The sequence below is a fragment of the Emticicia sp. CRIBPO genome (genome assembly GCF_009905725.1).
Taxonomy (GTDB): Bacteria; Bacteroidota; Bacteroidia; order Cytophagales; family Spirosomataceae; genus Leadbetterella.
This window is the reverse complement of the sequence record NZ_JAAAKV010000008.1, coordinates 344,577-390,494: the sequence shown is the minus strand read 5'-3', so window position 1 is coordinate 390,494 and position 45,918 is coordinate 344,577. Positions and strand designations below refer to the sequence as shown.

Genomic DNA, 45,918 nt, shown 5'->3' with positions numbered 1-45,918 from the left:
TCCCGGCGGCGGGGGCGGTGGCTTCGGTGGTGGGGGTGGAGGCACAGACCCCTCCAGTTTTATGGTCTCGGGTCAGAGCGGCATTACCCGTACAAACGCCCTGGGAATTAACCTGACAGACAACTGGGGTAAAAAAATAAAATTTAACGGCAGCTATTTCTTCAACGGAACAAACAACCAGAGGGTACAAGATACTGAAAGGACCATTTTTACCTCATCTGATGACCAGCTTTATGAAGAAGCTTATAACAGGAAATCAAACAACTACAGCCACAAGGTAAGCAGCCGGATAGAATACACCATCAACAAAACGAATTCATTGATATTTACACCTCAGTTGAGTGTTCAGCTGAACAAAAATACAACAAACTCTGAGGCCCAGAACTCACTCCCGAGTCTGTCTACGATGCTGAGTAACCTGGTTTCGACACAAAACAGCGATGGTACGGGGATCAATGCCGGTGGTGACCTGTTATTCAGACACCGTTTTGCCAAAGCCGGAAGAACCTTCTCTATCGGCCTGGGTAACTCATACAGCTACCGTTGGAACGACGGAGTTCTTTACTCAAAAAATGAATATTTCTCACTGACAGACACCAGTGTCGTGATAGACCAGATCAGCGAAACGATCAGCAATTCGAACACCATCAGGGTAAGAGGAGATTACAATGAGCCCTTGTCTAAAAACTCGCAGTTGCAGATCAGCTATAACGGTACATTCCAGAACAATGACTCAGATAAAAAGACTTACGATAATGCAGAGGGCAGCGGTTATACCGATCTGAACACGACTTTATCAAACGTTTTTGACAACTCATTCAATACCAACAGGGGCTCGCTGAGCTACAGGTATAACAAAGGACAGGATTTCAACATGAACTTCGGGTTGAGCTATCAGCACGCTCAACTGACCGGTTCGCAGATCTTCCCCAATGCATTTACGCTGGAAAAGACCTTTGCCAACATCCTTCCCAACGCGTTTATCCGTTATAACCTGAATAAAAACCAGAACTTCAGGTTGTTTTACAGAACCAATACCAATGCACCTTCTATCAACCAGCTGCAAAACGTATTGAATAACTCGAACCCGCTTCAGTTGAGCACCGGTAACCCGAATCTGAAACAGGAGTACAGCAATGCGGGATCGATCAGGTACAGCAGCGTTAACCCGACCAAGGCCACGAGCTTTATGATCAACGTATTCGGTGAAACCCGTTCGGACTATATCTCCAATGCGAGTTATGTAGCCACTAAAGACACGGTGATACAGGGAATCGCACTGAAAAGAGGAACGCAGCTGAACAGACCGGTTAACTTAGGGACAAGCTACAGCATCAGGACCTTCATGAACTACGGCTTCCCGGTGAAATGGCTGAAAAGTAACCTGAACCTGAACATGGGTGTTAACTATACCGAAACGCCGGGTCTGGTCAACAACGTGAACAACACTGCCGAAAACACTACGCTGAGCGGCGGATTGGTCGTAGGAAGTAACATCAGCGAGCAGGTTGACTTTACCGTATCTTATAATGGTAACTATTCCATCATCACGAACACGGTAAACCCGACACTGAACAGCAACTATTATTTCCAGAACATAGCCCTGAAACTGAATCTGTTGAGCAAAAAAGGCTTTCTGTTCAATACCGAAGCGATCAATACGATCTATACAGGACTTGGCGAGGGATACAATCAGAATTTCACCTTGCTGAACATGAGCGTAGGTCAGAAATTCCTTAAAAATAATGCAGGAGAATTGAAACTTACGGCTTTCGATTTGCTGAATCAGAACAACAGCATCAGCCGTTCGATAACTGAATCTTATGTGGAAGATGTGAGATCTATGGTTTTGAACCGTTATTTCCTGCTGACTTTCACTTACACGATTCGTAATTTCAGATGATCATTTGGGTAAATGGGCGGTTTCATTTTTGATTTCGCCCATTACAAAAATACTTTGTGTACTCCCGATGTTTTCAAGAGAAGCCAGTTTGTTCATAATAAAGCTTTGGTACTCACGCATATCCGACACCACTACTTTGAGCTGAAAATCGTAATCGCCAGAGATATTCAGACACTCCAGCACCTCAGGCATGGTGATGATCTCTCTCACAAAATTTCCCCCGGCTTCTTTCTCATGTTCTTTCAGACGGATGTTACACAAAACCATCAGGTCTTTTCCTACTTTTTCACGATCAACTATCGCCACATACTTCATGATGGCCCCTTCATTCTCCAGACGTCTGATCCGCTCATAAACAGGAGTCGGCGAAAGATTTAATCTTCCGGCTAACTCCTTGGTAGTCAGTTTGGCATCCTGCTGAAGATATTTCAGGATATCCTTGTCCGTATCATCAAGTTTGATCATTTTTACTTTATATTTTTAACAAAAATAGATAAAACAAATATAAAAGTAAATTTTTATAGCGTTTTTATCTATTTATATTCAAAATCACTTTAATTTTTATCTTTTATCCTTAAATTTGTCCCCACTTACAGAACTTAAAGATCTGTCGACAGCAAATGCATAGTATAAGAGAAATATTAAAGAAAAGAATTCTGATCCTGGATGGGGCCATGGGTACGATGATCCAGCGGTACAAGTTGGAGGATGAAGATTACAGAGGAGAGAGATTCAAAGATTTTCCGCATGATATAAAAGGGAATAATGATCTGCTGTCCATCACCCGTCCGGACGTCATCCTGGCCATCCACAAGGAGTATTTAGACGCCGGGGCAGACATTATAGAAACCAATACTTTCAGTGGAACGACCGTCGCCATGGCCGATTACCACATGGAAGACCTGGTTTATGAAATTAACTTTGAGGGGGCAAAACTGGCCCGTCAGGCTGCTGACGAGTATACCGCTGCCAATCCTGATAAACCAAGGTTTGTAGCCGGGTCTATGGGGCCAACCACTAAAATGGCTTCCCTGTCTCCTGACGTCAATAACCCGGGCTTCAGAGCCATCAATTTCGACGAACTTAAAATTGCATTTACCGAGCAGGTAAGGGCCCTGATAGATGGTGGTTGCGACTTGTTGCTGATTGAAACCGTAACAGACACGCTCAACTGCAAAGCCGCTATTTATGCCGCCAATGAAGTCATTGAAGAGATCAGGGCTACAAATCCTGATTTTGATATGCCGCTGATGATTTCGGGTACCATCACCGATCAGTCGGGCAGAACACTGACCGGACAAACTTCCGAAGCCTTTTATAACTCCGTTTCGCATGGCAACCTGCTTTCTGTAGGTCTTAACTGTGCTCTCGGAGCCAGGGCCATGAAACCTTATCTGGCAGAATTATCAAGGGTTTGCAATGGTTTTGTCAGCGTTTATCCAAACGCCGGGTTGCCCAATGAAATGGGACAATATGACGAATCGCCTGAGTTTATGGGCGAGCAGGTCATCGAATTCCTTCAGGACGGTTACGTGAACATACTCGGAGGGTGTTGCGGAACCACGCCTGACCACATCAGGGAATTCGCCAGGCTGGCAGCACAGTTTCAGCCGAGGGTTCAGCCGGTGATAGAGCCTATGCTCAGACTCAGCGGATTGGAACCTATGACTTTGACCCAGGAACTGGGTTTTGTCAATGTCGGAGAAAGAACCAACGTGACCGGTTCGAAAAAATTCCTGAGACTCATTAAAAACGAACAATACGAAGACGCCCTTTCTGTAGCCAGAGACCAGGTGGAAGGTGGTGCCAATGTGATCGATATCAACATGGATGAAGGGATGCTGGACGGTGTTTACTCGATGTCTACATTCCTGAATCTTGTCGCTTCAGAACCGGATATTTCTAAAGTCCCGGTCATGATTGACTCTTCCAAATGGGAAATCATTGAAGCCGGACTAAGATGTGTGCAGGGCAAAAGCATCGTCAACTCCATTTCGCTGAAGGCCGGAGAGGCGGAATTCATCAGCCAGGCCAATACCGTCAGAAAATTCGGAGCGGCTGTGATCGTCATGGCTTTTGATGAAGACGGACAGGCCGATACCACTGCCAGGAGGATTGAAATAGCCAAAAGATCATACGACATCCTGGTCAATGTGGTCAATTTCCCACCTGAAGATATCATTTTCGATTTAAATATATTCCCTGTCGCTACAGGAATTGAAGAACATAAGATCAATGCCATTTCCTTTTTTGAAGGGACAAAATGGGTACGTGAAAACCTGCCTTACGCTCACGTCAGCGGTGGGGTCAGTAACGTCTCCTTCTCTTTCAGGGGAAATGACAAAGTAAGGGAAGCCATTCACTCGGCGTTCCTGTACCACGGAAGACAGGCCGGAATGGACATGGGGATCGTTAACCCGGCCATGCTGGAAGTGTATGACAACATTCCGAAAGACCTGTTGGAGGCGGTGGAAGATGTACTGCTCAACAGGAAAGAAGACGCCACCGAGCGTTTGCTTGACCTGGCCGAAAGCCTGAAAGGCAAAGGCACTGAAACCGAAAAAGTAGCCCAGGAATGGAGGAGCGAACCGGTTGAAAAAAGAATTGAATACGCCCTTGTCAAAGGAATCATAGAGTTTATTGATGAAGATGTTGAAGAAGCCAGGCTAAAATATCAGCAGCCGATCAAAGTCATTGAAGGCCCGCTGATGGACGGCATGAACGTCGTCGGGGATTTGTTCGGAGCAGGAAAGATGTTCCTTCCGCAGGTCGTTAAATCGGCCCGTGTGATGAAAAAAGCGGTGGCATACCTCTTACCTTACCTGGAAGAAGAAAAGAGGATTTCAGGGAATACCACCAAAAATAACGGTAAAATCCTGATGGCGACCGTAAAAGGGGATGTGCATGACATCGGTAAAAACATCGTGGGTGTAGTTTTAGCGTGTAACAACTTCGAAATCATTGACCTGGGCGTCATGGTTCCGGCCAACAAAATCCTGGAAGCCGCCGTAGAACATGAGGTGGATGTGATAGGATTAAGCGGACTGATTACCCCTTCTCTTGATGAAATGGTGTATGTAGCCAAGGAAATGGAGAAAAGAGGTATGAAAATCCCTTTGCTGATCGGTGGAGCTACCACTTCACGGGTGCACACCGCGGTTAAAATTGATCCTTTCTACTCAGGCCCAGTGGTACACGTATTGGATGCTTCTAAATCCGTACCGGTGGCCAGTAACATGCTCAGCATCGACCTTAAAGAGGACTATATCAAAAGTGTAAAAGCCGATTATGCCGTTTTCAGGGAAGAATATCTGAACAGGCAGACAGAAAAAAAATACATTCCGTTTGAAGAAGCCCGTAAAAACAAACTAGCCATTGACTGGGAAAATTCTGATTTAAAAAAACCTAAGTTCCTGGGAACCAGAACATTTGAAAACTATAGTCTCAGAGAAATCGAGAAATTTATAGACTGGACACCTTTCTTCCAATCATGGGACCTACACGGCCGTTACCCTAAAATCCTGGAAGATGAAGTAGTGGGAACGGAAGCTAAAAAACTGTTTGCAGATGCCCTGGAAATGATGAAAGACCTCGTCAATGAGAAATGGCTGACAGCCAATGGCGTCATCGGTTTCTGGCCGGCCAACACCGTGGATGTCGACACACAGGTCATTTACGACTTTGAAGTCATCGACGAGGGCCACAACAGCAGCTGTTCTTCACTGACCCACGACCACAAGGTTTATAAAGAAAACCGTGAGAAACAGATTTCTTCGTTTTTACACCTGAGACAGCAGGGGCAGAAAGGTAAAGGCATTCCGAATCTGTCGCTGGCGGACTATATCGCCCCAGTTGAATCCGGTAAAAAGGACTATCTCGGCGGTTTTGCGGTGACTATTTTCGGAGCAGATGAAAAAGCCCGGGAGTTTGAAGCCAAAAATGATGATTACAACGCCATCATGGTCAAAGCCCTCGCCGACAGGTTTGCTGAAGGCTTCACCGAATTGCTTCACCACAAAGTAAGGACAGAACTCTGGGGTTATGCTGACGATGAAAATCTGAGCAACGAAGACCTGATCAAAGAGAAATACCATGGCATCCGTCCGGCACCGGGTTATCCTGCCTGCCCGGACCATACCTTAAAAATTGAATTGTTTAAATTACTGGATGCTGAGAAAAACATCGGTGTTCAGTTGACCGAAAGCCTGGCCATGTACCCGGCGTCCTCTGTAAGTGGTCTTTTCTACAGCCATCCCGACAGTAAATACTTCGGATTGGGAAAAATCGGGAAAGATCAGATCGCCGCTTATGTAGCCAAAACAGGAAAAAGCGAGGAGGAAGCCGAAAGATGGCTGTCGCCGGTCTTAAACTATTAATCTGGGAAAAGTGATAACGAAAGAAAACATATCTGACTACCTGAAACAGCTTCAGGATAACATTTGTGCCGCTATCGAATCTACCGACGGAGCGGGCGTTTTTAAAGAAGATGCCTGGCAGCATCATTCGGGCGGGGGCGGCCGCACCCGGGTAATCGCCAAAGGAAACATCATCGAAAAAGGTGGCGTCAACTTTTCTGCTGTAACCGGCAAAACGTCTGAAGCCTTACAAAAACAGCTTAAAATAACGTCTGAACTTGAATTTTTCGCCACAGGTGTTTCCATTGTGATGCACCCGGTTAATCCTCACGTGCCGATCATCCACATGAATGTCAGGTATTTTGAGTTGTCGGACGGCACCTGCTGGTTTGGTGGCGGGATCGACCTTACACCTCATTATGTAGTAAAGGAACAGGCCAGCTGGTTTCATCATCAGCTGAAAAACACCTGTGATACTCACCATCCTGAATTCTATGAAAAGTTCAAAATCTGGGCCGATAATTACTTCTATATTCCGCACCGCAACGAAACCCGTGGTATAGGCGGTATCTTCTATGACTACCTTAAGCCAGACACTGTTTTAAGTCATACCCAATCCTCTTTTTCAAAAGAACAATTGTTTGATTTCATGAAAGGCGTAGGAGAGACTTTTGCTCCAACCTATACTCATCTGATGAAAATTAACGGTGAAAAGCCGTTCTCTGAACAGGAAAAAGAATGGCAGTACATCAGAAGAGGCAGATATGCCGAATTTAACCTGGTGTGGGACAGAGGCACCAAATTCGGCCTGGAAACCAACGGACGGACAGAATCCATCCTGATGAGCCTTCCGCCACACGCTGAATGGCAATATGACTACCAGACAGTACCGGGAAGCGAAGAAAGTCTTACTTTATCAAACCTTGTCAAAGGAATCGACTGGATCAATCAATAAAATGAAGAAGGCTTAAATCCCAGTTTTCTGCAGGACTATAGCTTATTTTGCCTCTTTTTATCTGAAGGGGCGATGACACGTTGTTGGTATACAGCTGACCTGTGCCCAGACCCTGTGGCAATGGATTATCAAACTCTGCTGTAAACTGGCAAATGGCATTTAAACCGATATTGGACTCAAGAGCAGAGGTCATCCACCATTGAATATCCTGTTTTTCAGCTTCTTCTATCCATTCGCTACTTCCCTGTAAACCGCCCATCAGGCTGGGTTTTAAAATAATATAAGGCGGTTTGATGGTTTTCAGAAGCTTTTTCTTTTCTCCAGGATCCGTAACCGTGATCAGCTCTTCATCCAAAGCAATCGGAACCAGGCTCTTTTCACATAATTCAGCCATCAGCTCTGTCTGACCTTGTTTTATGGGCTGCTCAATACTGTGAATGTCCAGTTCCGACAGGATTTCCAGTTTTTTCATCACATCCGACTTTTCAAAAGCTCCGTTGGCGTCCACCCTTAATGTCACTTCCTCCCTGGAGAAATTAGCCCGGATACTTTTCAAAAGCCCGATTTCCGTGTCAAAATCTATGGCTCCGATTTTCATTTTAATGGTATCATATCCTTCCTGCAGCTTTTTCTCAATCTGGGCCGACATAAAATCTTTTTCACCCATCCAGATCAGCCCGTTTATGACCGTTTCTTTCTGTTTATTGAAGAAATCATTGTCAAAAATCTTTCTTTTTCCACCGTAATTCAGGTCTGCCAAAGCCGTTTCAAGAGCAAAAAGAACGGACGGATAGTTTCGCAAATAACTTATTATATTGACAATATCTGTATATTCAAACTCATTTCTATTGATCTCCCTGACCAATTCTATCAGTTTTTGTTCGGCAATCTCTCCAAAATCAATGCTCAGGCCTTTCAAAGGTCCGGCCTCACCGATTCCGAAGCGTTCGGGCTCGTTCTGATTGAAGATTTTCAGATAAAAAGAATCCTTATTTTTTAAAACTCCACGCGAAGTACCGGCGTCAAATTTAAAATTTAGCGTATGTTTGCAGTATTGTGCTCTAAGCGGCATTTCACAGAATGATTAAAAAAATAGTTTTTGTTTTATTGTACCCTTTTGCGGTCTTGTACAATCTCATTACAAGTATAAGGAATCTATTGTTCGATTTAAAGCTATTTAAATCATTTGAACCGGACGTTTTCTCTGTGGGAGTCGGTAATCTGACGGTTGGTGGGACCGGAAAGACCCCGGTTACCGATTTTCTGATCAGTTTTCTAGCAGAAAATAAAGTCGGTGTCATCAGTCGTGGATACGGCCGTTCTACCAGAGGATTTATTGAACTTAAAGAAGCTTCAGCAGCCGCAGAAGTAGGCGATGAGCCTAAAATGTTGTTTGACAGACACCGGAATAGTACAAAATTCTTCGTTTCAGAAAGCAGGGTAGGGGGATACCTGAAAGCAGTTTCCCAATATCCGGAAACCAACCTCTTCATTTTTGATGATGTCTATCAGCACAGGCACTTCAAACCCCAGCTGATGATCCTGCTCAATGATTATAACCGTCCTTTCTACAAAGACAGTCTTTTGCCTGCAGGGAGGCTTCGGGAGAGCCGGAGCGGAGCAAAAAGGGCTAATATTATACTCGTAACTAAATGTCCGAAATTTTCAGAAAATTCTGAAAAAAGACAAATTATTGACGAAATACGAAAATATGCGTCTGAGACTGCTTCTATCTACTTTTCTCATTTCATTTCGGGTGATCCCGTTAATATGAACGGCCATAAACTGGCTTTAAAACAAAAAATCGTCCTGATTTCCGGCATCGCCCAAAACGATCAGTTTTACCGGGACGTGGCTCAGAAATATGAGATTATCCACCATTATGCTTATGCCGATCATTACCAGTACACAAGAGATGATCTTGAAAAAATACCAAATGAGCATCCAGCCTTTGCAGTAGTGACTACAGAGAAAGATTTTGTAAAAATCAGGGATATAGCTCCGCCAACTTTTCTGGATAAGCTGTATTTTGTTCCGCTTTCTTTAAAAATCGATAAGGAAGAGGATTTTAAATCGGAAGTTTTAACAAGTTTTATGAATCATAACAAGATAAAAAGAGCATTTTAAGCTAAATTGCATCAAATTTTGAGATCGACATTGAATTCTAATATGCACAGAGCAAAATATCTGCTATTTGTTTTTTTTCTTATCCACTATTGCTCTTTTGGACAAATCCTTGATGACAGTACCAAGCAGGTATATGGTCCTAAATCCACCGAATACATCCTTGAAGCCGATGTTTTTAAAAACAAGAAGATAAAATACAACCCGGATACGCTCATGAACCAGTTTTTTAAAACTGATCCCCTCATGAGAAGCGGTTGGATGTTCCAGGACCTGGGCAACAACGGAACGGCCTCAAAGCCCATTCTTTATCAACCGCGGGAGAATATTTATACGGAAACCGGGTTTATGGCCTATGACCTTTACAGCCCCAAAGTAAGAGATTTCAAGTACTTCAATACCAAGTCGCCTTATACCAATATGGCTTATGTTCAGGGATTTAAGGGATTCAGTAACCTGAATTTTACACATGCCCAGAACATCAACAAGCAACTGAACTTTACACTGGACATCAACCGGATCAATTCTTCCAAACAGTTTTCGACCACCAGGTCTGAAGATAAGCTGGTGGATCACTGGAACTATTCACTGAGTAGTAATTTTGTCAGCAAAAACGAAAAATATACTTTCCTGGGTGTTTTTTACCATTTAAATCACCTGCAACATGAGCAGGGCGGGATCAATGCCGCCGACAGTGTGCTTCGGAACGTGAAATTCATCGACAGCGATTATAACCTGAGTTACCAGGCCAGAATGGCAAATGTCACCTCCAGTGAACGCTGGAACAACCTGCACATTTACCACCAATACAAACTAGCCAACGGATTCCAGGCTTTCCATGTTTTTGATATGGAAAGGAAAAAACATTTTTACAATGATTCTCAGTTTGGTGTCAACTACGCCAACGGATTTTATCCGGACTCACTGGTCAGCAACGATACGTTAAGACAGAACATCAGGTACCGTGCCTTCGGAAACAAATTCGGATTCAAGGGCCGTTTCAAAGGATTTGACTACCAGGCCTATGTTTTGCACCGTATTTATGATCTCCATTCCAATCATGGTGACCTCTTCAGAAAAAAACTGACCAACGAAGTTTTTGCAGGAGCACAGGCGGCTTATTATCTGAACGACAGCACAAAATATTTACTGGCTGAAGCCGAATTCAGTCAGAAAGCTTACTTTAAGATTAACGGAGAGTTACATTACGACAACCTGATCATCGGTCTCCAAAGCGGCCGGTTTCCTGTAGGATTGATTTATAATGACTTTTACAGTCTCAGCGGTCTGGAATGGAGTAATAATTTTGACGCTCCCGCCAATCTGCACCTTTCGGGGGCTTATGACCTGAAATTCTATCAATTCAATGTAAAACCGTCCATTAAATACTCTGTCCTCAAAAATCATCTTTATTTTGACCAGGACGGATTGCCGCAGATCAACAAAGCGGGCATTAACCTGACCGACCTGGCCCTGGAAATAGGATATTCGGGCAAAGTATTCAGTTTTGTCAACAGTGCTTTTCTGAACATAAAAATCAACGACGGAAAGAACGTGATCAGAAGACCGGTATTCATGAATAACACCACCATCATGTTTAAAATACTGTATGCCAAGGTGTTAAAAATTCAGACGGGTCTGGATATTTATTACAAATCTGCTTATAAGGCAGATGCTTACATGCCTTTGACGCAGCAGTTTCATTTGCAGGATAAATATGAAGTGTGGGGCAACGTCGTGGTTGATCCGTTTGTGGCATTCAACATCAAACGCGTAAGACTGGCCCTGAAATTCGGAAATGTAACACAGGGATTGGGCCAAAACGGCTATTACACGACTCCTTACTATTTAGGGATGGGTCGCTCGTTCTATCTTAAAATTGAATGGCCTTTATTCGACTGATCAGAGGGTTTGCAGCAGGGTGTGAAAAAAGGCATAGTTTCCGGCAAACCTTCTGTCTGCATTGGCGAGGAATAGATCACGGAAGTTGAGCTCGAAGGCTAAAAAGTCTTCATAATTATGGAAGAAAAACTGGACTGAAAACGTATGTCCGTCACCATGCACCTCAGTTAACAACCTGAAAGTCTTGATTTCTACGACCAGCGGGTTCTTATTGATCGATTGTTCGATTTCCTGCTTCAGCCAAATCTGGAAAAGCTCAGAATGAGAAATTGAGAGGTTAAAAGTGAAATTTGATAGTAACACAATAAATTTTGGTTTAATTTTGACACAAAAGTAAGAAATCTAAATTACGATTATGAATAAAAAACTGTTGGCTCCTGTTTTATCGCTGATATTTTTTCTGGCCCTGGCTGCATTTTATGCCAGTCCTATCTTAAGTGGAAAGACCCTGAGCATGCACGATGTCAACATGGCATCCGGACTCGCTAAAGAATTGACAGATTATCACAAAGAAACAGGCATATGGGCCTGGTGGACCAACTCCGCTTTCGGAGGGATGCCCGGATACATGATTGCAGGAGATTACCCTTATAGTTTTATTTCAAAACTGGGAAGCTTTATTACCAATGCTTTGCCAACCCCGATCAACATCATTTTTCTGCTCATGGCCGGATTTTACCTGCTGATGGTCACTTTAAAGCAAAACAAATGGGTGGCGGTACTCGGCTCAGTGGCTTATGCCTTCGGTACAGCCAACCTGCTTTATCTTGAAGCGGGTCACGTTTCGAAAATCCTGGCCCTGGCTTATGTACCCTGTGTGCTGGCCGGTTTTATCCTGATATTCAGAAAGGAGTATATATTAGGTACATTGGTTACTACCCTGGCCATCGGTCTGGAGCTGGGAGCCAATCACCTTCAGATTACATATTACCTGTTTTTCGTTTTGCTGGCTTACTCTGTTTACGAACTGGTGGGTATCATCAAACAAGGCGACTTCAAAGCTCTGTCAAAAATTATCCTGTGTTTTGTGGTGAGTATATTAATAGGAGTAGGGTCGCATGGCATGAGACTTTGGAACAACATGACTTACTCAGCCGAAACCACCAGGGGTAAATCTGAGCTTACCCAGACCACCGCCGGAAAAGACGGATTGGATAAAAATTATGCTTTCGGATGGAGTTACGGTATTGACGAAACATTCAACCTGATTATACCTAACCTGATGGGTGGTGGCACGGTAGGAGAGTTGTCCAAGACTTCAGAAACTTATAAAACGATGACTTCAGGTGGAATTGACGCAGCCAATGCTGCCCAGTTTATCAAACAGTTGCCTTTGTATTTCGGAGAGCAATCACCTACCAGCGGGCCGTTTTACTCAGGTGTTATTGTCGTGTTTCTGTTTATACTTGGACTCTTCCTGGTCAAGAGTAATCTAAAATGGGTGGTTCTGGGACTGGCATTATTGTTCATTGTTTTTGCCTGGGGATACCACTTCATGGCCTTCAACGGTTTTGCCTTTGATCACCTCCCGGGTCTGAACAAGTTCAGGGCGGTAACTATGAATATTACCATTGCCCACTTTCTGTTTGCCGTGGGTGCGGCCATGGGTTTAAATGAGATCATCACCGGGAAATATACCTTCGAAGAGATTAAAAAACCTTTGTATTATAGTTTTGGAATCATGGTATTGCTGATGCTGACCGGCTATTTGATGGTAGACTTCAGCGGACCAAATGACGCTCAGTTCAAATCCGGTCTGGCACAATCGCTCGGGCCTGATTTTGCCCAGAAAATATTGAACGCCATGCAGGACGACCGTGCTTCGATGGCTACAGGTGATATTTTAAGAGGTATCATCCTGATGCTGTTGGTTTCGGCGATCATCTGGCTTTTTGTGAAACAAAAGATCAAGGAAACGGTCGCTGCCATAGTGCTTATTTTACTTGTAGTTTTCGACATGATCGGTGTGGATAAAAGATACTTTAATAATGACGATTTTGTAAACAAATTCCAGGCTCAGCAAAATTTCGAGCCGAACGCTGCCAATTTGAGGATTTTGGAAGATAAAGATCCTAATTTCCGTGTTTTGAATACCACTACAGGTTTCTGGTCGGATGCCACTGATTCTTACTTCCATAAATCGATCGGTGGATATCATGGTGCAAAACTTAAACGCACGCAGGAATTGTTTGAAAATCAGATGGTTAAAAACGGACAGTTTAACATGCCGATTTATAACATGCTGAATACCAAATATTTCATCGTAGCGGATCAGAATAACCAGGTAGAGGCCCAGCTTAACCCGTTAGCACTGGGAAACGCCTGGTTTGTTGACAGCCTGAGAGTAGTCAATTCTGCAGACGAAGAAATGAAGTCGATGGATTCATTCAATCCCGGAAAAACAGCCTTTGTAGACAAGCGTTTTATCAAGGAGTCGAAGGTTTATCAGACGGATTCTACGGATAAAATCAAACTGACCAGCTATAAACCCAACGAGCTGATTTACCAGTCTGATTCTGACAAAGACGGTTTTGCTGTTTTCTCGGAAATGTACTATCGCGGTAACCAGGACTGGATCTCTTCTATAGATGGGAAAGTGACCCCGCATGTGAGGGCCAACTATGTTTTGAGAGCCATGGAGATTCCGGCCGGGAAGCACGAAATCAAATTTGAATTCAAACCTGTATCTGTAGAAAAAGGTAAATTGATAGATCTTGTGTCGTCCATTTTGTTAGGAGGGCTGATCGCATTAACCATTTATCAGTCGGTCAAAAAGAAATAATATGAATCTTACAGACAGGGCTTTTTGGGAAGATTACTGGAAATCAAAAGATAACCTGGTTTTTGAAATCCCGGAAAATTTTATTCTGACTGAAATATTAAAAGAAATACTGAAGAAAAATGATATCCGGACAGCCCTCGAGATCGGCGGCTTTCCGGGTCATTATTCGGTTTATCTGGCTAAGAATTTTAAGATAAAAGCCACACTGCTTGACTTTGTCATTATTCCTGAAATCATCAGGAATTTACTCAAAAAAAATAAAATTGAAGAACCGGAGGTGAGCTGGATAGAAACTGATCTCTTTCAGTTTTCAGATCCGGCACTTTACGACCTTGTTTTTTCCAATGGTTTGATCGAGCATTTTGAAGATACCAAAACGATCATTGAAAAACATGTGAACCTGGTAAAGCCGGGCGGCACCTTGTTTTTATCCTTGCCTAATTTCAGGGGATTCAACGGCTGGTTGCAGAAAAATTTCGACGTTGATAACTACGAAAAGCATTACATCAATTCGATGGATATCGGTTTTCTGACCAGGATATGCAAAGAGCTCGGACTTAAAAATATTGAGGTCAGATATCATGGTGTTTTTATGATCTGGCTGGAGAATATGCAGGAAAAAGGCCCTCTGTTTAAGCTCTCCTTTAAGGCTATCTGGTTGGTATTCAAGGTCTTCTTCAAGATATTTCCATTTAACAGTAAGCAATTCTCGCCCTACATTGTTTTGACAGCCAACAAATGAAGGTAGTTTTTATAAATACGGACGATTACCTCGGAGGTGCAGCTATTGCCTGTAAAAGGATAGCTAAGTCTCTCGGCGAGAATTTCGACATTGATGTAAAAATACTGGTTAAAGAGAAGAAATTTAACGACAATTTCATAGTTCCGTATAAAGATTCTTTCTTCTATAAATGGAAATCATTCCTTGATTTCGCCTTTGAAAGGGCTTATTTCACTCTTTTTGAGAAATCAAAAGATGTCAGGTTTGCGTTTTCTCCGGCCAACTTCGGAACAGACATTTCAAAGCATCCGCTGATTCAGGAAGCAGACATCATTCATCTCCATTTTGTCAACTTCGGATTTCTGTCTGTCACTGATATTCAGAAACTGGTCGAAACCGGAAAACCGATCGTCTGGACCATGCATGACATGTGGCTATTTACCGGCGGATGTCATCACAGTGGTTTTGACGAGAGCTACATGACCGGCTGCGGAACTTGTGAGCAGTATCTGAAAAACCCATCCGGAAACGATCTTTCGAAAAAAGTGTACGACCGGAAAATAGAAGCTTTTAAAAATCTGGGCAAAGCCGTTTTTGTAGGGTGCAGCCAATGGCTGGCCAACAGGGCTAAAAACAGTTTGTTGCTGAAAAACAGAAACGTCACCTCTATACCCAATCCGATAGATACCCGTTTGTTTCAGCCTCTTGAAAAAGAAGCCTGCCGCAGGGAATTAGGACTGGATACCGGAAAACAGTATATCTTGTTCGTGGCTATGAAGGCTTCGGTGCTCTGGAAGGGTTGGACCTACCTTCAGCAAGCCCTTGAGATTTTGATATTTGAGAACAAAGTGGACTACGGTACTGAAATTTTAATTCTCGGCGAGTCTGATCCAGAGGTCATGTCATTGATTCCGTTCAAAACCCACCTCCTGGGCAGGATCAACGATACCGGAAAGATCAGTAAGATCTATAATGCTGCCGATGTATTTGTCATTCCCTCGATTATGGAAAATCTTCCGAACACCATCATGGAGGCCATGTCGGTCGGTTTGCCCTGTGTCGGGTTTGAAATAGGAGGGATTCCGGAAATGATTGAACATAAAAAAACCGGGTATCTGGCTGAATATAAATCGGCAGAAGATTTTGCCCGCGGCATCACCTGGGTACTTAACGAAAGTGATAAGAAAAAACTGAGTGAGAACAGCCGGAAAAAGGCCGAAGAACAATATGCCGAAAAAACAGTAGCCGGAAAATACTTCCGGGTCTACGAGGAGCTCCTTCAATAAAAAGCGGTTTTACAAAACGCTTTTCTTCTTCAGAGAACTTTCTTCTATTTTGAAAACCAGTTTGGCTAATCCAAAGAATAAAGTAGTATAGATAACGTCACCGATCAGCATATTTCTGAAAAATGGCAGGCCGGCTTTGTAAGAAGCTACAATTCCTGTCATGTTATGAGGATATTGTCCTAAAAGAGGATTAGGTACGGCCGCTTCCGGATAAAAGAAAGCAAAATTAGTGATCAGGAAAAATAAGACTGATCCCGCAAAAACACTGATACCGATATTAAGCACAGAGGGTTTTCTGACTAAATAAGAGCCCATCAGCACGATCAGTGCGAAAGTTATATAAACGACCGGGGTTCCTGAGTGGAAGCCCCAGCCGGTTTTCAATTCCAATAAAAAATCACTGAACACCAGTATACTTAATGGCAGAATAAACTTCACCCACTTATTCTGAAAATAAGCGGCTCCGAAAAGAGCGATGGCGGTAACAGACGTAAAATTCATCGGATGATCTATCAGCCTGGTCAAAGACGCAAACAATATAATCCCCGAAATCAATAAACCTGTTTTTAATTCTGATTTGTCCATTCTTCCTATTTTTTCACAAAGGTACCAAAGGAATTAATTTTATCATAATCTAAATCCTTATTCCTTCAAAACCCAGGTGTCTTTACTGCCACCACCTTGCGATGAATTAACGACCAATGATCCTTTTTTGAGGGCTACCCTGGTCAAACCGCCCGGTGTAACGTAAATTTCCTCTCCAAAAATAATGTATGGTCGCAGATCAACATGCCGGCCTTCGATCTGGTTATCGATCAGGCAAGGGTTGGTTGAGAGCGAAATGGTCGGCTGGGCAATGAAATTACGCGGGTTTTCCTTGATTTTCTCTCTGAAAAGGTCATGATCGGCTTTGCTGGCCTTAGGTCCGATCAACATACCATATCCACCGGCCTCGTTCGCTTCCTTTACCACCAGTTTTTCGATATTTTCCAATACATACTTCATGCTTTTCGGCTCTTCACAGATGTACGTTTCAACATTGGAAATGATCGGCTCTTCGTTCAGATAATATTTGATCATTTTCGGAACATAAGCATACACCACTTTGTCATCCGCCACGCCGGTTCCCAGGGCGTTAGCCAGACCGATATTGCCCTTTTTGTAGGCTTTGAACAGGTTTGGAATACCAATCAGTGAGTTCGGGTTAAATTTCAAAGGGTCAATAAACATATCATCCAGCCTTCTGTAAATCACATCCACCGTTTTATATCCCTTGGTGGTTCTCATCATGACGTGGTCGTTTTCCACCACCAGGTCACGGTAATCCACCAGTTCGACGCCCATTTGCTGGGCCAGGTAAGAGTGCTCAAAATAAGCCGAATTATAGATACCCGGTGTAAGCACAACGATCGTAGGATTGGCTTTGCCGGAAGTAAATTTTAAAGCATCAAACAGTTTTTCAGTATATTCTGAAATGGACCTTACTTTTGCTTTCGAAACCAGTTTGGAAAGGATTTGTTTAGATAACTCCCTGTTTTCCAGCATATAAGATACGCCGGACGGACATCTTAAGTTATCTTCCAGGACAGTAAACTCTCCTTTTTCATTACGGATAAGATCCGAGCCGGTAATGTGAATGAAGATCTCTTTGGGGGGCATAATCCCCATACATTCCTTCATAAAACCTTTGCTGGAATAGACCACATGTTTCGGTATGACCTTGTCCTTCAGGATTTTCTGGTCATGGTAAATGTCCTTCAGGAACTCGTTCAGGGCCATAATACGCTGTTTGAGGCCCTTTTCAAGGACTTTCCACTCATTAGCTGTAATTACCCTCGGAATAACATCCACCGGAATGATTCGCTCAGTACCGCCTTCTTCAGAATAAACATTAAAGGTAATCCCCATGTTCATCATCGCAATTTCCATACTTTTCTGACGCTGGCTGAGGTCTTCGGAACTTAATTTATTGATAAAATCATAAATTACTTCGTTCCCGGGACGGGGGAGATTGTCTTGTTTTACGAGCTCATCATAAAACCCCTGAGTCTGATAATTAGAGAAATTGTTTTTCATATGTTTTTCTTTGGAATAATTTTTTAAACCTTTCGTTTTACTTACAATTACCTAACTTTGTGATAACTATTTAAAACTTTCCGGTTTGAAGCCTTCAAAATACAAAATATTCTTTTTCTTTTTCTTTTCGGTTAAGGTTTTTTCTCAAAATTTTTTGGGAGCATCTTCAGGAAACTATTCAGGAACCAACGCTCTGCCCTTAAACCCAGCCAACGTAGTGGATAGCCGTTATCTGCTCTTTGTACATGTGGGCGGGGTAGGTCTGGACCTTCAGAATAATTATGCCCGCTGGTCAGCCCCTTTTTCTTTTGTAACGATGGCTACCGGTACCTATGATGACAAATACAGAACAAGCCCAGGAGGCCCGCTAAAGTGGATGAATTCATACGCCGGCGTTAATCAGAACAGGAAGAATATCAGGATGATCCTCAACGTTGAAGGGCGTGGCCCGGCCATTCAGTATAACAATCAGAAGCATAAAACAGGAATTGCGATGGGAGTCAGATACAGACTGATGACTTCACTGAATAATACCTCAGAGCCGGTTGGAGAGGCTATTGTTACCAGTCTTAAGTCTCCCAATTACACCACAACCCCAAGTACCGGTAATGCTTTTACATTGAACAACGGGTTATATAATGAATATTTTATTACCATTGGTAAAGTCATCAAAGATGAAGATGAGGGCTTTTTTAAAGGAGGAATTACTTTAAAGAGGTTTGTGAGCGATTTTGCCACGAATGTAACAGGTACCGATATAGATTATCTGCTGAGCCGGACGCCTTCCAACTGGAAGCCCGGTATGATCAGAACCACCATAGACCTGCCTAAAACGGAAGGGTCTTTCAGCAATGTAACGGCAGGAAGCCTCGGGCTCAGCAGCCTCACAAAAATCAACGGGCTGGGGACAGGATTCGGACTCGATTTAGGCTTGATCTATGAATTCAGACCGGACGGAAGAAAATATGAATTTACCCATAACGGTCAGAGGGTATCTGATCCTACGAAAAACAAGTACAAATACAGAATCGGTTTTTCAATAGTCGACATAGGATACCTCAGGTACAGTGACCCTGGAATGGTAAATGTCGCCAACGTAAGCAGCACAAACGACAGGATAGAACCGGATGATTTCTACAAACTGAAAGGTACAGATGGTTTTATACGATCTATTGAAAATGTCTATTCCCTTGATCCCACCACTTATCAGCACAGTTATACGGTTTTGTTTCCGGCAACAACCATACTTAGTTTCGATTATGCTTATTCCGAAAAAATATATATTCATACCATCTGGCGACAAAGCGTTCTGCCCGGCAACAGGAGAGGGCCGATCGGGCACTCTGGAATCAGCGTGATTCCCCGTTACGAGCGGAAATATTTTGAGTTTTCTGCTCCGATATCGCTTGACAACAATTATTCTAATCTTAACGTAGGTCTGGCGGTCAGAGCGGGTGGGCTGTACCTGGGTTCAGATAATGCACTGGGCATTTTTAATATCGGGAATCCAAGAGGCATATCAGTATATGCAGGGCTTTTCCTTCCGATCTATGCAAGACTGCCGAAAAGCCCTCTGAAGTGCTATTATGATGAAAATTATAAGATCAAAGGCTACAGGAAAAAGAAACTGAGCTTCTTCAGAAAAGTGTAAATAGTACAATTAACAGGAAGATTCTATAAACAAAAAGCCTTCCGCTCAGCAGAAGGCCTTTTTCGTGACGAAGGCGAGACTCGAACTCGCATAGGCTAACGCCCACTACCCCCTCAAAGTAGCGTGTCTACCAGTTCCACCACTTCGCCATTTGAGCTGCAAATCTATAGTAAAACAGGCTTATTCCAAAACTAAGCGATAATTTTTTTAATCTTTTTGCAAGCTTTTACGTTCAAAGAAAAGCGGGTAAAAAAAATATTTGGATCCGCCATTTATTTTTGTCCAGTAATTATCAGGAATGAAAATTGTTTCTTTTTCTCTTGTACTTTGATTATCAGCATTTTTAGTCAGAAAGCTGCCGGTGCTATCTTGTCAGAATGCCCGGAGGGAAATCTTGGAAAATTTATAATAGAAAAAAAAGAAAAATTGGCACACACCTATAAACTGGTACAAAAATTGCCTTGTTAAATGATTAATGAAGATGAATCTTAAATTATAAAGACACACATACTTCGCAAATTATAACCATTAAAACTCAAAAAAGTAATTTCATTATAACAAGATTATGTCATCAAACGCAAATCTGACCCCGAAAAATGAATCTGAAAGGTTAAAAGCTTTGGAGAATTACAGGATTCTTTACAGCGAACCTGAAGAAGAGTTTGACCGCTTAACAAAATTAGCTTCTATTATTTGCGGAACTCCGATCTCACTACTTACCCTGATAGATAAAGAAATCCAATGGTATAAAGCAAAGCTGGGCTTGGAAAACGACTCCGTGCCGCTGAAATACTCTTTCTGTCAGTTTGCCATTCAGGACACAAAACTGCTTGAAATCGAAGACGCTACCAAAGACGAGAGAGTTAAAGAATTTCCTGGTGTAACGGGGGAGCCGTTTGTGAAATTTTACGCCGGTTTTCCCATCATTGATCCTGACGGATTTACGCTGGGCACACTTTGTGTGATTGACTACAAACCAAAAAAATTAACAGAAGATCAGCGTAATGCCTTCAAATTGCTGGCAGAAGAAGCGGCTTCACAGATTGTGTCGAGGAAGGAACGCCTGCAACTTGAAAATTTTGAAAACCTCTTTATTCAGTCCGAAGACCTCATCTGTATAACAGAAAACGACGGATCTCTGAAAAGAACCAACCCTTCCATCAGTACAACCATGGGCTGGTCGGAGGAGGAACTGATTAATTCCAATTATATAGATTTTGTCCATCCTGATGATCTTAAAGACATCAAAATGAAGATCCTCAGACAGGGCAACGGTAAGACTCCCCTGAATTTTACCAGCCGCTTTCTCACCAAATCGGGAGAAGTGAGGAACCTGGAATGGGTAGCCACGCCGGATGCCCTCAAAGAGCAACTTTATGCCATAGGAAGGGATATAACCAGCCAGACCAAAGCCCAGATAGAATTAAAGCATATCCGTGAAATCCTGATCCAAACCAACCAGGTGGCAAGAGTCGGCGGATGGAACATTGATGTCATCAACCAGACTGTCCAGTGGACTCACATGACCCGTGAAATCCACGAAGTAGGCCCGGATTTTGTTCCAAGCTGGCAGAACGGCACCGACTTTGTCAAAGGAGAAGACAATAAACAGCACGTAAGGGACTTATTCGCCCATGCTTTTGAAAAAGGCGATACTTTTGAAGAAGAACTGCAGATCGTTACCGCTAAAGGTCATGAAATCTGGATAAGGATAATCGCCAAATGTGAGAGCGTCGACGGCGTAGTGAAGAGGGTCTACGGAACATTCCAGGATATAGATGTTGAGAAAAAGAACAGGATGGCCCTCGATAAGGTTTTCGGTCAGCTGAAAGCCATTATGAATGCCAGCACTGATATCTCTATCATTACGACTGATAAATATGGCCACATAACCACCTTCAATAAAGGGGCAGAACTCATGTTGGGCTATAAAGCAGATGAAATTATGGGCCACTCTGTTTTCCAGGAAGTGCATGACGCTGCTGAAATGAACCAGAGAAGGGCGGAGCTGGGTAAAAAACTGCATGCGGATTATGCCGACGGCAGTACTTATTCCAATACGGAAGAATGGACCTACGTCCGCAAAGATGGCAGTAAAATCACGGTTGAAGTCTCAATAACGACACTTAGGGACGATAATAACAACGTCACAGGCTACCTGGGTATCGGTAAAGACATTACCAGCAAAAAGGTATGGGAAAGACAACTGCTGCTGAGCGAAGAAAAGCACAGAGGTTTCTTTGAAAATACCCAGGGTTTTATGTGTACACATGACCTTGAGGGCAATTTCCTGACCATTAACCCGGCAGGTGCCGAACTGATCGGTTATACGGTCGAAGAGGTGATAAAAATGACCATTTTTGATGTGGTGCCGAATCATGCCAGGGAAAACCTGAGTAATTATCTGAAAACGGTGGAAGAAAACGGTTTTTATAAGGGTTTACTGAATATTGTTCATAAAGACGGCAGTTTAAAGACCTGGATGTTCAATAACGTTCTTTCTGAACTGCTGGACGGTAAAAAATATGTCATAGGCAATGCTACCGACATGTCATCGAGGATCAGGATGGAGCGTGAGCTTATCAAATCCAAGATTGTGGCCGAGAAAAATGCCAGGGCCAAGGATGCCTTCCTTGCCAACATGAGTCACGAGATCAGAACGCCGATGAACGCCATTATCGGGTTTACTAAGCTTCTGATGGACACTTTCCTTGAAAGCGAGCAAAACGAATACGTCAAAAACATCAATATTGCCTCTGAAAACCTTCTGGGGATTATAAATGACATCCTGGATGTATCCAAGATCGAATCAGGCAACATTACGCTGGAAGAAATTCCGTTCAGTTTGTATGAGATCGTCAATAACATCAAGTCTGTCCTGAACGCCAAGGTGGAAGAAAAAGGCCTAACCCTTGATCCGTATCTGAATGAGAGTATTCCGAAGCGTATTTTGGGAGATCCTACGAGATTAAGCCAGATTTTGCTGAATCTTACCAATAATGCGATCAAATTCACAGAAAAAGGATCGATTAACATCATTGCGGACCTTGCCGAAGAAACCGAAGAGCAGGTAACCATCCAGTTTAACATCATTGATACCGGTATCGGTATTTCGAACGACAAGCTGAAGGTTATATTCGACCGTTTTTCACAGGCCAATACCGACACCACCCGTAAATATGGAGGAACAGGATTGGGTCTGAGCATCTCGAAATCACTGATCGAGCTTCAGAACGGTAAAATTAATGTAGAAAGTAAGCTGGGAGAGGGTTCTAATTTCTATTTCTCCCTTTCATTCAAGAAAGTGGTCGGTAAAGACGCCGAAGAAGATAAAGGTAAAAACGCCAACCTGAACAGCGACAAGGAAATCAAGGTGCTGCTGGTAGAAGACAACCTTCTGAACCAGAAACTGGCACTGAGGGTACTCGAAAAATTCGGGTTCCTGCCTGATCTGGCTCAAAACGGCAGAATTGCCGTTGAAAAAGTACAGCAACAAGCGTATGACGTCGTGCTGATGGACCTTCAGATGCCCGAAATGGATGGCTATCAGGCCACTACCTATATCAGGAATGAACTTAAAAACAACATTCCGATCATTGCTATGACCGCTCACTCCCTGGTAGGTGAGAAAGACAAGTGTATGTCGATAGGGATGAATGACTATATTCCGAAACCATTCTCTCCGGATGAGCTGTTTAATAAGATTACGACGTTTGCCAACCTCAATAAAGTGAAAATTGAGTCCTTAAACGGCAGCAGCCCTGTTAAGGAGGTTGTGGTAGACCTGACGCAGCTCAGGATACTATCTGAAGGCGATGTGGATTACGAAATGCGGGTGATTGACTCGTTCATTAACGAATCGGCGTTTGACCTCAAAATGCTGGAAGACGCGATCAATGAAACGGAATATGAAACCATCAAGGAGATTTCTCATAAACTAAAAGCTTCGTTTTATCATATAGGAGTAAACGAAAAGGGAATTCTTAAATTTATTGAAGACCAGGCCAATACCCGTACGGAAATAGAGTCTATCTACGGTAACTTCTATATTCTGAAGAATATTTTCAACCAGGCGACCATTTTCCTCAAGAAGGAGCAGAACAAGGCAAAGACTTTGACTCATTGATGAAGGTAAACGGAGAAAGGGAGAACAGAAAAAGGAAATTAGTCCATTTCAGACTGGTTTCCTTTTCTTTGTTTAATGACGATAATATTTTAGATTAATTATTTCTTAATTTCCGGTAAAAGTATTATTTTGGGATATATTTAACCCAAAACCTGAGAATCTATGGCCAGAATTATACTTCTTCTGATGCTTTTGGCCGTTTGTTTTTTCCTCGGGACCCGCGATTACCCGTTTTTGACGGGTGCGGCAGTCATCACCTCGTGTCTTTTTGTCCTCTGGCTGATCAGCCTTATTTTACAAGATTCCAGTATCATTGATATTTTCTGGGGCATGGGCTTTGTCATTGCTGTATGGTTTTACAGGTACAAAACCGGTTTTTCAGACCTCAGGTCATTGATATTCTGCATCATGGTCAGCCTGTGGGGTTTAAGACTCAGTCTCTACCTGGCTATCAGAAACATAGGTAAAGGCGAAGATTACCGGTACCGGGAATGGCGTCAGCAATATGGCCAAAACTGGTGGTGGGTGTCTTTGTTCAGGGTATTTCTGCTGCAGGGCGTCATTTTATGGGTTGTTTCTTCTTTATTTGTACCCGCCATGTCCAGGACTTCCTTTGGTTTTTCAGAATATGTCGGCATTTATTTCTGGGTCGTAGGCATCCTTTTCGAAGCCGGTGGTGACTGGCAGCTGATGCAGTTCAAAAAAGACCCTGAAAACAGGGGAAAAGTATTGAACACAGGATTATGGGCAATGACCCGGCATCCCAATTATTTCGGAGATGCCCTGATCTGGTGGGGTTATTTTCTCTTTGTGTTGCCCTCCGGGCAATACTTCTATGTATTCAGTCCTTTACTGATGAGCTTCTTGTTAATGGAGGTATCCGGCGTTACCTTACTCGAAAAAAAGCTGAGTGAATCAAAACCGGGATATGCTGATTACATAAAAAATGTCCCGGCGTTCTTTCCTAAATTGCCGGGAAGAAGACGGTAAACTACATTGATTATCACTGATAATAAGGAGATTACAAAAATAAACTACATTTCTTATACTCCCCATCTGACGTCCTTTTCGTGGCTTAAATCAGAAGATTTTTTTAATTTTTCCAAGATTCTAAAAATCTTAGCAACATCTTGCTAATAAAGTATTTAAATTTACTTCGTCAAAAAAGGGAGAATGCTATGATATACATATTTGCCAGAATCGGAAGCAAAGACCGGTGGGTAGTAGAAGCCGATACCGAACAACAAGCCAGAAAAGTGGTAAGAAGCTCCGGAAGCTATCAAAAAGACATAGAACTGGTAGCTACAAAGGTCGTGGAAGGCTTTTCATTCAAATTTCAGTCCCTGGATATTTACAGGCCGGAGCATGTGGCAGGGTAGCTGCTGCAGGTTTCCGGTCATTATGGTGCCAGAAGTTTCGTGCCAGGCTCCATATTATTATTGATTTTAGCGGGCATATAGAAAGTCGCAACCAGTCTCCCGTTGTGAACGGATAAAACGAGTGATAAAAAATGTTTGGCATACTTTACGGTATTTATCCTGCAGACAAAAAGCCGTTTCCGGACGCAATACCACTTGCAAACATGAACAGTCAGAAAAAAAATGAACGACAACGACACTAAGCGGCTTTCCCGGCTGACTGCCATATTAACACAGTTACAAACGAAACGTCTTTTGAATGCAACGACACTCGCAGAAAAATTCAGCGTGAGTATCAGGACAATTTACCGGGACATAAGGGCTTTGGAACAAGCGGGTGTTCCGATTATTACGGAAGACGGGAAAGGTTATTCGCTGATGGAAGGTTACAGGGTTCCGCCCGTAATGTTTACAGAGGCACAGGCGAATGCGTTAATTACCGCAGAACAATGGGTTCAGAAAAACAAAGACACTTCATTCATTAAAGATTACACCGAAGCCATTGAAAAAATAAAATCGGTCCTGAAACGCAACACGAGAGACAAAGTTAACTTAATTTCAGAAAGAACACGGTTTGACCAGAATACCCGTGAGGAAAGAAACAGCAGCAGCTTATCTGACCTGCAATTTGCTTTGACAAATTTTCGCCTTACAAAACTTGAATACATCAACGAACAAAACAATACCACCACCCGGCATATTGAACCGTTTGCATTGTTAAGCACCGAAAATTGGTTGTTGGTTGCCTATTGCCGGCTAAGAAGTGAATTTCGTTTTTTCCGTTTGGACAGAATTAAAAAATTGGAAATACTTGCCGAGAAATTTGAGCCGCATAAAATAACCTTGCAGGAATATTTTGAAAACTACTACTAGTTTCTTTTTGACCCCTGACATAAGGCTGTCATTTACGAGGGATAAGTTTGAGCATTAATTCATCTTTAAAAGAATAAAAATGACAAACGTAATTAACTCAGCCAATTTCCCGAAACCCACTCTTATTTCAGTCAACGGTGCAGAACTGGAAGTCTTTGAAGCAGGTAAACAAAATGCGGGAAAACCTATTGTCCTCTGTCACGGTTTTCCGGAACATGCTTTTTCCTGGCGTTATCAGGTTCCGGCACTTGTTGCAGCCGGCTATCATGTCATCATTCCAAACCAGAGAGGCTATGGCAACTCATCCAGGCCGACCGAAGTAACTGAATACGACATTGAACACCTGACAGGTGACCTGGTCGGACTACTCGATTACTTTGGATATGAAAATGCCACTTTTGTTGGTCACGACTGGGGTGCAAATGTCGTTTGGAGTCTGGCTTTATTGCATCCTGAACGGGTAAATAAAGTAATAAACCTGGCTTTGCCTTATCAGGAACGTGGGGAAACGCCTTGGATTGAATTCATGGAAGCCTTTTTTGGAGGAGACTTCTATTTCGTGCACTTCAATCGGCAACCGGGAGTAGCAGATGCGATAATGAATGAAAACACCTCCCGGTTCCTCCGTAACATATTCCGCAAAAACGTATCTCTCACACCACCAGAGCCCGGAATGTTAATGATAAATCTTGCAAGAGCAGAAAAACCACTTGGGGAACCTTTAATGGAAGACAACGAACTGTCTGTCTTTGTTTCTGCATTCGAGTCATCAGGCTTTACGGGAGGTATAAACTGGTACAGAAACCTGGACAGAAACTGGCACTTAATGGCGGACATAACCCCAATCATTCACCAACCGACTCTTATGATATATGGTGAACAGGATACGATTCCCAAGTCTGAAAACCTGAAAAATATTGTTCCTGATCTGGATATCGTCAGTCTGGATTGTGGTCATTGGATTCAACAGGAAAAGCCGGAGGAAACTACCCAATCAATTTTGAAGTGGTTGGAAAAACAAAATGCTTAAATAAGTAATTAGAAGCATATTACCCTCAAAGCCAAACAGATTGGAGACCACGGTTGCAAAAAACCATTAGTCCAAACCATCTGTTTGGCTTGTTTACGACACAAAAGAGTCGAATGTTCCGACGATAAACCAGAGTGAGGCCGTTGATGAGGCACTATGTATACCGTAAACAGACAGTTCCGGAAGCACATTTGGGGCTGATAGCATTGATTACAGGCAATATCCCTGCAAACTACTCATTCAGGCATTGAGGCACCCATCATTGAACATCACCTAGACCGGCTCCTGGTAAATGCCCAGTATGTTTCCTGCCGGGTCGCTGAAATGTGCGGTGATTTCCGGGGCCTGGAAGCCTAATTCCCTTACTATTCTGCCTCCGTTTTCTTCGATCGCGTTTATTGTGGCTTCGGCACTGTCAACCATAATACTGACGATGATCCCCGGATCTGTGTGGGGTTTTGTGCCCGTAACCCACATACCGCTTACTTCCCCCACACCATCGTCAAACGAGAAATGTCCGTTGCCGTGTTCTCTTATATTCCATCCGAACACATTTTTATAGAACGATACAGAAACGGCGATATCCAGGGAAGGTATCTCGAGATAACATATTTTCCCGTTACCCCGGGTAGGTCTTTCATTGCTGCTCATATGGCTGTTATTTTGAAGGTTGATTAATTTTTTAGCTGTAAGCTGCAGGCCTTAAGCCACAGGCTTTTAGCTTTAAGCAGATATTTTTATTACTTATTAATTCAAAGACAGACATTGTATGCAAGGTCTCTGTAAATGATTTATTCCAGCCTGAGCCGGGCTCAGGTCATTCAGGCATTCATCATTGAAACATTCAAAATTCACTTATTGTCCAATTCGAATGCAATCAGCAGATTGCCGGGAATTTCGCCAAACATACCATAACCGGAATTGACAAAGAGCATATTGCCGGACACGACAGGAGAGGGGCCGTCAAGAGAACCGCCTTTTCCTTTTACGCCGTTAACCGTCTGGTAGTCACGGATGGTGTTAAAGTCCCAGATAATCTCGCCGCTCTCAGCCTTATAGGCCCTGATATGGCCATCGAGGGTTCCGGCGAATACCAGGCCCGGCAAAGCCAGCGGTGCGGCAGAATTTGCCGGAATACAAGGAACCACACCCGGACAAGCGGGCGTAGCCTGATACCAGAGGGTTTTTCCGGTAGCCACGTCAAGGGCAAATAAGCCCGGAGCAGCCTTCAATCCAGGTTCACCCGGATTCAGGGCATAAAAATTATCCGCATTCGCCACATATACTTTGCGGCCGTCTGAGGCCATGCCCCAGTGAATACCGCCGAGCATTCCGCCTTTACCGACGCGGTTTTGCCAGATCACATGGCCGCAAACCGGATCCAGGCCGTGCACCATGCCCGATTTCTGACCCACCACCAGGATGTCTTTGCCGGCATTGCCGCCTTTGATCAGCAGGGGAGCCATACCGAAATCAAAGTCAGGGCCGCTCTTTTCAGGACAGTTGGGGGCATCGGGACAGGCTAAATTCCAGGCGTCGTTTTGCGTCGCCTGAAAAGTCCAGACCAGTTTGCCTGTTTTTATATCGATGGCCTGGATGGCATCGCTCGTTTTTGAAGGCGGGTTGGTATAATTCTCTCCCGTACCGATATACACCAGGCCTCTCTGAACATCTACTGTAGGGCTGCACCATACCGGGGCTCCGGATGGTCCGTAGAAATCTGCTCCGTTCTTCTTTTTACCGCTGATTTTAGCTTCTTCGGGGATCACACGGTGTCTCCATCTGATTTCTCCTGATACGGCATCCAGGGCCACGAGTTCCCCGGAAGAGGTGCAACAATTGTAATCAGGATTCGCTGTAGAGTTGATTTCAAAGGAAGTGAGTGGCACCAAAACTGTGTTTCCGGAGACAGCCACAGAGCCTGTATTGGCTGATAAAGGGTGTTTTCCCGACCTTTTCTTCCAGATCAACCGGCCGCTGGCCAGGTTCAGTGCATAGACATTGGTGGAGTAATCCGCAAAATAGACCCTTAATCCGCTGGCAGCGGGTGCAATAGCCACCGCACCGCGAATGGCGGCATCTGCTTTAAATTCCCAGCCTATTTTACCTGTTCTCTTATGGATAGCATAGACTTCCCCGTATTGTCCGCCTACAATGAGCCAGTCACCCGCTATGGCAGGCTTACTTCTGACCTGTGTGCCTTCAGGAAAAGCGAACGCCCATTTCAACTTTAATGAACCGACGTTGTCAGCATTGATGCCGGAGTATTTTACAAATCCAGTGCCTTCCGGATTTCCACCCCAGCCTGATTCATAACTGACTTTCTGGGGCAGATAAAACTTTGTATAGGCTTCTGACGGTAGCTTTGTATCGGTTAAAGCCCTGCCTGTGAGCCATTGGGCCACCGCTTTTCTTTCTGTATCGGTGAGAGCCTGGCCTTGTACCTTCATTTTTCCGGTGATCAGGGCCGCATAAATCGCTTTGGAGCTCATGCCCGACAACAATTCCTGTCCGGGGGCTCCTTCGACCCCTCCCTTGGTATGGCAAACACTGCATTTATTTTGATAGATGTCCTTTCCAAGGGCTTTTACAGAATCCGGAAGGGCGTTTTGAGCGAAAACGTAAGCTGATGATAAAACCAGGACAATCGACATCATCCCGAATAGTGATGCTTTCATAGTAAAACAGGCTTTGAATTTGGGTCGGTTTATTCAAATGTACAAAATAGCTGTAAGCAATCATCAAAGAGCTGCCGGCTTTTTTGAAGTTTTCTTTACTCCGGAATTTCAATTCTTTCAAATAAAGAACCTGATCACCCCCCGCTTAAAATCTTCAGGAGGTTCCGGTTATTGACTAATACAAAGCTGATAAACAATAATTTATGATCCAAACCAGATTCCGGCAACCAGGAAAACCGAACAAAGGATGACCAGCATCACCAGCATGGGAGTGATGAAACGCATCCAGGCTTTCAGGCTTACGTTGACCAACGCCAGAGAGGGCAGCAAAAGGCTGGTAGGGGACACAAAAAACATGATATTAATGCCATAAAGGTAGGCGTTGACAATTTCCCGGCCGGGAATATTGACAATAATCGCCATGGCCCCGATAATCGGCATGGTCAGCACGGCCATGCCTGAAGAAGAACTGATGAACAGCGAGAAAAACATATAAAAGACCATCAGCAGCAATATGAACAAAGCCGGAGGCATGCCACCGACCAACTGAGTGCCATAAAAAAGCAGGGAATCACTTACATGGCCTTCATTAAGAATGACCGTAACGCCCCTGGCTACACCCACAATAAAGGCTACAGTAAGCAGGCTCTCGGCTCCGCTGACAAATTCTCTGACGAACTTTTTCTCTGAAATTCCTGAAATAAACGCCACCAGGATGGATGAGCCCAGAAAGAGTGCAGACATCTCGAGGGTCCACCAGTCATAAAATACGACACCAAAAATCATCACCAGGAAAGTAAGCAGGTATATCAGCAATAACAACTTTGTTTTCAGGTCAAGCTTCGGGGATTCATTTCCCTCCGTAAGGTGCATCTCATATGGCGACGCCACATGTCCGTCTGTCTGGAAAACCAGTGAGGCTGACGGATCTTTCTTTACTTTGCGGGCATAACGAAGCACATACCAGGTCATCAGAGGAGTGGCGATGGCAAAAAGAATGAGCCTCTCATATAAACCATCCATCCAGTTGATCCCGGCGGCATTGGAAGCTATAATGGTGGAAAAGGGGTTTGAAAAACCAGGGATGCCGCCAATGGTAGTACCTCCGAAAATAACGGCCAGGGGCACCATCAGGTCATATCCCGCCGCCAGGAACAGCGGCACAAGAATAGGATAAAACACCAGGGCTTCTTCTTCCATGCCATAAGAAGACCTCAGAAAAGCAAAAATAAAGATCAGGATGATGATCAGCCAGGACTCGCGGCCTTTCATGGTATGAGAAAGCGAGGCGATGCCTTTGAAAATGGCCTGCGTTTCATTAAAAACGTACATAAATCCGCCTATTATGAGGATAAACAGGATGATGTCGATGCTGTCATATATTCCTTTTACAGGGGCCTGTATGATGTTGACAAAACCCTGGGGGGTTCTTTCCTGCACCTGGAACGTGCCCGGCACAGACACCGGTTTGCGGATATCGCCATGCCTGAATTTTTCAAGAGAAATATTAAGTTTAAGGCTGTCCAGCGTCTTTTGGGTAAACGGAAAGGTTACTTCTCCGGATGGCGTGGTCATGACAAAGTTTTTCCCGGCATTGGCCGTCAGTTTATTGTATTGCCCTGCCGGCAACAGCCAGGTACTGATGCCCGCCAGCACGATAATGACCATCAGGATGGTAATCGGCTGGGGAAATGATTTCTTTTTTGACATATATTGATAGTAAAATACGTATTATACTCTTAAACCAGGGACTTATTGATCTGAAAGAAAAAAGCTTGCACCCACAGCCCGGCAGGGGATGGTAAACTAAATATATAAATAATTCTTAATTAATCCTGACACTCAGTAAGCCAAACAGGCTCAATAGTATTTCAAAACATGACTCTTCACAAGTGCTTCACTTCAGGCATTATGTCAGACCGGTCATAATAGGTGTAATATCCGTCAATCAGTTTCTCTTTATCAAAATGAATAACAAAATTCATTCTTATTGAACTGGTATGCTCCCGGTAAACCATTTTATTGGAAAAATAGGCGATAACCTGCACTCCCGGTAGTTCTTTCGTTCCGAGGTTGTTATCCAGGGAAACCGGCAGATAACTTGCGTTTTCAATGGTCATCGATTTCAGGCCTGAAGTGCTTACATAGTTTTTCCACCATGAAAGTACTTCGGCTTTTCCTACCAGTTTTGTCTGGGTTTCATCCGGGAAATAATACACTACGCTGTCGCTCATCATACTTCCCCAGTTGTCGATGTCAAGGCTGCTCATTAGGTCAAGTGATTTCTCTGCCAGGATGCCGTAATCTGAAGAAGCAATGCTGTAATGCTCTGCTTCACGGGGTTCTTCAGAGCACCTGAATGCTGGAATAAGTACTGATACAATGCCTATCAGAGAATACAGCGGCTTTTTTATGAAATGCTTCATAACGATGGTGATTAGAATATAACACGACTGAAACAAATTGTAAAATTTGTGTGGATTACTAACCCTAACGATCTCAGCAAATGGTAGCTCACTGACTATCACAAAGTTATATTCAGCCATTAAAAACGTGTTGGTCTATCTGGTCAATCGCTTGGTTTATTTGGTCAGAAGCTTGGCTTATTGTTGTGGGGGTATAATTTTCAATGAGTGAGTGATTGAATGGGAGATTATTAAATACTTCAGTGAAGGAATATTTCAATGATTGAATGGATTCAGGACGCGACGGAATACTATTAAGATTAAGCTGCAGATACGCACAGGCGTGCTTATCTGCAGGAATATGTCTTTGAGAAAAGCTGAGTACTAACAGGCTTATTTTGCCTCATTCGCTTTCAGAACCCTCAGGATATTGCCTCCAAGGATTTTGTTGAGGTCTTTTTCAGAATATCCTTTTTCTAGCAGGGCTTTGGTGATCAGCGGGTAGGAGGTGACGTCGTCAAGTTGCTGCGGAGCCGACTCAATGCCGTCAAAATCAGAGCCCAGGCCCACATAGTCAACACCCACTAACTTAATGATGTACTCGATGTGTTGTATCAGTAAAGAAAGCGGGGGTCTCAGGGCTGTTACTTCATCAGGATATTTAGAGAACAAATACTCGCCAACCAGGTAATCTGCCATTCCGAGGCGGGTGAGCGAATCGCTTTCTGTCTTATGGCTGTTTATAAAGGCGTCGCTTTTACGCTGATAAGTACTGTCAATGAATCCTGAATAAAAATTGACCTGGACAACCCCGCCATTTTTGGCGATGGCCCTGATCTGCTCGTCTTTGAGGTTTCTCTGGTGAGGACAAATGTTATAAACAGAGCTATGAGAGGCAATGATCGGTTTACTGGTGGTTTTTATGACATCCCAGAACGTTTTTTCTCCGACATGACTGATGTCCACCATCATGCCCAGCGTGTTCATTCTTCTGACAATCTGCTTACCAAGATCTGATAAGCCTTTATGATCCAGCGTTTTACTGAACGTTTCATCAAAAGCACTGCTGGCCCAGGGCGTGGAGTTGTTCCAGGTGAGGGTCATGTACCTCACACCTCTTTTATAGAGATAATCCAGTTTTGTCATGTCATCTTCGATCATGTGACCGCCTTCTACGCCGATAAGGGCAGCTATTTTCTTCTGATTAACGGCCTTATAAAGTTCAGTGCTGTTGGCCACCTTCACGATCTTGTCCGGATTGCGTTTTATAACGGCATCCAGCGAGTCTATCTGTCTTACGGCAAATTCAAAAGGCTTCACCTGGTTGCCGTCAGACCAGACGGAGAAGAATTGTACGTCAAGACCGCCCTGTTTCCATCTTTTGAGGTCACTATGCGTTTTACCTTTAAGATCATTGTCAAAAACGAACCCCTTTTCCATGGTTTGGGTCAGGATATCGTTATGTGTATCTACCAATATGGCCTTCTGATGGACTTGCTGATAGGATTGTGCCAACACTTGCTGAGAAAAAAAGACAAGCAGGATTATGATTTTTGACTTCATAAGGGATTAATGCTTTATTCTGTTTACAACGGGTTGAAACCCGCAGCTGTACTATTTTACCCGGTTATATTTTTTAAGGATCGCGATGAGTTCTTTGTGGGGTAATCCGTAGGCTTTGTTGCCGTTGATGCCCTCCATGGTTTCTGCCGCCACCATGGCATTAATGATGGCTTCTTCAACAGCCTGCACGGTGGCTTCAAACAAAGGATTGATGAGATCATTGGGAAATTCATCCAGTTTAGCGAAATTCTCCCGCTGAAATGCTCCGGGGTTGGCCGTGGAAAACGCCAGGAAAATATCCCCGGAACCATTTTCGCCTCTGCCACCCACTTTTCCGATACCCAGTGGCACCCTGGCGGCTATTCTTTTCAGCTGGTGGGGTAATAAGGGAGCATCTGTTGCTACTACGACAATGATGGAACCGTCACCGGGTTGATAGGAGGGCGGGGCTTTGAATTCGTAGTTCAGGGTGTCTTTCAGCTCTTTCCCGACGGGTACGCCTGCCACGGTGAAGTTCCGCTTGCCTCCGAAATTGGACTGTACCAGCACCCCGACGGTATAAGTTGAGTCTTTTACGCTGACCACCCTGGACGAGGTTCCGGTGCCGCCTTTAAAACCCAGACACATCATGCCCGTGCCGCCGCCGACGTTTCCTTCGGCCAGAAGGCCGCTTTTAGCGTTATCCAGGGCCTCATAAGCATGTTTTTCCTGCACATGGAAGCCGTAAATGTCATTCATGAAGCCATCGTAGGTTTCGGCCACAACAGGGTAAGTGTACCAGAAATCCTCGTTATACCATTTGTTTTTGACATACCATTTTAACACCGCGTCCCGTACGACACCTACGCTGTTGGTGTTGGTGATCATGAGCGGACCTTCCAGGAAGCCTGATTCCGTGATCCAGGTGGTTCCTGTCATTTCGCCGTTGCCGTTGAGCGAATACCAGTTGGCATACACCGGATTGTTCTTTCTCCCCCTTGGAAAAATGGCAGTTACCCCGGTTCTTACCGGGCCTTTGCCTCTTATATTCTTTCCCTGACCCGAAATAATCGTGCTGTAACCCACTTCAACGCCTTTGACATCGGTGATGGCATTGAACTTACCAGGATTACCGTCAAAAGGCACGCCGATATCCCTTGCCCTGGGCTTTTGGGCGATGGTCAGGGCAGGAACAAGCAGAAGAGAGGCAATAAATACTGATGCTTTCATGTAATGGCTACATTTTAAATCGTGATGAAAAAACTGACGATCACGCACTTCCGGGAATAAATCCGGATCAATGACGATTCCGTCTTTTAAGGATTCCGCCACTGGCTTCCTTGATCGTGTTGGCAAACACAAAGGCCCGCGGATCCACTTCCGCGATAAGATTTTTCAGTTTCCTCAGTTCCAGCCTGGTAATGACGGTAAATATGATGTCGCAATCGGCACTTTCGTCAAAATTCCCCGGCAGAAAGCCCCTCTCACCTTTGTAAACCGTGATTCCTTTGCCCATGGTGTTAACGAGCTGGTGTTTGATTACCTCACTCTTGCTTGAAATGATCGTGACCCCTGTATGGGCCTGGAGGCCTTCCACTACATAATCGATCGTCCTGGTGGCTGTAAAGTAAGTCAGGATAGAGTATAAGGCTGTTTCAATACCAAACTGAAAGGCGGCGATGGTAAATATAATGATGTTGATCCCCAGAATGATCTCAGAAATGGTAAATGAGGTTCTTTTCAGGGTGTAAAGGGCCAGTACTTCAATCCCGTCGAGAGCTGCACCTGCCCGCATCACCAGCCCGATGCCTATGCCGAGAAATGCCCCGCCGAAAATGGAAATGAGCAGTTTATCATGGGTGAGTGAAAATTGGGGAAGCAGTACCAGGCATATGCCCAGTAAAACCACACTGATAAATGTTCTCAATGCAAAAGTTCTGCTGACCGTAAAAAAACTGACGATGATAAAAGGGATATTCAGCAAAATAATGACCGCCGCAAGGTTTATATGATAGATTTCGTGAAGTAATAAGGAAATACCTGTCACCCCACCGTCAAAGAAATGGTTGGGTACCAGGAAGCCTTTTAAGGCAAAGGCGGCGATAACGACCCCGACCACCATAGACACGGCGTCTTTCAGCAGGTTTACAGAAATACTGTTTTTTTTCAGATGTTTTGAGTGTTCCAATTTTGAGACAAGATTAAATAAGTTTTTTTGTTTTCCTTTTTCTCTGCTTTTCCGGGCGACTTTCGTAAAGTACTGGTGCTCTGAAACGAATTCAACCTGTTTCTGGTCCCATTCTTCCCTGTTTTTTATCATTCCGTTATGGTGGAATTCTTTGTACAGCTTTTCTGCTTTGGCCGGGTAATCATCATCTCCGAAATAGAAAAGATCGGCGTCGCAGAGTATCTGGCTAAGCTGGTTGTCGGCAGATTGCGGTAGTTTGGTAGACATGATCATCGAACAGATGCTCTCAATCTGGTCTTCGGTGTAATCATAGTCAGGCAGGTATTTCCGGGCGAGTTTACATGAGAGCATTTCATGCTCTATATGGCTCTGAAGAAAGCCCGCGTCGTGAAATAATGCAGCTGTCTTGAGCAATGTCAGTTCATCGCCGGTGATGTTCTCTGAGGCCGCCAGTTCTTCAGCATATTGAATCACACTCAGGGTATGGGAAACGTCATGATAAGTGGTATAAGAGGGTAATCCGGTTTGTAATTTTTCTATTAAAAAAGAATAAACCTGTTCATATTTCATACGATTTCAGTTAGTTTTCAATGAGAGAATAAAAGAATGATAGAGTGAATGAATGATAGAATAAATGAATGATTGAATGTTTACCCGACCTGAACTTTGTTCGGGCGGGAATGAATAGTAGAACGATTATCCGGTCGAACGGTGAGGCAGGACGCGATAACTTTCGTTTTCCATACTCCATTCTCCTTCTTCCATCAGTTAAGTACTTCATATAACATTACTTTGGCCGCCTTGTTTTTCAGGGTCGATGCTCCGATCTGCTTACAACTGAATGATTGCTTTACTTTTTCGTAGCACTCTTCCGTAATAAGCACCTGGTTTATGCCCGCGGCACCCTGTAGTCTCTGAGCAGTATTGACAATGTCGCCTATGACGGTGTAATCCAGCCTTTTCAGAGTGGCAGACCCGATATTGCCTGAGACCATTTCTCCGCTATTGATGCCTATCGAGACTTTGGGTGTAAAACCATGATCAGCCGGTAACTGATCAATCTTGCTTTTTATGCTAAGACAGGCGTCGATGGCCCTGTCGAGATGAAAAGGGCCTTTGAAAACTGCCATAATGCAGTCTCCGATAAACTTATCGACGATGCCGTTCTGGGCAATGATTTCCTTTACCATCAGATCAAAATACTGGTTCAGCATTTTCACGACAGTGTCGGGTGTTTCTTTTTCACTGATAGAAGTAAAACTGCAGATATCAATGAAGGCCACCGAGCCTTCAATCGTTTCATTATCGGTGAGTGAATTCTCATATTCTCTCGTTCCCATAAAGTTAAGGACATTCTCATCCACATACATCTTCAGGATATTGTTTTCCTTGATGGCTTTCAAGGTTTCCCTGAGCTGTTTTACATGCCCGATGGTTTTTTCCATCGTCAGTTCCAGGTCCTGGAAATTGACGGGTTTGGTGATAAAATCAAAAGCCCCGCGGTTCATGGCCACCCGGATGTTGTCCATGTCGCCATAGGCTGAGACCATGACCGCTTTGATCAGCGGATTGCCTTCGCCCAGTTTGGTCAGGAGGGTCAATCCGTCCATTTCGGGCATGTTGATGTCGCTCAGTACAATTTCTATATCAGGATGTTCTTCTATTTTATGAAGGGCATCCTGTCCGTTGACGGCAAAAACAAATTCATATTGCTGTTCCCTGATTTTCTGTCTGAATTTCTGACGAATAAGCGTTTCCAGGTCTGCTTCGTCGTCGGCCACTAAGATCTTGGTCATATCAATTGGGTTTTTAGCTTTTCTTTTAATTTAGGAAAATCTACAGGCTTGGTTAAAAAATCATCAGCCCCGAGCTTCATCGCTTCGTTGTAGTTCTCATCATCGCCGTAAGCTGTGATCATCATGACTACCGGGGGTGGTTTTTCATATTTTAATTTAATATGTTTCAGCAACTCGAGTCCGCTCATCCCCGGCATGTTGATGTCGGATAAAATCAGAACTGCTTCGTTTTCATGGCCCTCCATGTATTCGATGGCTTCTTCGCCCGAAAAAGCAAAAGCAAACTCCATCTCCTTATTCCGGATTTCGCTTCTGAATCTCTGGGTAAAAAGCATCTGTACATCGGTTTCGTCGTCTACTACGAGAATTTTCATTTTTCTATGGCTTTTTATTAGTAAATTATTTCTATTCGGGTAAACTGATAATGAAGGTGGTACCCGTATTTTCTGAATCGTTTTCCTTTGTTTCCACTTTCAGTTCACCATTATGGCCTTTGGTGATGATGTCATAGCTCAACGACAAGCCCAATCCCGTGCCTTTTCCGGTGGGTTTAGTGGTAAAAAAAGGTTGAAAAATTTTTTCTTTTATCTCTTCCGGAATTCCCTTACCGTTATCGCATACCCTTATTTCCACTCCTTCAGGTACCTTTTTAGTAATGATTGACACACTTGGCTCATATTTTAGTCCTGCCGCGATCATGTCCACTTTCTTCTCTGTTACCGCATAAAATGCATTGGTCAGTAAATTCATGATCACCCTTCCGACGTCTTGAGGAACTATGTTAATTTTCTTTATCGAGTCATCGAAATCTGTTTTCAGGGTTGCGTTAAAAGACTTGTCCTTTGCCCGGAGGCCATGATAGGAGAGACGCAGGTATTCGTCGCACAGAGCATTGATATCGACCGGTTCTTTTTCATTCGAGCTTGCCCTCGAATGTTGCAACATGCCCTTAACGATGGCATCAGCCCGTTTTCCATGATGATTTATCTTTTCCAGGTTTTGGATAACATCATCTGCAAGATCTCTTGCTGCCTCACCATTACCCATATCCATCTCTGCCTTCATTTCGTCGAGCAGTTCTTTGCTTACTTCTGAAAAATTATTGACAAAATTTAACGGGTTTTGTATCTCGTGGGCAATGCCGGCGGTGAGTTCGCCTAAACTTGCCATTTTTTCAGATTGAATGAGTTGGGACTGGGCAGACTTCAGTTCATTAAGCGTTTGCTCCAACTCTTCTTTTTGTCTTGTTAATTCTGCGGTGCGTTCTTTTACCTGCACTTCCAAAGCAGCTTTTAAAGTTTCGGTTATTTTATATTCCTTTTCTTTTTCTTCATTTTTTAGCCGCTCATTTTCAAGCTCTTTTTTTTGTTTGTTATTAATAATGAGCATAGCTATCATCCAGACAACAGCGAACATTACGGCTGTCCCGAAATAATCCTCCGTGCTTTTATAAAAATCATGATCTACTGCTTTAACTACATCTTCAATAAAGTTGATAGCTGTTAAAGGCAACAGTGCATATATCAAAGGTTTTGCCGAAAGAAACTCTTTTTGCGTAAATATCAGATACAATAACGAGAAAAACAGTGCATGACTGAGCCAAATTGCGATCTGCACGTTTTCTTTCAGGATGGAATTAAGCACGATCAATGCGATGCAAAGAAATACACCAGTCCAGATAAGTTTATCCCATTTGGATAGCAGTCCGGCTGTTTTAAGAGTTTTGCGTAATTGACTCAAAATGATGAGTGTCAGTATCGTCTGTAAAACCATAACTACATTAGTAATATTTAAAAAAGTTATGCATGCAAAGTAACAATAAACTCCGAAAATATCCTTCTTTGTCCCTACTTTCAATTCTCTTCCACTCCTTTGCAAATACCGTTTCAGGTGCCTCAGGAGTTAAATAATTTCCTGGCTTCCGTATTTTTATACACTATAAATTCTTATAATCCGATTACCTATGTACTCAGGCAACAGGGAAATTAATGATAAACTCACTGCCCTCTGTCTCTTTCGTTTCTACTTTCAATTCCCCGCCATGGGCTTTGACAATATCATAAGCCAGGCTCAACCCCAAACCGGTGCCTTCTCCGGTTGGTTTGGTGGTGAAAAAGGGCTGAAATATCTTATCTTTCACAGCCTCAGGTATTCCGCTTCCATTGTCAGAAATTCTTATCAGTACCTGATTATCTTTTCGTTCTGTTTTAACGGTTACCAGTGGCTTTTCCACTCTTTTAGTTGCATAAAACGCGTTATTGATCAGATTTAGCAAAACTCGGCCAAAATCCTGCTGGATCACTTCGACTTCAGGCAGACCAGGATCCAATTCCATCTTGAATTCAGCCTTAAAGCTCTTGTCATTGGCCCTGAGCCCGTGATAAGCCAGACGCAGGTATTCTTCGGCCATCGCATTGATGTCTATCAGCTCTTTTAAGCCCGAACTGGCCCTTGAATGCTCCAGCATGCCTTTGACAATACTGCTGGCCCGCTTGCCGTGGTGATTTATTTTTTGAAGATTACCTGAAATATCGGATAAAATGTCGTTTTCAAGTTCCTCGTCACGTTCTCCTTTATCCTTTTTTCGTTCTGCCGCCAGTTCTTCAATCAGCTCCACACTCACTTCGCTGAAGTTGTTAACAAAATTCAAAGGGTTCTGAATTTCATGGGCGATGCCTGCCGTCAGCTCACCAAGACTCGCCAGTTTTTCGGACTGGATAAGCTGGGCCTGTGTATTTTTAAGTTCAACAAGGGTATTTTCTACTTTGCTTTTTTCTTTCTGCAGTTCGGCTGTCCGGCTCGATACCATGCTTTCCAGACGCTGGTTTTCTGCCTGGAGCAGATTTTCATTCTCAGTTTTCAGGATGTTTATCTTGGCCGCAATGGCCAGTGAAAATAAAATTGCCTGAAGGGCTATGCTTATCAGGAGGTTGTTATGCGTAAACCAAGAGTAGGTAATGTAGCCGAAGAAATAGAAAAGCAGGTAAGGAATGGATATAAAAGTAGGGATGTAGGCAATGATATAGACTATGGCCGGCTTGAACTGGTGCCTCAGCCTGATGATACCGATGATGAACAGAAAAACAGAGGCCAGGCCCGAAATCATGGTGGTGAGCTGTTCCAGGCTTCTTACCCTGGCTAAAGCAAATATGAGAGACAATACAAAAATCCCCATAAATGCAAAGAAAATCTTTGATATCCAGGGGTGTTCTTTCCTGCTGATGTTGAGGAAAACATAGCTAAACCAAAAGCTGAAAAATGCTGAAAAAGGAGCTACGCTGTTGTAAAAAATGTGGTTCCAGCTGGTATCCTTAAAATACCAGACGGCACCGAACGAACCGGTGATCGTAATGATCTGGATACTTAAAAAGAACATGTAGACTGCCAAAAGCATATACTCGGTTTCGCGGACCCTTAAATAGATCAGCAGATGATAAAGGATCACACAAAGGATAATGCCCAGTAACAAACCTTCGAGCATGGAGCCTTGGAAATTCTGGATTAACAAGGCCCGTGAAGTGAATATCCTGGCAGAAAAGGTTTTGTAGGGCAGCCTGTTTATTTTGAGTAAATATTTCGTACTTACATCCGGATCTATGTTTAAATCGAAAACATCGGTGGAATGGTTGAGGTATTTTTCCTTTTCATCGGTCAGAATACCGCCTTTCGACAGGAGCATGAGGCCCTTCTGATCCCATTTGAATAATTCCAGTTCAAAACTCTGGATAATGGGCAGGGTCAGGTAAAGGGGAGAGGTGCCGGCTTTTACCTCGAATAAAAACCAGTAGTCAAATTTCCCTTTCTCATCGGCCTGCAGTTCAGAATTGACAAATGTCCTGAAATCTGCCGCTCTTTTCACCACTTCATCTGCCGGTACGCCTTTGTCCGTTTTCAACATGGCCGCATGCCCGGAAACAGGGTAGGGTTCTTTGCTTTCGGCGTCTACCCGGATAACACTGACCGGCGGACTCTGTGCATCGACGGGACTGCCGGCCGAACAGAAAAACAAAGCCATGATGATCCGCAAGGCCATTTTAAGGGCATCGGTCCGGTTTGCTATTTCCCGACGATGAAAAGTTTTCATACGCTTTGTAAAGATTTAATATCCTGTTTTTTTCCTGCCTGTATGATATAAATAATGTTTAACACAAAAACAGCAAAAGTGAGCAGCTTCAGAAAGTTGGCTTCGGGGTGGTGCAGCCACACAAATACGCTCATAAACGAATTCCCGAAAAACTTCGTCCAGGCCACACTCCGCGTAGCGATCAGCCCGGATGCTTTCCGGGTGGCGTTATACACAAACAATGAGGCCATTACCACGGTGATCAGATAGGCTGAGGTAGTTCCCATTTTGGTATCAAGGCCTTCGGTTTCAAAGCAGTAGAATACCGGGACCCACCAGACCACAAGCAGCAGGAGAAAAGGGGTAAACAATTTTCCGAAAACGTTTTTGTCCATTTGCGAAGCCCCGTATTTCACCGTATAAATAAATATGCCGACATCCATTAAAAACCATATCCGCAGGCCCCATTCAAACAAAACACCCAGATCGGTGTACAACAGAAATGCCCAGGCAAACTCCCAGGCAATATTGGAAGCCACGGCCAGAAACGGCATTTCCATCCTTTTAAACCGGATGGCATTCCTGATGATGATGAAATAAGCCACGTTCCAGAAAATAGTCCCTGCCAGCAGGAAGACAATCTGGGTTATGGTATAGGTTTCAAGGTTAATAAAAGGGTGCTTCATGTGTTTTAGTGTTTTTTATGTACATGATTAAAGCCACTCCACTCGGTAAGGGCCTTAGGCAGATAAAAATTAATGAGATTGGCTGCCGACATCCGCTTCAGCATAAAAGCCGTGGACACTTTGACAAAAAACTGGAGCACCATGGCCAATATCAGGCTGTGGTCGATAACTTCCATCACCCCCGTCACTATTTTTATCCTTTTCTGCAGTTTCGCAATACTTTTGTCGTCAGATGCCGGTACTTCCAGCATGTCGGAGATTTTGTTTCCCATCAGCAAACGTAGCATGTCCACATTGGTTTTGGGTCCCAGGAACATGGCTGATTTTTTATGCTGAAACTCCAGCAGTGCTTTCATCAGGTGAGAACCCTGGTAGCTGGGTGCCATCTGATGGTCCAGGATGCTGTAGCCAAGTTTGAGGGCATCGGCCGAATTGTCTGGCAGAAGGTCGTGGTCGAGACCCATAATGTGTCCGATGACCCGCCAGCAGTGGATGTAAGCCTCTTTCTCTACCGGTTCCAGGTCTATGCCCATTTGTGAAAGCCCCTCGAGAATAAGCGAGGAAAACGACATCAGCGTACCGGCCATGTCTTCCTGGTTAACCGGCTCACCGTACAAGTTAACGTCCCAGTCGTTTTTGAGGTAATGCCTGATTACGGCGTGAATCAGACGCACCTTCTGAGCGGCAATAAGTCCCCGCCCCTCCGGTGAAAGCCCACCAGGAGACATGGCAAACATCACAAACTGGGCAGTTTCTACTATCCGGCGTGAAAACGTGTCCATCGAGCCATGTTGTTCATTCAGGCGGGCCGTCCGGTGCAGTACCTCAGCTCCTTTGGCACAGGCGTAGCATTCCGGCAGCGATTTATAAGACAGGAGCAGGCTTACCCAGATGCCATGCCGGATAAAAGTCTGTTGCCCAAGGTGTATCAGGTCTTTATCTGCCCAGGAAGGTAAGCGGGCACTTTCTTTAAAATATTGCTTTAATTCATCCGGGGCATCGTCCGGTAAGCGTTGAAAATCACTTGTAATAAGCTGGAAAAGGTGGTTTACTTTTCCCAGCCCCTTGTGATTCATCATGACTTCGACCAGATCGTCTGCAAACGCATCTTTTCTGAGCCGTTTACTTTCAAGAAATTCGGGCGACCAGTCTTGTGTAGTCTTAGTGTCCATCGCGTCAACTTTCTTCAAAGCCCTTTTTTTCAATGCCTTATACCAGATAATAAATGCGATGGAGGCTATCAGAAAAACTCCCGGCAGGGTTAAAAGGATAATTTTAGTCATAGGTTTATATAGGTTAGGTATCGTTCAGGTCTTGCCCGTCTTAAAGCCGGAAACCGGTATAGAAATAGTAAAAATTGAGCCTTCTCCTGGCTTACTATCTACGGTCAGATTTCCCCCGTGTCCTTTTACAATGATATCGTACGCCAGGCTAAGTCCCAGGCCGGTGCCTTCTCCTGTCGGTTTAGTTGTAAAAAAAGGCTGGAAGATTTTGTCTTTTATAGCATCAGGTATACCATGGCCATTGTCAGAAATGCAGATAATTGCCCGGTCTCCGTCCAGTTTTGTGGTAACTTTTACTTCTGGTTTTTCAGTGTGCCTTGTAGCATAAAAGGCATTACTTATCAAATTTAACAATACCCGGCTAAAATCCTGAGAAACAACATAAATTTTTGGCAAATCAGCATCAAGATCTGTTTTAAAGTCCGATCTGAAGCTTTTGTCTTTAGCCCGCAGTCCATGATAGGCCAAACGAAGGTATTCTTCGGCCATGGCATTGAGATCAGCCTGTCCTTTTTCACCGGTACTCTTCCTCGAATGCTCCAGCATTCCTTTGACAATGCTGCTGGCCCGTTTTCCGTGGTGGCTGATTTTCTGCAGATTGTCTGAGATATCAGACAACAATTCATCTTCAAGGTCTTCATTACGTTGTCCTTTTTCCTGAAGCTGCCGCTTCTTCCGTTCCGCCGACAGTTCCTCTATCAGCTCCACACTCAGTTCACTGAAATTATTAACAAAATTGAGCGGGTTCTGGATTTCATGGGCAATGCCCGCAGTGAGCTCACCCAGCGAAGCCATTTTCTCCGACTGGATCAGTTGATTCTGGGTGGCTTTCAGTTCTCTCAGGGCTTCTTCGGCCCTTTTCTTTTCTGTCTGCAGTTTTATAAGATCTTCTTCAGCCTTTACGGTCTGTTCTTCAGCCTTCTGAAGGTCCAGGAAGCGGGTATAGGTCTGTTCAAAGGCCCTGGCAAAGCGTTTAAAGATGTCGTAGGCTTCGGGCACGTGCTCAAAGGTAATAAAGAGCAGATGACCATATTTAAAGTAAGCCACATGATCAATTTGAAAGGAAGGAAATGAACCGCCTGCTGCTTTGATAGCCAGCAAAGATTCGCCTACCACCGGCAGTGAACACAGGAATTCGTAATGGTCTTCACAGACTTTCCCTGAAATCTCTTCTACGTGCAGGGTTTCACCCCGCTGACCGATTTCATAATAATGTTTAAAAATCCCCACACGTGGCGTTCTGTACATCGGCATTGAGCCCTCAGCACTGCTGAACCACTCCTGGGAGTTACCCTGAGCCTCATCCGTGATATTAAAGGCACAACCCCATGTTTTTATTCCCAGGGCGGCTATCTGCTGTACGAGGATAAGAGAGGTTTCAGCCAGCTCGTGGCTGTGCTGCATGGCCATGGTCCTGGCCCGCACGCGTTCCAATGCCGCCTCAATGGCCAGTTCGCGGTTTTTATGTTCCAGCTCCGCTGTACGCCTTTTTACGGCTTCCCTTAGCTCCAGGTTCTCCTTTTCTATTTTTTCGGCGGCAATCTGCTCACCTTCTTCAGTCCGGTGATCGGGTAGTGACACGTGCTGGTGAACCAGCCTCCAGCCGCCAACCGTCCGCCTTGAAATACAGGAAAGCCTGCAATGTCCGTAGAAAGTCCACTCTTCGCCGATCAGGACATACAGGTCGCTGAGTTCACGGACAACAACACAATCATGATCCAGCGGCTGTATGCTGATGTTCCTGTTGCGGAGTTGGGCCTTGCCTTTCATCTGGTCGGCGGTGGCGGTATAAAACGCCAGGGCTTCCTGCTTGCCGTAGAACACTTCTCCGTTGGCTGATCCGAAAATACTGAAATCGTCGTCCAGACAAGCAGCAAAAGTTTCCATATCTCCGCCAAGATTGGCCTCCCAGTTGGCGTAATGGAATTGAAGTATGTCTGATTCCTGTTCTTTTGTTAGTTTCATGGTCTTATTCATTGCCGGGGACGCTGATGATAAATGTGGTACCTTCGCCATTTTTCGTTTCTACTCTCAGTTCGCCGCCGTGTGCTTTCACGATGTCGTAGGCCAGCGAC

Annotated in this window: 35 protein-coding genes and 1 tRNA gene (1 of these 36 cut by a window edge); 15 read left to right on the top strand and 21 right to left on the bottom strand. The window is 44.0% G+C overall.

All coding sequences use genetic code 11. The features are described 5' to 3' along the window. Positions 1-1,903, top strand: a 1,903-nt coding sequence (locus GVN16_RS18455) for a TonB-dependent receptor domain-containing protein (RefSeq protein ID WP_166565396.1), incomplete at its 5' end; no start/stop codon positions are given. Here GVN16_RS18455 and GVN16_RS18450 read toward each other — a convergent pair. After that, positions 1,904-2,368 carry an Lrp/AsnC family transcriptional regulator gene (locus GVN16_RS18450; protein ID WP_166565395.1) on the bottom strand — a complete coding sequence of 155 codons (465 nt, stop codon included), beginning with the start codon at positions 2,366-2,368 and terminating at the stop codon, positions 1,904-1,906. Positions 2,369-2,523: 155 nt separating this feature from the next. On the opposite strand from GVN16_RS18450, the gene metH reads away from it, so the two are divergent. Continuing rightward, positions 2,524-6,279, top strand: coding sequence for a methionine synthase (gene metH / locus GVN16_RS18445; RefSeq protein ID WP_166565394.1), 3,756 nt, complete (start codon positions 2,524-2,526; stop codon positions 6,277-6,279). A 13-nt stretch (positions 6,280-6,292) separates the two neighbouring features. Then, positions 6,293-7,213 carry an oxygen-dependent coproporphyrinogen oxidase gene (gene hemF / locus GVN16_RS18440; protein ID WP_166565414.1) on the top strand — a complete coding sequence of 307 codons (921 nt, stop codon included), beginning with the start codon at positions 6,293-6,295 and terminating at the stop codon, positions 7,211-7,213. Here the strand turns inward: hemF and GVN16_RS26355 are convergent. After that, on the bottom strand, positions 7,203-7,862 hold the full coding sequence (locus tag GVN16_RS26355; protein ID WP_409013187.1) for an o-succinylbenzoate synthase: 660 nt from the start codon (positions 7,860-7,862) through the stop codon (positions 7,203-7,205). The two genes, hemF and GVN16_RS26355, sit on opposite strands and share 11 nt — an antisense overlap. Between GVN16_RS26355 and GVN16_RS26350 the strand changes: the two genes are divergently transcribed. The 3 genes from GVN16_RS26350 to GVN16_RS18425 all read left to right on the top strand — a co-directional run bounded on the left by GVN16_RS26350 (position 7,749) and on the right by GVN16_RS18425 (position 11,239). Beyond that, positions 7,749-8,213, top strand: coding sequence for a DUF1374 domain-containing protein (locus tag GVN16_RS26350; RefSeq protein ID WP_409013186.1), 465 nt, complete (start codon positions 7,749-7,751; stop codon positions 8,211-8,213). The genes GVN16_RS26355 and GVN16_RS26350 overlap by 114 nt on opposite strands. Before the next feature lie 80 nt (positions 8,214-8,293). Then, positions 8,294-9,340 carry a tetraacyldisaccharide 4'-kinase gene (gene lpxK, locus GVN16_RS18430; RefSeq protein ID WP_166565392.1) on the top strand — a complete coding sequence of 349 codons (1,047 nt, stop codon included), beginning with the start codon at positions 8,294-8,296 and terminating at the stop codon, positions 9,338-9,340. Positions 9,341-9,382: 42 nt separating this feature from the next. After that, positions 9,383-11,239: a putative porin gene (locus GVN16_RS18425; RefSeq protein WP_166565391.1), complete on the top strand. Its 1,857-nt coding sequence runs from the start codon at positions 9,383-9,385 to the stop codon at positions 11,237-11,239. On the opposite strand, the gene GVN16_RS18420 is transcribed toward GVN16_RS18425, so the two are convergent. Then, the gene (locus GVN16_RS18420) at positions 11,240-11,542 is read right to left on the bottom strand and encodes a DUF4286 family protein (protein ID WP_166565390.1); all 303 of its coding nucleotides are present in this window, start codon (positions 11,540-11,542) and stop codon (positions 11,240-11,242) included. Positions 11,543-11,594: 52 nt separating this feature from the next. Here GVN16_RS18420 and GVN16_RS18415 point away from each other — a divergent pair, with 52 nt between their 5' ends. From GVN16_RS18415 to GVN16_RS18405, 3 genes are read left to right on the top strand one after another with little or no spacing between them, the layout of a single operon-like run. Further along, complete coding sequence (locus GVN16_RS18415; protein ID WP_166565389.1) at positions 11,595-14,021, top strand: hypothetical protein; 2,427 nt, start codon at positions 11,595-11,597, stop codon at positions 14,019-14,021. Between the two features lies 1 nt (position 14,022). Further along, positions 14,023-14,763 carry a bifunctional 2-polyprenyl-6-hydroxyphenol methylase/3-demethylubiquinol 3-O-methyltransferase UbiG gene (locus GVN16_RS18410; protein WP_166565388.1) on the top strand — a complete coding sequence of 247 codons (741 nt, stop codon included), beginning with the start codon at positions 14,023-14,025 and terminating at the stop codon, positions 14,761-14,763. After that, positions 14,760-16,028 carry a glycosyltransferase gene (locus GVN16_RS18405; protein ID WP_166565387.1) on the top strand — a complete coding sequence of 423 codons (1,269 nt, stop codon included), beginning with the start codon at positions 14,760-14,762 and terminating at the stop codon, positions 16,026-16,028. The genes GVN16_RS18410 and GVN16_RS18405 overlap by 4 nt, the downstream gene beginning before the upstream one ends. 9 nt (positions 16,029-16,037) lie before the next feature. Here GVN16_RS18405 and GVN16_RS18400 read toward each other — a convergent pair whose 3' ends face one another. Both GVN16_RS18400 and GVN16_RS18395 read right to left on the bottom strand, forming a co-directional pair. Continuing rightward, positions 16,038-16,613 (bottom strand): DUF6580 family putative transport protein, encoded by a 576-nt coding sequence (locus tag GVN16_RS18400; RefSeq protein ID WP_166565386.1) that lies wholly within the window; start codon positions 16,611-16,613, stop codon positions 16,038-16,040. Positions 16,614-16,670: 57 nt separating this feature from the next. Next, positions 16,671-18,104, bottom strand: a complete 1,434-nt coding sequence (locus GVN16_RS18395) for a circularly permuted type 2 ATP-grasp protein (RefSeq protein ID WP_166565385.1) — start codon at positions 18,102-18,104, stop codon at positions 16,671-16,673. Positions 18,105-18,258: 154 nt separating this feature from the next. Here GVN16_RS18395 and GVN16_RS18390 point away from each other — a divergent pair, with 154 nt between their 5' ends. Continuing rightward, positions 18,259-19,755 carry a DUF5723 family protein gene (locus GVN16_RS18390; protein WP_166565384.1) on the top strand — a complete coding sequence of 499 codons (1,497 nt, stop codon included), beginning with the start codon at positions 18,259-18,261 and terminating at the stop codon, positions 19,753-19,755. 65 nt (positions 19,756-19,820) lie between these two features. On the opposite strand, the gene GVN16_RS18385 is transcribed toward GVN16_RS18390, so the two are convergent. Further along, a tRNA-Leu gene (locus tag GVN16_RS18385) sits at positions 19,821-19,904 on the bottom strand. Positions 19,905-20,320: 416 nt separating this feature from the next. Here GVN16_RS18385 and GVN16_RS18380 point away from each other — a divergent pair. The 5 genes from GVN16_RS18380 to GVN16_RS18360 all read left to right on the top strand — a co-directional run bounded on the left by GVN16_RS18380 (position 20,321) and on the right by GVN16_RS18360 (position 27,202). Next, a complete protein-coding gene (locus tag GVN16_RS18380; protein WP_166565383.1) occupies positions 20,321-23,881 on the top strand; it encodes a PAS domain S-box protein in 3,561 nt (1,186 codons plus the stop codon). Between the two features lie 162 nt (positions 23,882-24,043). Then, entirely contained in the window at positions 24,044-24,871 is an 828-nt protein-coding gene (locus tag GVN16_RS18375; RefSeq protein ID WP_166565382.1) for a DUF1295 domain-containing protein, read from the top strand. Between the two features lie 188 nt (positions 24,872-25,059). Continuing rightward, complete coding sequence (locus GVN16_RS18370; protein ID WP_166565381.1) at positions 25,060-25,260, top strand: hypothetical protein; 201 nt, start codon at positions 25,060-25,062, stop codon at positions 25,258-25,260. 222 nt (positions 25,261-25,482) lie between these two features. Continuing rightward, positions 25,483-26,172 carry a YafY family protein gene (locus tag GVN16_RS18365; RefSeq protein ID WP_166565380.1) on the top strand — a complete coding sequence of 230 codons (690 nt, stop codon included), beginning with the start codon at positions 25,483-25,485 and terminating at the stop codon, positions 26,170-26,172. A 79-nt stretch (positions 26,173-26,251) separates the two neighbouring features. Beyond that, positions 26,252-27,202, top strand: coding sequence for an alpha/beta fold hydrolase (locus GVN16_RS18360; protein WP_166565379.1), 951 nt, complete (start codon positions 26,252-26,254; stop codon positions 27,200-27,202). 273 nt (positions 27,203-27,475) lie between these two features. On the opposite strand, the gene GVN16_RS18355 is transcribed toward GVN16_RS18360, so the two are convergent. The 15 genes from GVN16_RS18355 to GVN16_RS26130 all read right to left on the bottom strand — a co-directional run. After that, positions 27,476-27,853, bottom strand: coding sequence for a VOC family protein (locus tag GVN16_RS18355; RefSeq protein ID WP_166565378.1), 378 nt, complete (start codon positions 27,851-27,853; stop codon positions 27,476-27,478). A gap of 200 nt (positions 27,854-28,053) precedes the next feature. Next, the gene (locus GVN16_RS18350; protein ID WP_166565377.1) at positions 28,054-29,880 is read right to left on the bottom strand and encodes a PQQ-binding-like beta-propeller repeat protein; all 1,827 of its coding nucleotides are present in this window, start codon (positions 29,878-29,880) and stop codon (positions 28,054-28,056) included. A gap of 201 nt (positions 29,881-30,081) precedes the next feature. Then, positions 30,082-31,590, bottom strand: coding sequence for a YfcC family protein (locus tag GVN16_RS18345; RefSeq protein ID WP_166565376.1), 1,509 nt, complete (start codon positions 31,588-31,590; stop codon positions 30,082-30,084). A gap of 176 nt (positions 31,591-31,766) precedes the next feature. Continuing rightward, positions 31,767-32,306: a hypothetical protein gene (locus GVN16_RS18340; RefSeq protein ID WP_166565375.1), complete on the bottom strand. Its 540-nt coding sequence runs from the start codon at positions 32,304-32,306 to the stop codon at positions 31,767-31,769. A 372-nt stretch (positions 32,307-32,678) separates the two neighbouring features. Beyond that, on the bottom strand, positions 32,679-33,848 hold the full coding sequence (locus GVN16_RS18335) for a dipeptidase (RefSeq protein WP_166565374.1): 1,170 nt from the start codon (positions 33,846-33,848) through the stop codon (positions 32,679-32,681). Between the two features lie 51 nt (positions 33,849-33,899). After that, complete coding sequence (locus GVN16_RS18330) at positions 33,900-35,057, bottom strand: P1 family peptidase (protein WP_166565373.1); 1,158 nt, start codon at positions 35,055-35,057, stop codon at positions 33,900-33,902. Between the two features lie 67 nt (positions 35,058-35,124). After that, complete coding sequence (locus tag GVN16_RS18325) at positions 35,125-36,585, bottom strand: YitT family protein (protein ID WP_166565372.1); 1,461 nt, start codon at positions 36,583-36,585, stop codon at positions 35,125-35,127. Positions 36,586-36,779: 194 nt separating this feature from the next. After that, positions 36,780-37,811: an adenylate/guanylate cyclase domain-containing protein gene (locus GVN16_RS18320; RefSeq protein ID WP_166565371.1), complete on the bottom strand. Its 1,032-nt coding sequence runs from the start codon at positions 37,809-37,811 to the stop codon at positions 36,780-36,782. Continuing rightward, positions 37,808-38,185 (bottom strand): response regulator, encoded by a 378-nt coding sequence (locus GVN16_RS18315; protein ID WP_166565370.1) that lies wholly within the window; start codon positions 38,183-38,185, stop codon positions 37,808-37,810. Before GVN16_RS18315 ends, GVN16_RS18320 begins: the two co-directional genes overlap by 4 nt. Positions 38,186-38,216: 31 nt before the next feature. After that, positions 38,217-39,668, bottom strand: coding sequence for a sensor histidine kinase (locus GVN16_RS18310; protein WP_229244235.1), 1,452 nt, complete (start codon positions 39,666-39,668; stop codon positions 38,217-38,219). Positions 39,669-39,780: 112 nt separating this feature from the next. Then, entirely contained in the window at positions 39,781-41,895 is a 2,115-nt protein-coding gene (locus GVN16_RS26135; RefSeq protein ID WP_229244233.1) for a 7TM diverse intracellular signaling domain-containing protein, read from the bottom strand. Then, positions 41,892-42,560, bottom strand: coding sequence for a hypothetical protein (locus GVN16_RS18300; RefSeq protein ID WP_166565369.1), 669 nt, complete (start codon positions 42,558-42,560; stop codon positions 41,892-41,894). Before GVN16_RS18300 ends, GVN16_RS26135 begins: the two co-directional genes overlap by 4 nt. 5 nt (positions 42,561-42,565) lie before the next feature. After that, positions 42,566-43,843 (bottom strand): oxygenase MpaB family protein, encoded by a 1,278-nt coding sequence (locus GVN16_RS18295; protein WP_166565368.1) that lies wholly within the window; start codon positions 43,841-43,843, stop codon positions 42,566-42,568. 24 nt (positions 43,844-43,867) lie between these two features. Further along, positions 43,868-45,808, bottom strand: coding sequence for an ATP-binding protein (locus tag GVN16_RS18290; RefSeq protein ID WP_166565367.1), 1,941 nt, complete (start codon positions 45,806-45,808; stop codon positions 43,868-43,870). A gap of 4 nt (positions 45,809-45,812) precedes the next feature. Beyond that, positions 45,813-45,918, bottom strand: the 3' end of a protein-coding gene (locus GVN16_RS26130) for a sensor histidine kinase (RefSeq protein ID WP_229244232.1). 2,036 nt of this gene lie beyond the right edge of the window; only the last 106 of its 2,142 coding nucleotides appear in the window; its start codon lies beyond the right edge, outside the window — the gene reads right to left on this strand; the stop codon is at positions 45,813-45,815.

Coding starts and splice junctions, on each gene's coding strand:
- GVN16_RS18450 (WP_166565395.1), bottom strand. CDS start 2,368: ATGATCAAACTTGATGATACGGACAAGGATATCCTGAAATATCTTCAG.
- metH (WP_166565394.1), top strand. CDS start 2,524: ATGCATAGTATAAGAGAAATATTAAAGAAAAGAATTCTGATCCTGGAT.
- GVN16_RS26355 (WP_409013187.1), bottom strand. CDS start 7,862: ATGTCGGCCCAGATTGAGAAAAAGCTGCAGGAAGGATATGATACCATT.
- lpxK (WP_166565392.1), top strand. CDS start 8,294: ATGATTAAAAAAATAGTTTTTGTTTTATTGTACCCTTTTGCGGTCTTG.
- GVN16_RS18425 (WP_166565391.1), top strand. CDS start 9,383: ATGCACAGAGCAAAATATCTGCTATTTGTTTTTTTTCTTATCCACTAT.
- GVN16_RS18415 (WP_166565389.1), top strand. CDS start 11,595: ATGAATAAAAAACTGTTGGCTCCTGTTTTATCGCTGATATTTTTTCTG.
- GVN16_RS18410 (WP_166565388.1), top strand. CDS start 14,023: ATGAATCTTACAGACAGGGCTTTTTGGGAAGATTACTGGAAATCAAAA.
- GVN16_RS18405 (WP_166565387.1), top strand. CDS start 14,760: ATGAAGGTAGTTTTTATAAATACGGACGATTACCTCGGAGGTGCAGCT.
- GVN16_RS18400 (WP_166565386.1), bottom strand. CDS start 16,613: ATGGACAAATCAGAATTAAAAACAGGTTTATTGATTTCGGGGATTATA.
- GVN16_RS18395 (WP_166565385.1), bottom strand. CDS start 18,104: ATGAAAAACAATTTCTCTAATTATCAGACTCAGGGGTTTTATGATGAG.
- GVN16_RS18380 (WP_166565383.1), top strand. CDS start 20,321: ATGTCATCAAACGCAAATCTGACCCCGAAAAATGAATCTGAAAGGTTA.
- GVN16_RS18375 (WP_166565382.1), top strand. CDS start 24,044: ATGGCCAGAATTATACTTCTTCTGATGCTTTTGGCCGTTTGTTTTTTC.
- GVN16_RS18370 (WP_166565381.1), top strand. CDS start 25,060: ATGATATACATATTTGCCAGAATCGGAAGCAAAGACCGGTGGGTAGTA.
- GVN16_RS18365 (WP_166565380.1), top strand. CDS start 25,483: ATGAACGACAACGACACTAAGCGGCTTTCCCGGCTGACTGCCATATTA.
- GVN16_RS18360 (WP_166565379.1), top strand. CDS start 26,252: ATGACAAACGTAATTAACTCAGCCAATTTCCCGAAACCCACTCTTATT.
- GVN16_RS18355 (WP_166565378.1), bottom strand. CDS start 27,853: ATGAGCAGCAATGAAAGACCTACCCGGGGTAACGGGAAAATATGTTAT.
- GVN16_RS18350 (WP_166565377.1), bottom strand. CDS start 29,880: ATGAAAGCATCACTATTCGGGATGATGTCGATTGTCCTGGTTTTATCA.
- GVN16_RS18345 (WP_166565376.1), bottom strand. CDS start 31,590: ATGTCAAAAAAGAAATCATTTCCCCAGCCGATTACCATCCTGATGGTC.
- GVN16_RS18340 (WP_166565375.1), bottom strand. CDS start 32,306: ATGAAGCATTTCATAAAAAAGCCGCTGTATTCTCTGATAGGCATTGTA.
- GVN16_RS18335 (WP_166565374.1), bottom strand. CDS start 33,848: ATGAAGTCAAAAATCATAATCCTGCTTGTCTTTTTTTCTCAGCAAGTG.
- GVN16_RS18330 (WP_166565373.1), bottom strand. CDS start 35,057: ATGAAAGCATCAGTATTTATTGCCTCTCTTCTGCTTGTTCCTGCCCTG.
- GVN16_RS18325 (WP_166565372.1), bottom strand. CDS start 36,585: ATGAAATATGAACAGGTTTATTCTTTTTTAATAGAAAAATTACAAACC.
- GVN16_RS18320 (WP_166565371.1), bottom strand. CDS start 37,811: ATGACCAAGATCTTAGTGGCCGACGACGAAGCAGACCTGGAAACGCTT.
- GVN16_RS18315 (WP_166565370.1), bottom strand. CDS start 38,185: ATGAAAATTCTCGTAGTAGACGACGAAACCGATGTACAGATGCTTTTT.
- GVN16_RS26135 (WP_229244233.1), bottom strand. CDS start 41,895: ATGAAAACTTTTCATCGTCGGGAAATAGCAAACCGGACCGATGCCCTT.
- GVN16_RS18300 (WP_166565369.1), bottom strand. CDS start 42,560: ATGAAGCACCCTTTTATTAACCTTGAAACCTATACCATAACCCAGATT.
- GVN16_RS18295 (WP_166565368.1), bottom strand. CDS start 43,843: ATGACTAAAATTATCCTTTTAACCCTGCCGGGAGTTTTTCTGATAGCC.
- GVN16_RS18290 (WP_166565367.1), bottom strand. CDS start 45,808: ATGAAACTAACAAAAGAACAGGAATCAGACATACTTCAATTCCATTAC.